Annotated in this window: 55 protein-coding genes, 1 tRNA gene and 3 pseudogenes (1 of these 59 running past the window's edge); 32 read left to right on the top strand and 27 right to left on the bottom strand. The window is 65.1% G+C overall.

Features of this window, described 5'->3' with window-relative positions; all coding sequences use genetic code 11:
- Positions 1-492 (top strand): tyrosine-type recombinase/integrase (locus MPARV_RS23905; protein WP_020379097.1); only part of this gene is annotated, 492 nt, incomplete at its 5' end.
- On the opposite strand, the gene MPARV_RS0116920 is transcribed toward MPARV_RS23905, so the two are convergent.
- Entirely contained in the window at positions 493-1,944 is a 1,452-nt protein-coding gene (locus tag MPARV_RS0116920) for an HNH endonuclease signature motif containing protein (RefSeq protein WP_020379098.1), read from the bottom strand.
- A gap of 233 nt (positions 1,945-2,177) precedes the next feature.
- On the opposite strand from MPARV_RS0116920, the gene MPARV_RS0116925 reads away from it, so the two are divergent.
- Positions 2,178-2,262 (top strand) — tRNA-Leu (locus tag MPARV_RS0116925).
- A gap of 1,377 nt (positions 2,263-3,639) precedes the next feature.
- Here the strand turns inward: MPARV_RS0116925 and MPARV_RS0116935 are convergent.
- Complete coding sequence (locus MPARV_RS0116935) at positions 3,640-4,482, bottom strand: OST-HTH/LOTUS domain-containing protein (RefSeq protein ID WP_020379100.1); 843 nt, start codon at positions 4,480-4,482, stop codon at positions 3,640-3,642.
- Between the two features lie 196 nt (positions 4,483-4,678).
- A pseudogene (locus MPARV_RS0116940) lies at positions 4,679-4,864 on the bottom strand (tyrosine-type recombinase/integrase); the annotation flags it as partial.
- 166 nt (positions 4,865-5,030) lie between these two features.
- Here MPARV_RS0116940 and MPARV_RS0116945 point away from each other — a divergent pair.
- Genes MPARV_RS0116945 through MPARV_RS0116955 form a run of 3 tightly spaced genes read left to right on the top strand, consistent with a single transcriptional unit; the run spans position 5,031 to position 8,151 of the window.
- Positions 5,031-6,248 carry a site-specific integrase gene (locus MPARV_RS0116945; RefSeq protein ID WP_100221358.1) on the top strand — a complete coding sequence of 406 codons (1,218 nt, stop codon included), beginning with the start codon at positions 5,031-5,033 and terminating at the stop codon, positions 6,246-6,248.
- The gene (locus tag MPARV_RS0116950; RefSeq protein WP_020379103.1) at positions 6,245-7,165 is read left to right on the top strand and encodes a tyrosine-type recombinase/integrase; all 921 of its coding nucleotides are present in this window, start codon (positions 6,245-6,247) and stop codon (positions 7,163-7,165) included. The genes MPARV_RS0116945 and MPARV_RS0116950 overlap by 4 nt, the downstream gene beginning before the upstream one ends.
- Positions 7,162-8,151, top strand: coding sequence for a tyrosine-type recombinase/integrase (locus MPARV_RS0116955; RefSeq protein WP_020379104.1), 990 nt, complete (start codon positions 7,162-7,164; stop codon positions 8,149-8,151). The genes MPARV_RS0116950 and MPARV_RS0116955 overlap by 4 nt, the downstream gene beginning before the upstream one ends.
- Here the strand turns inward: MPARV_RS0116955 and MPARV_RS0116960 are convergent, their stop codons facing one another.
- Both MPARV_RS0116960 and MPARV_RS0116965 read right to left on the bottom strand, forming a co-directional pair.
- Positions 8,152-9,438, bottom strand: a complete 1,287-nt coding sequence (locus MPARV_RS0116960) for a tyrosine-type recombinase/integrase (protein ID WP_020379105.1) — start codon at positions 9,436-9,438, stop codon at positions 8,152-8,154. It lies immediately after the preceding gene.
- Positions 9,416-9,829: a hypothetical protein gene (locus tag MPARV_RS0116965; RefSeq protein ID WP_238538889.1), complete on the bottom strand. Its 414-nt coding sequence runs from the start codon at positions 9,827-9,829 to the stop codon at positions 9,416-9,418. The genes MPARV_RS0116960 and MPARV_RS0116965 overlap by 23 nt, the downstream gene beginning before the upstream one ends.
- Before the next feature lie 631 nt (positions 9,830-10,460).
- On the opposite strand from MPARV_RS0116965, the gene MPARV_RS0116975 reads away from it, so the two are divergent.
- The 3 genes from MPARV_RS0116975 (at position 10,461) to MPARV_RS23910 (ending at position 14,942) form a co-directional block, all read left to right on the top strand.
- Complete coding sequence (locus MPARV_RS0116975; protein ID WP_020379108.1) at positions 10,461-10,784, top strand: hypothetical protein; 324 nt, start codon at positions 10,461-10,463, stop codon at positions 10,782-10,784.
- Positions 10,785-11,138: 354 nt separating this feature from the next.
- A complete protein-coding gene (gene mobF, locus MPARV_RS0116980; protein WP_020379109.1) occupies positions 11,139-14,369 on the top strand; it encodes a MobF family relaxase in 3,231 nt (1,076 codons plus the stop codon).
- A 327-nt stretch (positions 14,370-14,696) separates the two neighbouring features.
- The gene (locus tag MPARV_RS23910) at positions 14,697-14,942 is read left to right on the top strand and encodes a hypothetical protein (protein ID WP_081582407.1); all 246 of its coding nucleotides are present in this window, start codon (positions 14,697-14,699) and stop codon (positions 14,940-14,942) included.
- On the opposite strand, the gene MPARV_RS0116990 is transcribed toward MPARV_RS23910, so the two are convergent.
- The 6 genes from MPARV_RS0116990 to MPARV_RS26170 all read right to left on the bottom strand — a co-directional run bounded on the left by MPARV_RS0116990 (position 14,925) and on the right by MPARV_RS26170 (position 20,297).
- The gene (locus tag MPARV_RS0116990) at positions 14,925-16,907 is read right to left on the bottom strand and encodes a hypothetical protein (protein WP_020379111.1); all 1,983 of its coding nucleotides are present in this window, start codon (positions 16,905-16,907) and stop codon (positions 14,925-14,927) included. The genes MPARV_RS23910 and MPARV_RS0116990 overlap by 18 nt on opposite strands.
- Positions 16,908-17,077: 170 nt before the next feature.
- Entirely contained in the window at positions 17,078-17,749 is a 672-nt protein-coding gene (locus MPARV_RS0116995) for an ABC transporter ATP-binding protein (protein WP_020379112.1), read from the bottom strand.
- 111 nt (positions 17,750-17,860) lie between these two features.
- Positions 17,861-18,043 carry a hypothetical protein gene (locus MPARV_RS0117000; protein ID WP_020379113.1) on the bottom strand — a complete coding sequence of 61 codons (183 nt, stop codon included), beginning with the start codon at positions 18,041-18,043 and terminating at the stop codon, positions 17,861-17,863.
- A 34-nt stretch (positions 18,044-18,077) separates the two neighbouring features.
- Entirely contained in the window at positions 18,078-19,313 is a 1,236-nt protein-coding gene (locus tag MPARV_RS0117005; protein WP_157789699.1) for an SIR2 family protein, read from the bottom strand.
- A gap of 415 nt (positions 19,314-19,728) precedes the next feature.
- Complete coding sequence (locus MPARV_RS0117015) at positions 19,729-20,094, bottom strand: hypothetical protein (RefSeq protein WP_020379115.1); 366 nt, start codon at positions 20,092-20,094, stop codon at positions 19,729-19,731.
- Positions 20,034-20,297 carry a hypothetical protein gene (locus MPARV_RS26170; protein WP_420886287.1) on the bottom strand — a complete coding sequence of 88 codons (264 nt, stop codon included), beginning with the start codon at positions 20,295-20,297 and terminating at the stop codon, positions 20,034-20,036. The genes MPARV_RS0117015 and MPARV_RS26170 overlap by 61 nt, the downstream gene beginning before the upstream one ends.
- Between MPARV_RS26170 and MPARV_RS25705 the strand changes: the two genes are divergently transcribed.
- From MPARV_RS25705 to MPARV_RS0117035, 4 genes and pseudogenes are all read left to right on the top strand, one after another.
- Positions 20,247-20,429 carry a hypothetical protein gene (locus MPARV_RS25705; protein ID WP_238538891.1) on the top strand — a complete coding sequence of 61 codons (183 nt, stop codon included), beginning with the start codon at positions 20,247-20,249 and terminating at the stop codon, positions 20,427-20,429. The genes MPARV_RS26170 and MPARV_RS25705 overlap by 51 nt on opposite strands.
- A gap of 538 nt (positions 20,430-20,967) precedes the next feature.
- Positions 20,968-21,468 (top strand): annotated as a pseudogene (locus MPARV_RS26175) (hypothetical protein); the annotation flags it as partial.
- Between the two features lie 182 nt (positions 21,469-21,650).
- The gene (locus MPARV_RS25710) at positions 21,651-22,091 is read left to right on the top strand and encodes a DNA methyltransferase (protein WP_420886286.1); all 441 of its coding nucleotides are present in this window, start codon (positions 21,651-21,653) and stop codon (positions 22,089-22,091) included.
- A 289-nt stretch (positions 22,092-22,380) separates the two neighbouring features.
- Positions 22,381-22,812, top strand: a complete 432-nt coding sequence (locus MPARV_RS0117035) for a hypothetical protein (RefSeq protein WP_031279026.1) — start codon at positions 22,381-22,383, stop codon at positions 22,810-22,812.
- A gap of 46 nt (positions 22,813-22,858) precedes the next feature.
- Here MPARV_RS0117035 and MPARV_RS24965 read toward each other — a convergent pair whose 3' ends face one another.
- Positions 22,859-23,020 (bottom strand): hypothetical protein, encoded by a 162-nt coding sequence (locus MPARV_RS24965; RefSeq protein WP_012228449.1) that lies wholly within the window; start codon positions 23,018-23,020, stop codon positions 22,859-22,861.
- Positions 23,021-23,091: 71 nt separating this feature from the next.
- On the opposite strand from MPARV_RS24965, the gene MPARV_RS0117045 reads away from it, so the two are divergent.
- The 3 genes and pseudogenes from MPARV_RS0117045 (at position 23,092) to MPARV_RS25715 (ending at position 25,848) form a co-directional block, all read left to right on the top strand.
- Positions 23,092-23,430: an ArsR/SmtB family transcription factor gene (locus MPARV_RS0117045; protein ID WP_012228450.1), complete on the top strand. Its 339-nt coding sequence runs from the start codon at positions 23,092-23,094 to the stop codon at positions 23,428-23,430.
- On the top strand, positions 23,427-23,789 hold the full coding sequence (locus MPARV_RS0117050; RefSeq protein ID WP_020379119.1) for a DUF3703 domain-containing protein: 363 nt from the start codon (positions 23,427-23,429) through the stop codon (positions 23,787-23,789). The genes MPARV_RS0117045 and MPARV_RS0117050 overlap by 4 nt, the downstream gene beginning before the upstream one ends.
- Positions 23,782-25,848 (top strand): annotated as a pseudogene (locus MPARV_RS25715) (heavy metal translocating P-type ATPase). The gene MPARV_RS0117050 and the pseudogene MPARV_RS25715 overlap by 8 nt, the downstream one beginning before the upstream one ends.
- Before the next feature lie 83 nt (positions 25,849-25,931).
- Here the strand turns inward: MPARV_RS25715 and MPARV_RS23035 are convergent.
- A complete protein-coding gene (locus MPARV_RS23035) occupies positions 25,932-26,288 on the bottom strand; it encodes an SRPBCC family protein (protein ID WP_202948855.1) in 357 nt (118 codons plus the stop codon).
- 18 nt (positions 26,289-26,306) lie between these two features.
- On the opposite strand from MPARV_RS23035, the gene MPARV_RS25185 reads away from it, so the two are divergent.
- The 3 genes from MPARV_RS25185 to MPARV_RS0117075 all read left to right on the top strand — a co-directional run bounded on the left by MPARV_RS25185 (position 26,307) and on the right by MPARV_RS0117075 (position 29,005).
- The gene (locus MPARV_RS25185; RefSeq protein ID WP_020379123.1) at positions 26,307-26,453 is read left to right on the top strand and encodes a hypothetical protein; all 147 of its coding nucleotides are present in this window, start codon (positions 26,307-26,309) and stop codon (positions 26,451-26,453) included.
- A gap of 254 nt (positions 26,454-26,707) precedes the next feature.
- A complete protein-coding gene (locus MPARV_RS0117070; protein ID WP_202948856.1) occupies positions 26,708-28,060 on the top strand; it encodes a chloride channel protein in 1,353 nt (450 codons plus the stop codon).
- A 147-nt stretch (positions 28,061-28,207) separates the two neighbouring features.
- Positions 28,208-29,005, top strand: coding sequence for a hypothetical protein (locus MPARV_RS0117075; protein ID WP_157789701.1), 798 nt, complete (start codon positions 28,208-28,210; stop codon positions 29,003-29,005).
- A 32-nt stretch (positions 29,006-29,037) separates the two neighbouring features.
- Here MPARV_RS0117075 and MPARV_RS0117080 read toward each other — a convergent pair whose 3' ends face one another.
- On the bottom strand, positions 29,038-29,832 hold the full coding sequence (locus MPARV_RS0117080) for a MerR family transcriptional regulator (RefSeq protein WP_012228462.1): 795 nt from the start codon (positions 29,830-29,832) through the stop codon (positions 29,038-29,040).
- A 176-nt stretch (positions 29,833-30,008) separates the two neighbouring features.
- Between MPARV_RS0117080 and MPARV_RS0117085 the strand changes: the two genes are divergently transcribed.
- Genes MPARV_RS0117085 through MPARV_RS0117110 form a run of 6 tightly spaced genes read left to right on the top strand, consistent with a single transcriptional unit; the run spans position 30,009 to position 36,665 of the window.
- Complete coding sequence (locus MPARV_RS0117085; RefSeq protein WP_172636597.1) at positions 30,009-31,520, top strand: condensation domain-containing protein; 1,512 nt, start codon at positions 30,009-30,011, stop codon at positions 31,518-31,520.
- A 2-nt stretch (positions 31,521-31,522) separates the two neighbouring features.
- Entirely contained in the window at positions 31,523-32,968 is a 1,446-nt protein-coding gene (locus MPARV_RS0117090; RefSeq protein ID WP_157789702.1) for a condensation domain-containing protein, read from the top strand.
- Between the two features lie 9 nt (positions 32,969-32,977).
- Positions 32,978-33,478 (top strand): DUF2505 domain-containing protein, encoded by a 501-nt coding sequence (locus MPARV_RS0117095; protein WP_020379128.1) that lies wholly within the window; start codon positions 32,978-32,980, stop codon positions 33,476-33,478.
- Positions 33,475-34,449: a daunorubicin resistance protein DrrA family ABC transporter ATP-binding protein gene (locus MPARV_RS0117100; protein WP_040055721.1), complete on the top strand. Its 975-nt coding sequence runs from the start codon at positions 33,475-33,477 to the stop codon at positions 34,447-34,449. Before MPARV_RS0117095 ends, MPARV_RS0117100 begins: the two co-directional genes overlap by 4 nt.
- Positions 34,446-35,294: an ABC transporter permease gene (locus MPARV_RS0117105; RefSeq protein ID WP_020379130.1), complete on the top strand. Its 849-nt coding sequence runs from the start codon at positions 34,446-34,448 to the stop codon at positions 35,292-35,294. Before MPARV_RS0117100 ends, MPARV_RS0117105 begins: the two co-directional genes overlap by 4 nt.
- Positions 35,295-35,312: 18 nt before the next feature.
- Positions 35,313-36,665 carry a hypothetical protein gene (locus MPARV_RS0117110; RefSeq protein WP_157789703.1) on the top strand — a complete coding sequence of 451 codons (1,353 nt, stop codon included), beginning with the start codon at positions 35,313-35,315 and terminating at the stop codon, positions 36,663-36,665.
- A gap of 1 nt (position 36,666) precedes the next feature.
- On the opposite strand, the gene MPARV_RS0117115 is transcribed toward MPARV_RS0117110, so the two are convergent.
- Together MPARV_RS0117115 and MPARV_RS0117120 are read right to left on the bottom strand one after the other, a co-directional pair.
- Entirely contained in the window at positions 36,667-37,116 is a 450-nt protein-coding gene (locus MPARV_RS0117115; RefSeq protein ID WP_020379132.1) for a PIN domain-containing protein, read from the bottom strand.
- Position 37,117: 1 nt separating this feature from the next.
- Positions 37,118-37,651 (bottom strand): hypothetical protein, encoded by a 534-nt coding sequence (locus tag MPARV_RS0117120; protein WP_012228484.1) that lies wholly within the window; start codon positions 37,649-37,651, stop codon positions 37,118-37,120.
- Between the two features lie 118 nt (positions 37,652-37,769).
- Here MPARV_RS0117120 and MPARV_RS0117125 point away from each other — a divergent pair, with 118 nt between their 5' ends.
- Positions 37,770-38,930, top strand: a complete 1,161-nt coding sequence (locus MPARV_RS0117125; RefSeq protein ID WP_020379133.1) for a hypothetical protein — start codon at positions 37,770-37,772, stop codon at positions 38,928-38,930.
- Between the two features lie 597 nt (positions 38,931-39,527).
- Positions 39,528-40,676, top strand: a complete 1,149-nt coding sequence (locus tag MPARV_RS0117130; RefSeq protein WP_020379134.1) for a DUF726 domain-containing protein — start codon at positions 39,528-39,530, stop codon at positions 40,674-40,676.
- Between the two features lie 217 nt (positions 40,677-40,893).
- On the opposite strand, the gene MPARV_RS0117135 is transcribed toward MPARV_RS0117130, so the two are convergent.
- From MPARV_RS0117135 to MPARV_RS0117145, 3 genes are read right to left on the bottom strand one after another with little or no spacing between them, the layout of a single operon-like run.
- Positions 40,894-41,598, bottom strand: coding sequence for a nitroreductase family protein (locus tag MPARV_RS0117135; RefSeq protein ID WP_020379135.1), 705 nt, complete (start codon positions 41,596-41,598; stop codon positions 40,894-40,896).
- 14 nt (positions 41,599-41,612) lie between these two features.
- Positions 41,613-42,752 carry an acyl-CoA dehydrogenase family protein gene (locus MPARV_RS0117140; RefSeq protein WP_020379136.1) on the bottom strand — a complete coding sequence of 380 codons (1,140 nt, stop codon included), beginning with the start codon at positions 42,750-42,752 and terminating at the stop codon, positions 41,613-41,615.
- Positions 42,749-43,906 carry an acyl-CoA dehydrogenase family protein gene (locus tag MPARV_RS0117145; protein ID WP_020379137.1) on the bottom strand — a complete coding sequence of 386 codons (1,158 nt, stop codon included), beginning with the start codon at positions 43,904-43,906 and terminating at the stop codon, positions 42,749-42,751. The genes MPARV_RS0117140 and MPARV_RS0117145 overlap by 4 nt, the downstream gene beginning before the upstream one ends.
- A gap of 63 nt (positions 43,907-43,969) precedes the next feature.
- Here MPARV_RS0117145 and MPARV_RS0117150 point away from each other — a divergent pair, with 63 nt between their 5' ends.
- Complete coding sequence (locus tag MPARV_RS0117150) at positions 43,970-45,553, top strand: ABC-F family ATP-binding cassette domain-containing protein (protein WP_020379138.1); 1,584 nt, start codon at positions 43,970-43,972, stop codon at positions 45,551-45,553.
- Positions 45,554-45,633: 80 nt separating this feature from the next.
- Here the strand turns inward: MPARV_RS0117150 and MPARV_RS0117155 are convergent, their stop codons facing one another.
- Complete coding sequence (locus MPARV_RS0117155) at positions 45,634-45,828, bottom strand: hypothetical protein (protein WP_020379139.1); 195 nt, start codon at positions 45,826-45,828, stop codon at positions 45,634-45,636.
- 106 nt (positions 45,829-45,934) lie between these two features.
- Here MPARV_RS0117155 and MPARV_RS0117160 point away from each other — a divergent pair, with 106 nt between their 5' ends.
- Positions 45,935-46,270, top strand: coding sequence for a DoxX family protein (locus tag MPARV_RS0117160; RefSeq protein ID WP_020379140.1), 336 nt, complete (start codon positions 45,935-45,937; stop codon positions 46,268-46,270).
- Positions 46,271-46,306: 36 nt separating this feature from the next.
- Here the strand turns inward: MPARV_RS0117160 and MPARV_RS0117165 are convergent, their stop codons facing one another.
- The 4 genes from MPARV_RS0117165 to MPARV_RS26180 form a co-directional block, all read right to left on the bottom strand.
- Complete coding sequence (locus tag MPARV_RS0117165; RefSeq protein ID WP_020379141.1) at positions 46,307-46,690, bottom strand: DoxX family protein; 384 nt, start codon at positions 46,688-46,690, stop codon at positions 46,307-46,309.
- A 106-nt stretch (positions 46,691-46,796) separates the two neighbouring features.
- Positions 46,797-48,296 carry a cryptochrome/photolyase family protein gene (locus MPARV_RS0117170; protein ID WP_020379142.1) on the bottom strand — a complete coding sequence of 500 codons (1,500 nt, stop codon included), beginning with the start codon at positions 48,294-48,296 and terminating at the stop codon, positions 46,797-46,799.
- Between the two features lie 351 nt (positions 48,297-48,647).
- Positions 48,648-49,100, bottom strand: coding sequence for an SRPBCC family protein (locus tag MPARV_RS23040; RefSeq protein ID WP_012228498.1), 453 nt, complete (start codon positions 49,098-49,100; stop codon positions 48,648-48,650).
- Positions 49,091-49,771: an alpha/beta hydrolase fold domain-containing protein gene (locus MPARV_RS26180; protein ID WP_202948857.1), complete on the bottom strand. Its 681-nt coding sequence runs from the start codon at positions 49,769-49,771 to the stop codon at positions 49,091-49,093. Before MPARV_RS26180 ends, MPARV_RS23040 begins: the two co-directional genes overlap by 10 nt.
- Positions 49,772-50,156: 385 nt before the next feature.
- On the opposite strand from MPARV_RS26180, the gene MPARV_RS0117195 reads away from it, so the two are divergent.
- Both MPARV_RS0117195 and MPARV_RS0117200 read left to right on the top strand, forming a co-directional pair.
- A complete protein-coding gene (locus MPARV_RS0117195; RefSeq protein ID WP_202948858.1) occupies positions 50,157-51,191 on the top strand; it encodes a 1-acyl-sn-glycerol-3-phosphate acyltransferase in 1,035 nt (344 codons plus the stop codon).
- 49 nt (positions 51,192-51,240) lie between these two features.
- Positions 51,241-51,513 carry a helix-turn-helix domain-containing protein gene (locus MPARV_RS0117200; protein ID WP_155852234.1) on the top strand — a complete coding sequence of 91 codons (273 nt, stop codon included), beginning with the start codon at positions 51,241-51,243 and terminating at the stop codon, positions 51,511-51,513.
- Between the two features lie 14 nt (positions 51,514-51,527).
- Here MPARV_RS0117200 and MPARV_RS0117205 read toward each other — a convergent pair whose 3' ends face one another.
- Together MPARV_RS0117205 and MPARV_RS0117210 are read right to left on the bottom strand one after the other, a co-directional pair.
- On the bottom strand, positions 51,528-52,109 hold the full coding sequence (locus MPARV_RS0117205) for a cupredoxin domain-containing protein (RefSeq protein WP_012228505.1): 582 nt from the start codon (positions 52,107-52,109) through the stop codon (positions 51,528-51,530).
- A 179-nt stretch (positions 52,110-52,288) separates the two neighbouring features.
- The gene (locus MPARV_RS0117210; RefSeq protein ID WP_020379147.1) at positions 52,289-53,152 is read right to left on the bottom strand and encodes a glycoside hydrolase family 27 protein; all 864 of its coding nucleotides are present in this window, start codon (positions 53,150-53,152) and stop codon (positions 52,289-52,291) included.
- An 18-nt stretch (positions 53,153-53,170) separates the two neighbouring features.
- On the opposite strand from MPARV_RS0117210, the gene MPARV_RS25860 reads away from it, so the two are divergent.
- A complete protein-coding gene (locus MPARV_RS25860) occupies positions 53,171-53,296 on the top strand; it encodes a hypothetical protein (RefSeq protein WP_274517218.1) in 126 nt (41 codons plus the stop codon).
- A 35-nt stretch (positions 53,297-53,331) separates the two neighbouring features.
- Here the strand turns inward: MPARV_RS25860 and MPARV_RS0117215 are convergent, their stop codons facing one another.
- Positions 53,332-54,663 (bottom strand): APC family permease, encoded by a 1,332-nt coding sequence (locus MPARV_RS0117215; protein ID WP_020379148.1) that lies wholly within the window; start codon positions 54,661-54,663, stop codon positions 53,332-53,334.
- Between the two features lie 184 nt (positions 54,664-54,847).
- Between MPARV_RS0117215 and MPARV_RS0117225 the strand changes: the two genes are divergently transcribed.
- Positions 54,848-55,181: the 5' end (the start) of a hypothetical protein gene (locus MPARV_RS0117225; RefSeq protein WP_157789705.1), read on the top strand. 404 nt of this gene lie beyond the right edge of the window; the window shows 334 of its 738 coding nt (coding positions 1-334); the start codon lies at positions 54,848-54,850; its stop codon lies off the right edge, out of view.

Genomic DNA, 55,181 nt, shown 5'->3' on the forward strand with positions numbered 1-55,181 from the left:
GCGATCGGCCGGGAACCGTCGATCACCATTTTCACGGCCTCGGCCTTGAAAGTGTCAGAGTATTTTGTTCGTTTGCGTGTCATATTGGATTCCTTTGTGTCAGTGGATGTTATCAATCACCCACTGTCCGAAATCCTCGGGGCACCCCAGTTCCCCAGCGGACGTCGGACCCACCTCAGCCGAGACTCCATTGCCCACCTCGTCACCAAACACACCGCAACAGCCGCCGCCAGGCATCCATCCCTAACCACCAAAAATGTGACTCCGCACACCCTCCGGCACACCTGTGCCATGGCCCTCCTCCAAGCCGGCGTCGACATCACCGTCATCGCGCTCTGGCTCGGCCACGAAACAATCGAGACCACCCAGATCTACATGCACGCCGACATGGGCACCAAAGAAACCGCCCTCAACCGGACCACACCACCCAACACCAGCCCCGGCCGCTACCAGCCCGACACCGGCACCCTCGCCTTCCTCAAGAACCTGTGATTATGCCGAACACAACACCGCCGATCCCGCTCCCACCAACACATCCGCACCCCCATTCGGCATAATCACGGATTCGGCATAATGCGGCTTATGCCGCATTCGGCATAAACCGCAGAGCGGCGCCGCGTTCGTCTGGGTAGTTTCGCCGCCCCGGCCGTGCTCGTGGAGGTGGTCGATCTCGCAACGGCTGGCCGGTGCGTGACACCCGGGCCAGATGCAGTGGGTATGGACGGCCGTGGCGGCCAGGCGGGCCGATCCGGTGAATCGTCGTGCCCGGCCGAGGTCGATGACGACGTCGGCTGCGTTGGTGATCACCCTGCGGACCTTGTGGATCAGGCTGTTGGCGGCGGCTTCTGTGGGGTCGACGTCGTGGCCGTCCTCGTTGCGGCACATGAACGTGTCGGGGTCGAACCGGGGCGGCCGATCGTGATCGATCGCTGCGAGCATTTCCTCGTAGGCCTGGGCGGACCAGTGGATGTTGTGAACCCAGCCGACAGGCACAGCGGAGCCGTCAGCGGTCGCAGCATCCCGGAACACCTGCACCAACGCGTCAGCACGGCGTTGGGCATCGGTCCGATCCAAATCCTCTTTGCACAGCCCCTCGCCGAACAGACCATCGGGACCCAGCCGTGCCTTGGCATCGGCCCAGTCATCCTCGAACTCGGCGGCGATGTATCGGTCGAGGATCTCCCACAACTCCGCACCCTGCCCAGCCCCAAAGAACCCGGACAGTTCCCACGACAGGTCGAAGGGGTTCTGCACCAAGCGGACATCCCGCTTCTTGTGGTTACGTTCGTTTGGTGGCTCGGAACCGTCCTCGTCGACCAGGCGGGCCCACCGGTGCACCTTGCGCCCAAACGCCTTCGCATCCATCGTCTGGGCATCCGCCAGGAATTCCTCGTCGCGTTGGCACAACGCTGCCGCCACCCGAGGGTTGGCATCCACCCGGCCCAACGCTCTGACCGCACACGTCGACACCTCACCCGCCTGCCACGCCGCTGTCACCTTCGGAGCGTCCTTGGCCAGCCGGGCCGTCTTCGCCCGGACTGACGCCTCAGCCTCGGTCAACCGGGCCACGTGGCGGACCATGATCTTGGCCGACCCATGCCCGTCGGCTGTGTGCAACACTCGCCGTTGAATCGCCCCCATCAGTACCGACTGGGCCGCATCAACGCGACGACCCAACCGATCGAGCTCCTCGATCCATACCACCGCATCTCGCGAATCCGCAGGGTCGAATCCAGCCTCAAACAACTCGTCCATCGCCAACTCCGCCTGAGCCAACGCCGCCCCCGCAGCAACATCGGCCACCGCCGACTTCGCAGCGGACCAGGCAGCCAACTCATCGGTGGCCAACCGCAATCGCAGCGCCGCCAGAGCGCCACCGTCACCTGAACCGTTTCCGCCGCCCGGACCGCTGCCGGTCGACTCGAAATCTGTGATCGAAGCCATGGGTCCAGTCTGACGAACGGGTGTGACAACGAAGCCGAATCCGGGCGAGAATTTGTGTGAATCAATGGCTCAACCTGCGATGACGAGGGGCTCCGCAGACCCGGGCAAAGGTCGACCCGCTCGCGTCGTATTCCCGGAGTCTTATGAGGGTGCCCCGGTCCGTCTCGGCTGGTGGGGGAGCACTGCGGCGCTGCTATGATGACCCGCTTGCACCGGGTGAAATCCGGGGCCACGTCGGAGTGGCGGAATTGGCAGACGCGCTAGGTTGAGGGCCTAGTGCCCTTATAGGGCGTGGGGGTTCAAGTCCCCCCTCCGACACTGAAAAACCCCTACGGCGGCAAGGGATCCGAGGTGGCGAAGCCAGGATTTGTCATCACTTTGTCATCAGCCCGCACTCGCTGACGAGCGCTTGACACAAGGTAGGGCTGCGCATTTGGCCTGCCCATGGCTGCGGCAGTCGATTGGGCTGCGCACGAGCGGCACGCCGGAGTTCGACGAGTTGGAGGGCAGACATCCATGATCAGGCCACACCCTTGCCTGATCGAACGCCCAATCGTCGGCCCGGCGCTCGTGAACCTGGGACGCGAGTCCGTGGGATTCGAACGGGCCAGACGGGCTCCTGCATTGCGGAGAGGCGTTTCAAGTAGTGCGTGGCTGGACTATGAGCCGGTTGACGCGAAGTGCGATATAGTGGACGACAATGCTGATCGCGAGATCGGCAGGGACCAGATGGGAACATATGTCCTGGTGGTCCAGTTTCGACGGGTAGTACTTGGGACTGCCTTGGCACCACACAAAGCGAGCCCAGAATCACAGATTCTGTCTCGGTGAACCAAGGCATATCAAGGTAAGCCCCCGAAGCGTGCAAGAGCTCGCATTCGAAAACGCCTCGTCCTTTGGACGAGGCTTTTCACTTTTTGCGAGGAGGGACACCCGGGTTCGCCTTCTGTTTGACGAACTTGGATCGCGAGCCGAGACGAACGTGACCATTTGGGGAGACGTTCACGTGCCCCGCTGGTTGGACTTGCACAACCTGGGTGAGGGTTAGGAGTGTTCTCTTGTGCTTGTCAGAGACGTCCCAGTGGTAGCCACGGCTAAGGATCCTGCCTGCCACCTGCCCCTGCATTTGTCCGTGGCGAGCCGGATCTGGTTTCCAATGCAGACCGTTCTCGCAGGTTCGGTCGCTCGGATGGCCGTGTTTGCGGCCGAATCGGAGCTTCCCGTCGTCCGAAGCGAGGTCGGTCACATCTTCAGATGGGCAAAACATATGAAGCGGGAGGACCCTGGCGTCTCGCTCGCTGTCGCACTCAATACGGGACGTCCAATCATCGAAAGCCGCAGCGGCTCGTGGCAGGTTGGCGGGAGACACGCGTGCATAGCACGCCTTGTACCGAATCAGACGAGATAGATGGGCTAGGTACCGAGGATCAAGTCTGTGTCGAGTTGGGTCGAGTTGGACCCAAACGTCGGCGGTAGTCCAGACCGCGAGACGGGCGCTGTGCGCCCGCTGGTAGATCTGCTTCGCAGTGTCGGGATCGAGCAAACAGTAGGGCTTACCCGCGCGGTCTTGGATGGGAGGCTGGCGGTAGACCCGCTTCTCCCAGTCCCGTTTTTCAGCCTCCTGGGTAGCCAGCTTCACCACCGGCTTGTCCTGCGACTTACGCCCGTTTGCTGCAATGATCCAGAGCTCTGGCTTCACCGGGTTCGACTCTTAGCCAATTGACGCTGCGACCTGAAGATAGCGGCCGCAGGAAGCCGCAATTCGGAAAGCTCCGCAGCGGTCATGCTCTTCACGATTTCAATGACGGAGCGCTGCATCGCGAGATCGTCATCAACTCGGGTGTCTCGTCCCGCGTGGCGCCTCGGCTGGACAGCATCCGTCGGCATCGCCTCGTCACGTTTCTCGAAGAAGTCTGCCAAACGCTTGACCACCTCCCTCTTTAGGGTTGCAAACCACTTGTGGCGCACTTCCGGGGATAGAACGAAGGCAGCACGCTCTTCGGCGGCCCACTCGTCAACCTCAATCGCCACCTGTCGGTTATTCGACGAACTGGCGAGTTCGCTTGCGAATTCGCTACGCATCTCGGTCATCTCAGCGTGAGAGATCGTTGGTAGAGATGGCAGGTCATCTCCGTCAGCCTCCACGCGGGCTTGCCCAGCCATGGCGTCCCACACCCACACCTTTCCTGACGAGTAGTCGATGATTGCGTGCCAGAGGTCAGAGCGAACCCGCATGGTCGGAGCCGAGGCAATCGTGGAGGGACTTGCTTCGGCGTCAACGGTGGCGAGCAGATGGACGTTGGCGGGTCGGGTCGTGCGATCCAACTCGACAATGTTCGACGATGCCTCCAAGAGGTCGGTGAACCGCTCGTAACCGAACTTCTTTTCGTCGAAAGAGTGGGACGTAACTTGGAGCAGCCGGTTCTTTAGTACGGCAGCCGTCATCCGCCGCCAGTCTTGCCGACCAGAGGCACGTGCGACCTCAAAGGCAGCGACGATCAGCGACTCGATCTCTGTGTCTGTTTCTGACGTGGTCATTCAGACCTCCTCGTACCCACTATTTCATACGACAGCCTGGACGGGACCTGTGGCGACGCTCTTCGGGTGGCAGCGCTTTCAATGGGCTCTGCGGGAGCCATCTCGCACCAGTGCCAAACCCGACCGATACCGCGTGACAAACAAGTGGGGCCTTGGCAGATGCCACTTCGTCGGCGCTCGAAGCAAGGTTTCTCACTCACGAGGCCGGCGTGCCGAAGATCTGACTGGCGACTCGGTCTGCGGCGTCCGACTGCATCGGAGGGGTCACGTGGGTGTAGATCTCGCGGGTGATGTGAGTGGACGAGTGGTTGAGCCGGTCGCTCACGATCTTGATGTCAATGCCCTCTTGAAGCGCCAATGTCGCCCATGTGTGACGGAGCCCGTGATTATGCCGACGTCGGCATAATCATGATTATGCCGACCTCCGCGTTATGCCGACCTCGGGGTGTGATCCCTTGCGGGGTGAGGGCTCTGGGGTGTTGATGTCGGCATAACGCGGCTTGTGGTGGCCATTGTTTCTTCTCTGTTCCGAGAAGAAGGAGATGGTCATGTCGATTCCAACCAGCAGGGTCAGCAGGGTCCTGATTGTGGGGCCGTTGGCCCCGTTCGCTGAGCAATACCGGGAGCGGTTGAGGGAGCGGGGTTACACGCTGCGGACTGTTGTGAGTCTGGAGCGTCAGGCGGCGCATCTGAGTCGTTGGCTCCGGGCGGAGGGTTTGGGCGTCGAGACGTTGAGCGAGACGACCGTTGATGCGTTCGTGAGCTTTCTGCTGGCCGGTGACGGTTTTTCGCCGTCCCGGTTGTCACGTCCGGGGCTTCGGTGTCTGCTTGTGTTGCTTCGCGAGTTGGGTGTGGTCCCGGCACCGGTTCCTTTGCCGCTGTCGCCCGTCGAGGTGCTGATGGGTTCGTTCGAGCGTTACCTGTTGTCCGAACGCGGTCTGGTGGCGGGCACCGTCGTCGGGTATGTGGCCGCTGCGTCATGGTTTGTGACCGGTCTGGGTTCTGGGGCTCTCGGCGATGTGGGGGCGGCTGAGGTGACCGCCGCGGTGCTGTCCCGGTCCGGGATGGTGTCGGTGAGCGGAACCCAGAACTTTGTGTCCGGCCTGAGAGCATTTTTGCGGTTCTGTTTCGTCGAGGGCCACCTCGAGGTCGACCTGTCGGAGGCGGCGTTACCGGTCACGGGCCGGAGACACACGTCGTTGCCGTTGGGAATCCCCGCTGGCGATGCTGCTGCACTGTTGGGGTCGTGTGACCGTCGGACCGGTCTTGGCCGACGTGACTATGCGTTGTTGATCGTCATGTTACGTCTCGGGTTGCGGCGCAGCGAAGTGGCCGGTCTTCGCCTTGACGACATCGACTGGCGCTCAGGTGTGCTGGTCGTGGCCGGCAAAGGTGACCGTCGGGACCGGCTCCCGTTGCCTGCCGATGTCGGCGACGCGATCGCCGGGTATCTCACGCGCGGCCGACCGGCGACTGTGCACCGGGAGGTGTTCATCCGGGCTAAAGCACCGTTCGAACCCATCGCGGATGGCACGGTCGCGTCGACTGTCCGGCGTGCGTGTCGCCGGGCTGGTGTGGCAGAGGTCGGATCGCATCGGCTGCGACACACCATGGCCTGTGACATGGTCACAGCTTTGGTTCCGCTGGCCGAGATCGCCCAGGTGTTGCGTCACGACAGCCTCCAATCGACGGCGATCTACGCCCGGGTTGATGTCGAAACGTTGCGTCTGTTGGCCCAACCCTGGCCCGAAGGCGGGGCGCGATGAACGCCATGTGCGGTCACGTCGAGGACTACCTCAGGATGCGCCGCTCGTTGGGCTACAAGCTTGAACGCGCAGGTGTGCTCCTCCCGAAACTCGTCGACTATCTGGAGACCGCTGGATCTCCGACGCTCACAAGCGAGCTGGCGATCTCTTGGGCCCGCCTCCCCGTTGGGGTGAGCCCGAACCATTGGGCTGCCCGTCTCGCGGTCGCCCGCGGGTTCGCCCGCTACCTACAAACAATCGACCCCGCCACCGAGATCCCACCGGCGGGGGTGTTCCCCGCCCGCCGGAACCGCCCCACCCCTTACCTGTGGTCTCAGGCCGACATCGCCCGGCTCCTTGATGGTGCTCGGGTGCTTCGTTCACCGATCCGGGCGGCCACCCATCAAGCCCTGTTTGGGCTGCTCGCAGTGTCGGGGATGCGCGTCGGAGAGGCGACAGGTCTCGACCGAGGCGACATTGACTTCGAGACCGGTGTTGTCACGATCCGTCACGCCAAACACGATCGGACACGCCTCGTGCCGTTGCACGAAACAGCCGTTGCCGCGCTCGATGCCTACGCAACCGAACGTGACCGTCTCTGCCCCGCTACCCGATCAGACGCGTTCTTTGTGTCGAGCACCGGGACACGCCTCACCCCCAGCGGCATCGCCAAAACGTTGCGGCAGATCACCACCGACATGGGCATCCGGGACGCCACAACGGCCCCGACCGCGCACCAGCTCAGACACAGCTTCGCTGTCCGCACCCTGATCGACTGGCAACAATCCGGGGTGAGTATCGACGGGCACATCGCCATCTTGTCGACCTACCTGGGCCACATCGCGCCGTCGGACACCTACTGGTATTTGTCGGCGTCCCCCGAGCTGATGGCCACCGCAGCCGAACGGCTCGACACACGGCTCGGAGCCCGAACATGACCGATCTCGCCCCGTCACTGCAGGCCTTCTTCACCGACCGGCTGATCGGACAACGCGATGCCAGCCCGAACACCATCAGCTCCTACAAGACCACCTTCGGGCTGCTCCTCAGGTTCGCTTCTCAACGGACCGGGACATCACCCAGCCAACTCGACATCGACGATCTCGACGCGCCGCTTGTCGCAGCGTTCCTCGGGCACCTGGAGACCGAACGGCACAACACACCAAGAACACGGAACAACCGGCTCGCAGCGATCCACTCGCTGTTCGCCTACCTCGCCCTCCACCACCCCGAACACGCCGGGACGATCCAACGGGTGCTCGCCATCCCCACCAAACGCACCCTACGGAACCTCCTCACCTACCTGACCGAACCCGAAGTCGCCGCGCTCCTCCAAGCATGCGACCAACAACGCTGGACCGGCCGACGTGACCACGCCATGTTCGTCCTCACCATCCAAACCGGCCTGAGGATCTCCGAACTCGCCGGGCTCACCCGCGCAGATGTCACCCTCGGCATCGGCGCGAACGTGCACACCATCGGCAAAGGCCGCAAAGAACGACGAACACCACTCGTTCCCACCACCCGAACGATTCTCAGATCATGGATGGCCGAACAGGCCGGTGACCCGCCCGATCCGTTATTCCCCACCACCACCGGCAAACACCTGAGCCGTGACGCCATCGAGAAACGTCTCGCCCGAACCGTCACCCATGCCGCCGACAGCTGCCCGTCGATCCAAACGAAACGGGTCACCATGCACACGCTGCGACACACCGCAGCCATGCGGCTCCTCCTCGCCGGAAACGACATCACCGTCATCGCCCTCTGGCTCGGCCACGAACAGATCGCGACCACCAACATCTACCTCCACGCAGACATGACCCAAAAACAAGAAGCGATCGACCGTGTCCGCCCCACCAGCACACACCAAGGCCGATACCAGGCCCCCGACACGCTCCTCGCTTTCCTCGAACACCTGTGATTATGCCGACATCAACAACCCGGAACCCGCTCCCCGCAACGGATCCCGCGCCGAGGTCGGCATAACGCGGAGGTCGGCATAACCGTGCAACACGAGGCGGGGGAGCGATTCGTCTGCGTTGGCGCGGTTGAACTGCTCCTGTTTGCGTTGGAACTCCCGGCTGAACCGCTCTGGGTGGAACGGTCGTCCGTCCGCCATCGAGAACACCAGTCCGTGATTGGCGTAGCCGGGACCACCCAGCAGTCGCTCAGCGTTCTGAGCGGCCTTCCAGGACTGAAGCATCGAGACGGTGCCGGGGTCGAGCCGGACGACGTGCGCCCGCTTCGTCTTGGGTAGGTCCTTGAAGACGATCTCGTGGTCGACCGTGACGACCTGGTGCCCGATGATGGCCGTGCGTGTCTCAAGGTTGACGTCTGACCAGCGCAATCCGAGCGCTTCGCCCCTGCGACAGCCCGACGTGGCGAGGAAGAGCCATGCGGGTAGGTACCTCGACTCAGCGACGAACTCGAAGAACTGCCGCACCTGCGTTCCAGTCCACGTGGACGCGCGCTTGGCTTGGGTGGCCGAGGAGGGAGGCGGTGTTGCAGAGTCGGCGATGTTCCGGCCGACCTTGTTCCACCGAACAGCATCACGGAGGGCTGCCCGAATGATGGTGTGGATGTACCTCACCGTCCTGGGCGAGAGCCCATCCTCAGGCGCGGCCTTGACCACGTCTTGGGCATCACGTCGGAGCATTGCCGCTACCGCGTGGCGGGAAACGTCGTCGATATTGAACGAGGGCTCCGAGTTGAGCATGTCGGCGATCTGCTGGCTGGTCCTGCCATTCGCCCGAGCCTCATGTGCGGCTTCAACCGCCTCGTCGCTGAATCGCCGACGGCCTGTAGCCGGAACCACCCGCCCCGAGTCGAGCAAGCTGCGGTAGAGCTGGTTGAGGTGCATGGGCGTGAGCCCGGCAAGGCGAACTGACCCGACATTGGGGATCACGTGCAGGCGGAGGTTGCGCTCGTACGAGCGGAATGTGGACTCCTCCAGCGTGGGCGGGCGCTTGGTCGGCAGCCATTCGTCGACGAGAAACGAAGCGAACGTCTGTCGCTTGTCGGCCACGTAGGAGCCGTCAAGCAAAGCAGCGTTTGCCCGAGTCTGGGCCGCCAGCGCCTCCTTCTGGGTGGCGAACCCACCCTGGGAGTACTGCTTCCGAGTCCCATCGGGCCCCAACCCATAGACGTAGTAGGTGTAGGTGCCGCCCCTCTTCCGGATGTTGCTTCTAGCTGTCCGCTTCGACGCCATCGTTCTTCGCCTCCTCCAGCTGCTCCGCCAGGGCCAGATTTAGGAACCGATCCATCGGGTAGGACTCGATGGTCTCGAGCGCTGACCTCAAGGCGTCCAGAAGTTGGACAGCGTTTCCGGTGCCTCCTCGCAGTTCCGGCGCACCCCTCAGTGCGGAGGTCATGAATTCGTAGAGCGCCGCCTCCATCAGCGAGACGCGGGAGATCTCGCGGTTGCCCCCCGCTGCAATCCTGCTGACGTCGCCGTCATCGATCACATCACCTTGGGGAACCTCCACGCTCTGCCCCACTGGTCCTGCCCCGAGTGCTGCGGCGAGCAGCTTCTGCGAGTTGCGGTCTCCGATGAGCCTCAACCAGATGTAGTCCCAACCCGCCCGGGAGGCGTCTGGCACGTCGGGAGGGAGGGCGGGGTCCTCTGGTGGCACGAAGAAATATGGGATTGGGAGATCAAATGTCCTCGATAGCGCCAGGATCTCGTTGGCGGTGAAGAGCCGGGGTCGTCCGCCTTCGGAGCCCCCTTCTGCGGCTGATACAGCGGGGACGCTCCAGTTGCTCCGCGTAAAGCGAGTCAGCCGTTCGGCGACCCAACTCTGCGTTCTGCCGCGGAGATGCCGGGCAGTCACCATCCGGTGCGCTACGACATCACCCATGTCCCAGTGGCCTTCGATTCTCTCTCGGCGGGCTCTCGCCATGGTGTCTCAATTCAGTGACGCCGACTGCGCTTAATCGCCGCGGCTGGGGAGTACGGTACGCCACTAACCCTATAGAGACCGAACCGAAAGAGTCCAGGATGACCCCGATCGACCCACCGAACACGAAGCAGTACCCGCCCTATCTGACAGTCCCGCAGGTGCAGGAACTCACGCAGCTGAGCAGGGGCCAGGTGTACCGCCTGATCGAGCGCTACACCGAGACAGATGGAGCCGAGGGGATCCCGTCGGTCCGCTTCGGCCGATGCCTCCGAGTACCAAGCCACACACTTCTCACCGTGGTCGACTCAGCGACGGCCCGGGAGACCCACCTATGAACCCCGAAGACGAGCGAGAGGTACTCCGTCGAAGCTCAAAGCTGATCCGCCAGATCGGCCCATCCGCCTTCATGGTCCTCACCCACCTGGTGAGCAAAGCCAAACGCGTTGATGGCCGCCTGGTAGTGGAGACCACCTACCGGACCACCGGCGCTGCATTGGGGCTGAGCCCATCAACGGCGGGTCGAAAGTTCGAGGAACTGCGGCGCCATGGAGTCATCGCAGGAGCCGTCTCGCGCAACGGCTGCCGGTTCACGGTTCCCGAATCCGTGTTTGACGGGACCCTCAGCGAACTCAGGAGCACCGACCAGGTCGCCTGACCGTTTGGCGGCTGGCGGTTAGCGGCTGGCGGAGTTGAGCGGACGTGCCATGGGGGTCTGCTTCAACGCGCCCTGGTTTCGACCCAGGCGCCGCCCGCTGAGCCATCGCCTCCACTTCGCCCGGCCGTCAGCCCCCATCCCAAGTCGCTCCCGGCACCCGGCACCGAGCCGCAGCCAACCATTCCACCAACCCCAGACGACTGAACCAAAGCGAGCCCCCGAGCCTTCTCTCCGCCACTTGACCTCCCCGGCCGCCCGCCGTCCAACCCCTTCCGAAACCAGCCCCAATCAACAGCACACACATGCACCCAAGGTGCTCGACCCGGCCCCGAGCCGGGGAAAGGTGATCCAGCCATGATGTCCATCGCCAAGGTCGGCGTCGGCAACGCCGACTACTACGAGAGCCGGATCGGGCGTTCGCCCGAGGGCTACTACACCGGACGGGGCGACATTCCCGGCGTCTACTTCGGGCAGCTCGCCGAGCGGCTCGAGGCCGAAGGCGAGGCGCTTCCGGGAGCACTGAAGCGACTGCTCGACGGACAGCACCCACTCGATGGCACGGCACTCCGGCGGCCGCTGGCCGACACCTCAAGCGCGCATGTCGGAGGCTTCGACCTCACGCTGTCGTGCCCAAAGGACGTGAGCATCCACGCGCTGGTCGGCCCGGCGGAACAGCGGGCTGCTGTCAACGACATCGTCAGCGCCGTGGCCGAGGAGACGGTGGCCGCAATGGCACAGAGCGCCGGATGGTCGCGCCGGGGGAGAGGCGGTGCAGCGAAGTCCTTCACCGGAGAACTCGGAGGCATCCGCTACGTCCACCCGGACTCCCGTGCTCACGATCCCAACCTCCACATGCATTTCATCGTGGCCAACATGCAGTGCGTGGACGGCAAGTGGCTCACGTTGGACGGGCGACCGCTCTACTCGATGGTGAAGGCGCACGGAATGCTGTTCCAAGCGATGCTGCGCGCCGAGTGCGCCCGAGAACTTGGGTGGGGGTTCGACGACCTCACCCCCGACGGCCAGGCCACGCTTCGCGAATTCCCCGCTGAGCTCCGGGAACTCTTCTCCAAGCGCCGCTCCCAGGTGCTCCGTGAGAGCCAGCGGCGCCAGGAGGAATACACCGACGAAACGGGTCGTGAGCTGGGCGGCAAAGCGCTCACCAAGCTCAATGCCCACGCAGTTCTCACCACCAGGGCGCGGAAAGGCGAGCCGGTGGACCTGGACGATCGGGAAGCAGCGTGGATCCAGGAGGCAGCCGAAGCTGGCTTCGACCTGGCCGAACTCCGAAACTGCTACGGGGCGTCCGGGCCCCGAGTTGCGATCGTGCCGGACGAAGTAGTCGCCATGGCCATCGGGAAGCTCAGTGCTGACAAGCCATCGTGGAAGGTGGGTGACGCGATGCAGGCGGTTCTCGCAGAGCTTCCAGTAGTAGCGGCCGACTCATCTGGTGATGTCGTCGACATCGTCACCCGGCTGACCGACCGGGTGCTGGACGACTTCTCCGTGATCGAAGGGGGACAGCCGTACGAAGTTGTCGGAACCGACGCCCAGTACCCCATGCGCCCCCACACGACGGTCAGCACGATCGTCACCGAGCACCAGGCCATCGCAACCGTTCTCAACTCGGAGGGCAGGGGGAACGGTCTGCTGAACCGGTCCAAGGTGTCCGAGGCCGCAATCGGCGAACTTGGGGATGGAGAGCAAGCCGACGCGGTCACCAACGTCGCAACCGACGGCAACGGGGTCTCGCTCGTGAGGGCACCAGCAGGGTCGGGAAAGACCCGCCTCTGTCGGACACTCGCCAGCTGCTACTCCGAGGCGGGGTGGAACGTCGTCGGACTCGCTCCCTCTGCAGCAGCGGCCGAGATCCTCCACCAGGAGGCGGAGATCGAGCGCTCGTCCACCCTGACCAAGCTGCTCGTGGAGAACGAGCACGAGGCGGGACCGATGCGCGGCTACCGACTGGACCGCCAAACACTGGTGATTCTCGATGAGGCATCGCTTGCGTCCACCCGTGACACGGCGAATCTGATCCAATTGGCCCAGCAGGCCGGATCGAAGCTGGTGCTGGTCGGAGACGACGAGCAGCTCCAGTCCGTCGAGGCTGGCGGGCTCTTCACGGTTCTCTGCCAGCACTTCGACACCAACGAACTCTCCGAAGTGCGCCGGATGTCAGCTCAGTGGGAGCGAGAGGCGTCGACCGGACTTCGACAAGGCGACGCCGACGCGCTCGACCAGTACATCGACCACGGACGGGTGCGGAGCGGCACCGCAGAAGATGCGCTGGAGTGGGCCTACGAACGGTGGGCCGACGTTCGCAACCGGGGCGGCTCGCTCATGGTGATGGCGCGCACCAACGGACAGCTCGACGATTTCAACGAGCGGGCCAGAGCCCACCTGCGCGGCACCGGGGAACTCAACGGTCCGGACGTTCCCATTGGAAACCTGGGCATCGCCATCGGCGACGAGCTCGTCACCCGCCGAAACGCACGCTGGATCGTCACCACCAACAAGTCCCGAGTGATCAATGGCGCTCGGTGGGAAGTATCCCGTATCCGTCACGACGGGGCGCTCGACGTCACGTCACTTGATGGCCGAGGCCGGGCGACGCTGCCCGCCGAGTACACGATGGCCGACGACCAGCTCAGCTACGGGTACGGATCGACGGTCCACCGCGCCCAAGGCAGCACCGTCGACCAAGCCATCTTCCTCGCCGACGAAGGTGCGTCGAGGAATCTGTTGTATGTCGCCGCGTCAAGGGCCCGGGAACGCAACGACATCTGGCTCACCCGAGAAGGAAGCCAACCAGCGTCCGGAAGCACGACGCTGACCGATGACGACATCGACGTACTCAGACAGGTCCTCAAACGAACCGACCAGGAGGCGACAGGCTCGGAGGTCGTCTGGGCCACGGAGCTGGGCTACGAACTCGACGACGACCGTATCCACCAACTCCTCACCCCAGCGGGCCGTCTTGCGATCCAGCACCGCACAGTTCAGCTCGAACGCGGGCTACGTGCCCGCAATGTTGGTGCGGATGACGCAAGGTCCGTCGTAGCCACGGCGCACAAGGCCGCAGAGAAGGCAAGCACCGCAGCTGATCGGGCTGACACCGACCCCAACCGGTCCCAGAAGCGGCTTGCAGCAGAGGAAGCCCACGGACTGGTAGCCAGGGTCAAAGCGAGGCACGACATCGCCGACCTGCGATCCGACGTCGTGCAGAAGGCCGAGCGTCGCGACTCCGCTGAGGGCTTGCTGGACACCGCAGCTCAGCGACTCACCGAGGCCGAAGCGACCTACGACCAGGCACTGGAGGTCACCACCACGGCCAACAGCCGGGACCTCGCCATCAGCGACAGTCTGAAGCAACGCCTGGCCCTTGACGACCGAGGTCAGAAGGCCTCGGCAGGAGCAGGACACGCCATGGCGAGCGCAAGCACCAACCCTCAGCCTGGCACCGGTAGGGCGGGCTGGACGCCCGAACAAACCGCCTACGCCAACGAGCTGCTGCGGCGCTCCCGCCAAGCCGCCCAACAACCTGTCCCTGGCTTCGAGCAGACGGGCATCAGCCGTGGCATGTGAACGGGCCACCAAACCCACGCACCACCAGCTACCACACCTTCGATCAAACCAAGACGCTCGAACATGGACCGAGGAACGGCCGCACCATGGGAGCCCGGGCCCAATCCAGCTTGGCCAGTTTCCACCGGTGCCGTTGCACTCAGGGACGGAGCCTCAAGGGACGCTCCGACATGCTCCGCTGCGCTCGTTCCTCCCTCCGCTCCCCGTGTCTCCACTCAACGCCCTTGACCCACCGCCCCCGATCGCACCCCGTCGACACATGGTCGAGGCGCCGTTCCGGACGCCTCAACCGTCCCAAGAACTCACTACCGACTGGATTTCCGTGGCATGAGCCGATCACTCGCAGAACTAGCCGAACTCGTCGCCGACACGAACCTCGACCCCTTCAATCGGATGTGCCACGCCGCGTCCCTCACCAACCAGGCGCACGCTGCCACAATCGAACTTGCCCGATCGTGCGCCCTGCGGGGCGAAGAGAGCCTGGAGGATCTGGGGAGAGTTCTCGCCATGTCGCCCGATGACGTGGGTCGACTCATCGGCTGGGAACAACTACGCCTAATAGATATCGACTGACTCGGCGCCAGCTGGCACACCAACTTGCTGTCTGCCATGTGCCCAGAGGGCGGCCTCAATGACGACCGATGTCGCTGCCCCGCAGAGGATTGCCGAATTGGCCAGCGATAGGTAGTCGAGTTCGGTGATCCCCGATGGTTGACCGGCGGTAACCGCGACGATTCCGTAGCCGCACCCGAGCAGGACCCCAACCCACACTGCGGAGTGAAAGCCCCAACGCAACACGGCACGTCGGGTTCGGATGGGTGCAGCGAGCCAGGCCAGGGCCTGGTCGCTCTGCGACGGGAACCGGATCGTGTTCACGAGCAGCAAGACCACCGCCACACCAAACAGCGCGAGTGCTGACACACCGAGTGGCTGGACCCACCCGATGATCGGGTTTGGACCCAAGCGGTCCCAACCGCTCACGCTTGAGGGGCCGAAGATGGCATTGGCGTCAGCTTCGAGAGCGTGGGCCTGGCTGGCCGAATCGACCCGGGCAATCATCTGAACAACCGGCCGGTCGAGCGGCGGGCTGCCAAGCACGAAGACCCCAGGACGAACGGCTGTCGAGCGCTCGACCTCGTTCATAAACCGTTCGGGGTCCGTTGAGCACCCTTGCGACCCGGGCCCCGCCGGTACTGCCAGTTCTTCGCAATTGGCCACGAACACTTGCCCATCGACAACAGTCGCGAACGGAACGTTGGGGAACTGCATAGCGAACTCGGCGAACGTCGGACCATCAATCTCCGAATCAGCGCTGACGGTCATGATGCCAGGCGGCCCCTCCGACTCCAGGGCACCGGCGTAGGAAGCGAGACTCATCGAGGTCAATACAACTGCAGCCACAACGGTCAGGGTCGTGATGCGAATGAGATCAGATCCCCGCTGGTCGCCCCGTTGGAACCGACGACCGGCAACCAGCCTCGCAACTCGGTCAGGCGCAGTGAGTATCGCGCCAACCACCGGTAAAACAGCAACGGCGACGGTCGGAACGACTGCGACAACCGACGCAAGCACTACAACAAGTCGGAGAGCTCTCAGCTGAGGAGGGAACTGGGTCGTCGCGACGGAAACGGCGACGGGAACAAGCAACAGGAGGCGTCCGGTCCAACGGATGGTGCGCTTATTGCGCTGCGCTCTCCACGCGGTCACCTTGGGTGTCAGCGCTCCGACCGCCACCGGCACCAGCAACGCAATAAGCAGTGCGACGACAGCGATGCCAGCACTCGGCCGCAAGTCGCCGGACAAGTACTCGATCGAGCCGAACGGCAACGACGTGGGGACACCCAAGATCCCCCACATGACCGCCGACACGATGAGCGCAATCGGCACGCTCAGCGTGGCGGCTTCCGACGCATCGAACGCATCCTGTGCGTTAGGGCCAGCTCCTAGATAGACCAACGCGTCGCTGCGTTGGGTACGCAACGCCGAGCGAGCGGACAATCCGATCCCCAGCACCAACAGTCCCGGAAGCAACAGGCCGAACATGGCTCCGCTCTGAGCTGCTGCTGGAGTAGGGACACGCTCGTCGAGCGAGTGGGGAATCGTTACGAGCCCGCTCGGCATCTCAAATGGCCCACTTGCCACGCTCGCGCCCAGTTCTTCTGCATCAAATCCCACCAGACTTTGCTGAGGACCTGCAGATGCTCCCACCGATGGAGGTCGTCCCTCCGGAACCGTCGCGAACGCCAAAAACTCGCCAGCAAACGCCGTCACATGCTCCCACCGGACATCACGATTGTGTTCATCAACCTCGATACCGAACCGTTCCTGGAAGCCACCGGGTCCACCTGCGGCCTCAATCAGGGCCGGCGAAACGAACCCTTTCCCTGGCTCCGGTAGATGCCCGCCGAACTCGGCCGGAATCGACTGAGCGTCGGCACCCAGCCAGTGGATTTCGAACTGGCGCCCATCCAGAATCGGCAAACTCTTGCCAAGCAACGGCACCCCCGCACCGCCGCTACCGAAGTCCACGACCGGCATACGAGCAAGATCCCTGGTCTCGTTTCGCTGGCTCGCGGACCAGAAACCCGCTGCGCACCAAGTCGCTGCCGAGAACACGCCTACAGCGATCACCACCAGCCAGGCTCGACCTCGCTGACCACCGAGACGCGATACAGCAACGCGCGTGCCCAACTTCGCAATGACACGAATCAACGTAAGCTCGGCACCATCGCCAGGTCCACGACGCGATCACACAACGCCGCAACCGCCAGATCGTGCGTCGCCAACAGCAGCGCACGATGTGGGTTGGTGCTCACCTGATCGACCAGCAACCGACCAACACGATCTGCGTTTGCTCGATCCAACGCAGCCGTTGGCTCGTCGGCCAGCACCACTCCCGCTGGCCGAACCAACGCTCGCGCAACCGCAACGCGTTGGCTCTGACCGCCTGACAAAGTTCGGAGATCCCTGCTGGCCAACTCTCCAAGTCCCACCTCCTTCAACGTGAGCTTGGCCTGGTCGAAGGCGCTGTCAGCCCTCACTCCATCCAGCATCAGGGGCAAGGCCGTGTTCTCGAGCACGTCCAGCTCTGGCAACAACAACGGCGACTGATCTACGCCCGACAAGTTCTCCTGCACAAACTTGCTGCGCTTGCGGACCGAGAGCCCTCCCAACTCTGTCCCCATCAGTGCGGCCCTGCCGAAGGAGGGCTTCAGTTCACCGCGCAGCCAGCGGAACACAGTCGATTTGCCTGAGCCAGAAGGGCCGACCAACGCGACGGTTTCTCCCCAGCCAATCTGAAACGACACCGGCCCGACGGCTTGATCTGCGAACTCGGAAATGCACGCATCCACCTCCACGGCGGTTGAACCGACGTTCACGGACCCCAGCGGACCGCTTGACGGAGCAGAATCTTGTTTGGGGTCATGGTGGTCTGTCATTGCGATCGCTTTCCAGGATTCGAGCAGGGAGGATTCTGAGCCAAGCCAGGCTTACAGATCGGTTGGCTCATGCGGGACATCGCGGCCGAGCTCCTCCCAATACCCGACGTGATCGATGTAGACCACGAAGCGTCGGGCACGTGCTGGAAGCTGCCCCTGCCAGTGTCCGGCAACGCTTCGTAGGTCATCGAGCCAGATCGAAGCCTGCGCATGGTTGGGTGCGCGCAGCCACATTCAGGCACTGTCTGGACCTCAAAGTTGAGACGCATTATTGACCCTCTAGACGCTCTATCGCCGCATCAAGGCCGTTCTTCGCAGTCTCCTTGATATGGGTCAGTTGATCGGGCCTTCTCGGGTCCAGCGCAAGCGCGTCGGTGAAGTGTGCGCCAGTGCTTTCGTCGGAGATCAAGTCATCGGGACCCACCAGGACGATGCGGTTGTCAGAATTCGATGCCAACCATCTCCGCAGAACCGTGTTGATGTGACTGTCTTGAAATGAATAACCAACGACCAGTAGCTGCGAAACGTTGAGCAACCCAAGACGAAAGCCATCAAACAATTCCAAGAACGGACCTTCCGCCTGAAGCTTCGCCCCTTCTCCAAAGATAAGCTCTGGCCCCTCACTCCGTAGAGTTGCATTGTCCAAGTCAACAATGCGCACCGATTCGTTGGATCTAACCCAGTTTATAGACCCGTGAAGTTTGTGTAGATGTATCCCTTTGTCGTGAAATGCTAGGCCATTATTCTGGTCCCATCTCTCAACCCCTAGAGCGACTGACACACCCAGGCTCGCGGCTCTACTCTCAATGGTGAGGTCGTAGTTGAGGGTGCCAATCAGAAGGGGGCCGGGCATCCCTTGTGAGAGTCGAATTAGAGGGTCCAGGTAGGTGAGATCGGCTGACTCATCGGGCGTAAGCACTAGCGGCAACGCACGGCCAATCGCAAGGCTCGTGGAACGGAACCTCCCTTGGTGGCGGGCACCAGGACGGGAAACCACATCCACGATCGCCTTGGCGGCGTCAGAAGAAATTCGACTGCGTTTGATCGAGGTAGGGCGATTCCACGACCTATTCTTGTTTGACAGGAACCCGTTGAGTATCGCCGAGTTCTTATCCACTTGCTCAATTATCGGATCAGCATAGGATTCAATCAACTTCGAAAGCTTGTTGTCGACGCGCCTAACCAATTCCGAGCGCGGCACCTCGTAGCTGTCTAGGCCATCGATAGTCGGGTCCCACGCCTGGACAAAGGGCGAGATCGGCGATCCGCCTCGGTCTGCTAGCAGCTCAATGGCCGCTGCAAGGCGCTCGGCGCTGATTGGAAGGCGCGGATCAAACCCAAGACGACCTTGCTCAGCTTGTAGGACGCCAAGGACATAGAAGGCGACAGCAGCTTGCGCATCGTCGAGCGAATCAAGAATGCACCCGGTGAGTTGATTCGTCGTGGGAAGTCCCGCATCAACTGATGCGCCAGCGCCAAGGAGCACTGCGAAGGGTGCATGCACTACGAGACTCCAAGTTGGGGGTTGTCGATATCAACCATGAACCAACGATAACGCACCCCGCATAGCCACTGAATTGCTACATGACGTTCCGCAATGGCCGGGGGACTGAGAGCGTTCGAACTTGTCCCGCTTGATCGCCAGGACGCCATCGCAACGGCAGGGTCCTCCGTCCGTGGGCGGTACCCGGGGCGGACCGAAGAGGGCCCAGAGCGCCTTGACTGCTCTCTTCAGTCCTGACCAGTCCACTCCGGAGCGCCGATTCCGTGTCATCAATTTGTCATCACGAGCGCCCGAAACTGCCCGATACGGACCGATAGCGGAAGCGACGGAGCATCACTCAGAACGCCAGGAACCCCTGCAATTGCAGTACAAACTGCAACTCGGCGACACTGATCAACACGGCCGCTGCGGGAGTTCAAGTCCCCCCTCCGACACCACTCAACTCCGAGTCTTCAAGTCCGACTTCGGAGAATGCAACGTTGAGCGCTGGTGCTCCGTGCAGCGTCACCGCCAGCCGGTCCGGGTGGACCGTGACGTCTTGGAGCAGCTCGTCGAGCAGCGTCCTGCGCTCGCTCTCGTCGGCGTGTTCCCAGAGGTCTGAGACGTTGAGGCTGGTCAGGAGTTCGGCGACGTCCTCGAACCGTTGGGAGAGGTCGCCGGCCTGGAGCTGGGCCTCGACTGCGTTGGTGGTTTCGTACTCGAGGTTCTCGATCTCTTTGGTTATGCGGGCCTGTTGCTCGCCGAACTGATCGGCCGAGATCTGGTCGTCGAGGTGCAGCATGAGCAGCTTGTCCCGCTGGCGGCGGAGTTCTGCGAGCCGACCCGGCGGATCGCGCTCTGCAGTTCTTCGTCGCACAGCAGTTCCATTGCCAGCACTGCTGCAGTCACGAGGCCACGATTCGACCGTGCTGGCAGCTTGCAGCCCTTGCCCCGATGTTTGCAGCGGTAGTGGCTCTGGCCTTGCCCGTTCGATTCGATCGACATGCGTCGGACGCACACCCCGCAGACGACCCGGCCCGACATGAGGTCCTTACCACGCTTGCGGCCCGGTACTCGCCCACGATGGGCGGCCTCGAACTGCTCGACGGTCACGAGCGGCTCGTGGTTGCCCGGTAGCCACTCGTCCTTGTGGCGCATCTCACCGATGTAGGCCCGGTTCTTCAGCACGGCGACCACCGTCGAGTGCTTGATTCCGGTCGCCTCGGACACTTCGGTCTGGCTGACGCCCTGGCCTCGAATCTCAAACACGTCCCGAGGGCTCGCTCGACCGTTGGCGGGCGACGCGGTCTCTGCTGCTCAGGCGAGAATGGCTAAGGACGCACTGGCTTCGATCGACCTCGCCAAGCTGAGCGAATGGGCGCCAAGCACGCGGTGGGACGGGTACTCGGTGAAGTCGGGCAGACTCCGAGCAAACTCGCGAGAAGGGCGATCGATGACGCGTTGAGAGACGCAGTCGGTCTGAACCCGGTTGACGACCCTGACGACTAGTCGGGCGAGCCCGTGCCCGTTTGCAAGCGATCCGCCATCCACAGATCCGACGCGCCACCCGATCGGCGGCGTCACGTGGGTGTATGTCACGCGCGTGGCGCGGGTTTCGATGCTTACGCTCGATGAGCTCGGATTGTCCCCTTCGTCCGAGCCGGTGCTGTCCGGCATGGCCAAGGGCAAGTACGGGGTCCGGCATCCTCCGGCTTCAGGTGCGGTCAGAAGCCGCACATTGGGGGTACGCTACCCGAACACACGTTCGTCAGGAGGTTACCCGGTGAGCCCAGCAACGAAACGCAGCGAGAAAAGTACTGGCGAGCCTACGGTGTTCGGCGTGCCGCTCGGTCCTGATCTTGTCGGAGCAGCGGCACCGCAGTCGCTTCTTGAACTCGCTCAGGCTGAGCCGCAGAAGGCATTTCCTGCGATAGCGAAGGATCCGGAGGCTTGCGCCCGCATTCAGAAGGCCGTCCAGGGGCTGCCGACGATCCATCGACTGCACAACGGCGACAGCCGGAGTATTGAGCTCGAGCCAGGGAGTGCCGATCTGGTCGTGACGTCGCCGCCCTATTGGACGCTCAAGAAATACAACGACCACGAAAGCCAACTCGGCGACGTCAACGACTACGACGACTTCCTCGACGAGCTCGACGAGGTGTGGCGCCGTTCCTACGACGCCCTCGTGCCGGGCGGCCGGATAGTCGTGGTGGTCGGGGATGTCAACGTGTCGAGAAGGCCTTCGGACGCCACCTTGTCTTCCCGCTGCACGCCAGCATCCAGGAGCGTTGCCGGGCGATCGGCTTCGACAACCTCGCGCCGATCATCTGGTACAAGATCGCCAACGCTCAGTACGAGATGGGAGGCAGTGGATTCTTCGGCAAGCCATACGAACCCAACGGTGTGGTCAAGAACGACATCGAGTACATCCTGTTTCAGCGCAAGCCTGGCGGGTACCGGAAGCCTGGGCTCGCAACGAAGCTGATGTCTGTGATCGCAGCCCCGGACCATACCGAGTGGTTTCAGCAGGTATGGCGCCTAGGTGGCGCATCGACGCGCGACCACCCCGCGCCTTTCCCCCTAACCCTGGCTGATCGGCTCGTTCGGATGTTCTCGTTCGTGGGTGACACGGTGTTCGACCCCTTCCTTGGTACGGGCACGACGGCGGCGGCCGCAGCGGGGTGTGGGCGAAACAGTGTTGGCTGCGAGGTGGATCCCGCCTATTTCGAGCAGAGCATCGAACGTGTTCGACAAGCCGTGGAGGCCACGAAGCAAACGGCCATGGGCCTCTCCGCATAACCGTGGCACGACGACCGATTGAGCCAACGGGATTGCCCCTCGTCGACGGTCTCCCCGCTCTTGAACGTCCCACGATCGAGAACTACTGCCTTGCGTCGGCTGAGTGCATCAGAGAGGCAACCGCTCTCGGCCCGAAGAAGGCGAAGGCAGCTCAGATACGGCTGTCGAACGCGCTGGGAGCAGTTACCTTGGCTGATCTTCGCGCACAAGGCATTACCCTTCCTGAGGCGTTTGCCGGCGGGCGTGAGGTAGGCGGGGCTTGAGAAGCGTCCGAGCAGACGTGTCGGAGATGACAACGAGGGATGGGCTGACCCTGGCCATCGAGATCAAACCGGTCCATCTCGCGGTTGGGCGTGCGATCTGGAATCGGTTCGGCGACGTCAGAACCTTCGCCGTAAACCTGCACCTCAAGTTTCCGTTCGCCGTGGTCGGAGGAATTCTGACTCTCCCGACGACTGAGCGGATCAAGTCTGGCAATGACGACGATTGGAAGTCGACTACTCACTTGGTCACGAGGGCGATCGGCCGCTTTATGCGAGCCGGGGGTCAATCCACAGAGGGCGATGCCTCCCATCTGATGGAGGGAATCGCGGTTGTTGCATTCGATCGGGAGACCAGCAACATCGAGCCGGATCTGCCGCCACCAGGCAGCGGTCTTCGATGGGAAGAGTTCATTGCAGCGATGGCCGAGGTCTACGACGCTCGCTTCGGCGACATCTGACTGATTGGTCGTCCGTGGGTGCAAGGTTGTCTCGGATGGTGCCCGCTCAGATTCCGAAGTCCTGGCTGGCGACCCGATCCGCTGCATCCGACTGCATCGGCGGCGTCACGTGGGTGTAGATCTTCCTCGTGATGTGAGTGGGGGAGTGATTGGGCCGGTCGCTGACGATCTTGATGTCGATGCCCACCTGAAGCGCCAGGCAACGCAAGGTATGACCCTCCGGCAGTTGTAGCCGCTTCTATTCGTCACATGGTACAGCCGTAGGTGTACTATCCGGCGATGACCAAAGGGCCTACGACTCACCCGATCGATCTTGATGCGCTGAGCCGGATTGGTCACGCCTTGGCGGACAACACCCGGCGTCGCCTGCTGGTGGAACTGCTCGACGGTCCGACCTATCCGAGCGACCTGATCGCCGCGCTCGGCCTGTCGAAGGCGAACGTGTCCAACCACTTGACATGCCTGCGGGGCTGCGGTCTTGTGGTGGCCGAGCCCGAGGGGCGTCGGGTCCGCTACCAGCTTGCCGACCCCCAATTCGCCGAGGTACTCCGGCGGCTGACCGAGCTTGCGTTGCCACCCGCGCACGGCTGCGAGCACGACACCGGAGGTCGCCGATGAGCGGCAGGGTTCCGGCGCCGCTCGCTGAGCGTCTCGACGCGAACCTGGGGGACGCCCGCCTCGTCGCGTCGAACGGCGACGTCGATCGGGCATGGATGCTGCTCGAAGAGGCTCACGTGCTGTCGCAACCTTGGGCGTGGCCACACGTGCGGGTGCACCTGGCGATGCTCGCGTTGGGTTGGCGCCTCCGGGACTGCACCGAGGTGGTCGGACAGGCGCTGCGAGTGTTGGTCGCCGGGCCGGGTTCGCTCACCGGTCGCTACCCGGAGGGCAATACGGGGCGGGCTGCGGAGCCTGCCACTCGGCCGATGCCGGTGCCCGACCACCTGCGAGAACTGCTGGAGCTGCGACGTGGCTGACGCCTGTTGCGCCGACGACACAACCGCCGACCCGCCGGAAGACGGGGGCGGGCCGACGTCGTTGTGGGAGGTGCGCGATGCTCGAATCGCCGCCGCATCCGGAGGCCTCCTCGCTGCAGGGCTGATCGCTGGTGGGCTCGACGCGTCGACCGCGGCGACGGTTCTGTTCCTGGCCGGGCTGGTCGTCGGTGGCTCCACCTTCATCCCCGACGCGGTTCGGGCGCTGGGTCGAGGCAAGCTTGGCGTCGCGACCCTCATGACGATTGCCGCAATCGGCGCGGTGGTGCTCGGCGAGTTCGGTGAAGCCGCGTCGCTTGCGTTTTTGTTCTCGATCTCCGAGGCACTGGAGGGCTGGGCGTTGGCTCGCACCCGCCGTGGTCTGCGGGCGCTGCTGGCACTCGTCCCCGAACGCGTCACGGTCGAGCGCGACAACGCCACCGCCGTCATCGGCCCGACGGAGCTGATCCCGGGCGATGTCATCGTGCTGGCTGCGGGGGAGCGACTGCCGACCGACGGCACCGTGCGTGCGGGCACGTCGGTGGTCGACCTGTCGGCCATTACCGGCGAGTCGGTCCCCGTCGATGTCGGGCCGGACGACACGATCTTTGCCGGTGCGGTCAACGGTGGCGGACTTCTGCGAGTCGAGGCGACGGTCGCCACCAAGGACAGCTCCCTCGCCCGGATCGTGCACCTGGTCGAGGAGGCACAAGACCGCAAGGCTCATGCCCAGCGGCTGGCCGAGCGCATTGCGCGTCCCCTCGTCCCGGCGATTCTCATCGTGGCGACCGGTATCGCACTGGTCGGGTCGGCGCTCGGCGATCCCGGCGTCTGGGTCGGGCGGGCCCTGGTCGTGTTGGTCGCAGCCGCTCCCTGCGCCTTCGCCATCTCCGTCCCGGTCACCGTCGTCGCGGCGGTGGGCGCCGCTTCCCGCATGGGCGTGCTGATCAAGGGCGGCGCCGCTGTCGAGGCGCTCGCCAGGGTCCGCGTCGTGGCGCTGGACAAGACCGGCACGCTCACTCGCAACACGCCGACGGTCATTGCGTCGATTCCGTCCGCCGGAACCCCCCAGGGCGACCTGGTTGCGGTCGCGGCGGCCCTGGAACGCCACAGCGACCACCCGTTTGCCACCCCCATCATGTCTGCCGCCAGCGACCTGCTGGTCAGTATCGAGGCCGACGAGGTCCAGGCCATCGCCGGCAATGGCATCACCGGTCTGGTCGACGGGCGGCCGGCGCGCCTCGGTAAACCCGGGTTTGTCGACACCACCGCCATGGACGGCACGGTGCAATCACTCCAGGAGGAAGGCGCCACGGTGGTCGCGGTCGAGCACGATGGGCGCCTGCTCGGGGTCATCGCGGTCCGCGACGAACTCCGTCCGGAGGTCTCGAGGGTCATCGAGCGACTGCGCGCGCTGGGAATTGGCCGCATCGTCATGCTTACCGGCGACAACCAGCGGACCGCGTCGGCGCTTGCATCCGAGATCGACCTTTAGGAGGTCCACGCCGGGCTGCTCCCCGAGGACAAGGTGGCCATCGTCGATGCGCTCCAGGGGGAGTACGGACCGGTTGCCATGGTTGGTGATGGCATCAACGACGCGCCGGCGCTCGCCACCGCCAGCGTCGGCATCGCCATGGGAGCGATGGGCAGCGACGTCGCCATCGAGGCCGCCGACGTGGCCCTCATGGGCGAGAGCCTCGATCACCTCGCCGACGCGCTCGACCACGCTCAGCGGGCCGGACGGATCATGGCTCAGAACCTGGCCCTGTCCGCCCTCATCCTGGTCACCCTCATCCCGTTGGCCGCTTTTGGCGTGCTCGGCCTTGCTGCTGTCGTCGTCACGCACGAACTCGCCGAAGTGGTTGTGATCGCCAACGGGGTCCGCGCCGGCCGCCGGCGAAGCGATGACGCGCGCGATGAGAATGCGTTGCTCCGCTCGTCACAGGTTGCGACCACGAGCCCCGCTCGGAGGAACCCATGGGCAAGCTCATCTACGCAATCAACACCTCGCTGGACAGCTTCACGGAGGACCCCACCGGCGCGTTCGACTGGTCGGTCCTGACGAGGACGTACATGAGTTCTACAACGACCTGATACGCGGCGTCGGCACTCAACTGCTTGGGCGTCGCTTGGCAGGAGGTGCTCTTACCGGTTGCGCTCGGCGCCGGAAAGCCGGCCCTCCCGACCAATCTGCGGCTGGAGTTCGAACTCCGAACAGGTGACGATGGACAAATTCGTCAAAGCAGCAACGGCGCACTTGCCGAACTTCTTCAACATTCGCGCCAACATGAAACCCAGGATGGGGCCGCTTACCTTCTCGCCGAGCCCGCCCGGCTTTCGCCCGATGTCCATTGCCATCGTCCACTCCACCCGACAGCGGCCGGCGTTGAAGCGGAAGGCCATCCGCGTGCCGTGCTTGAAGGCGATGAGCTCCTCGTGCCCGACCAGCCCGCCGATCATGTGGACGTCCCGGGTGGAGCCGACCTCGTCGGGCGTGGCCATGACCTCCACGCTCGTTCGATGGACGGTTGGCGCGGTGTCGAAGGACTCGAGATCACGTCGTCGGTGTGCTCGGGCTCGCTGGCCCACACCCGTTCGCCGGGCGTGGTCATGCGGGCGCCGATGGCCTGCTTCATGGTCTCTTGGCTGGTCATCACGTCCTCCTGAGCTCGGCGTCGCACGCGTCCCGCACCGGGTACTGGAGCCAGGTGGTCCGTCACGCTTCAACTGGGACCGACCACCGACTGCTAGGTCGCCACCCACGGTTTGCTCCTCCGACGGTTCCGGAGGTCGCTCTTGTCTCCCGCACTTTCACAAAAACCGCTACTCTCCGTCGCACGTCATCGTCATGTGGCTGGTGCCCAGGTGTGCGTAGGGCCGGACCATCCGGTTGATCCAAAGATCTCAAGCGAGGGAACGGCGTGACTCAATCTGATTCGGGACCGATGGCCGCGGGCGGCAAGCCCGACCCGACCGCCATTCTCCTGGACCGCAGCTACCTGGCGCTGTTGCTGCTTGGTGCGCTGCTCGGCGCACCGGTAGCCGTCGTCGGGCTGTACTTCCTGAAGGTCGTGGCCGTGGCGCAGACCTGGGTGTTCACGACCTTGCCGACGGACCTCGGTGTCGGCCAGGCGGCCTGGTGGCCCCTGATCCCGCTGACCCTGAGCGGTCTGGTGGTGGGACTCTCGATCCACTACCTGCCGGGTACCAGCGGCCACAAGCCGGCCGAAGGGTTCAAGGCGTCCGGGGCCACCCAGCCGATGGAGTTGCCGGGCGTCATCCTCGCCTCGTTGGCGACCCTCTGTCTGGGCGCCGTGCTCGGCCCTGAGGCGCCGCTGACCGCCATCGGCGGCGGAATGGGCGTGCTCGCCGTCCGGCTCGCCAAGCGCGACGCCCCGGCCCAGGCCACCATGGTGATTGCTGCGGCAGGAAGCTTCGCCGCAGTCAGCACGCTGCTGGGCTCCCCCCTGGTCGGAGCCTTCCTCATGCTCGAGATCATCGGCATCGGCGGGCCGCTGATCGGAGTCGTCCTCGCACCAGGTCTGCTCGCTGCGGGCATCGGCTCCCTCGTGTTCGTGGGGGTCGGACGCTGGACGGGCTTCGGCACCATGAGCCTGGCGATCCCGGGCGTCCCCTCGTTCGACAAACCCACCCTGGGGGAGATGCTCTGGGCGATCGGGATCGGGCTTGCCGCGGCCGTCGTCGGCTCGCTCATCAAGCGTGGCGCGCTCTTCCTGCAGCCCATCGTCGAGCGCCGCATCCTGCTGCTCACCCCGCTCATCGGTCTCGCCGTCGGCGGCCTGGCCGGATTGTTCCAGCTGTCGACCAACCGGAGTTACTCGCTGGTGCTGTTCTCCGGCCAGTCCGCGCTGCCAGGCCTGATCCAGGACTCCGCCAAGTGGAGCGCAGGAGCCCTCGTCGCGCTCATGGTCTTCAAGGGGCTCGCCTACAGCATTTCGCTCAGCGGCCTACGCGGCGGGCCGACCTTCCCCGGCATGTTCATCGGAGCGGCGGGAGGGATGGCGTTGTCCCACCTCGCCGGGCTCCCGATGATCTCCGGCGTCGCCATGGGGATCGGCGCCATGACCGTCGCCATGCTCGGGCTGCCCCTGACCTCGGTCCTGCTCACAGCGGTGTTTCTGCAGGCAGACGCCGTTGCCCTGATGCCGTTGATCATCATCGCCGTCGCCGTCTCGTACGTCGCCTCTGTCCATCTCACCCCTGCATTACCTGGCGATCCGGTTGATGCGGCGGCAGCGCCCTCCTCGGCCTGAGCCCGGAATGCCGGCTGCGGGCTACCGGTAGGTCGGCGTCCGATCCTGCTCGGCCGGAGCGTTTGGCTGTGGGACGGGCTGGATTGTTTGGAGCAGCACTACGACGTGGCGGCGGTCTCGATCCCCTGCGGCTGTAGAGTCCGCACGGTGGGAAGAAAACGAATCGCCGTCGGTGTCGGCGTCGCGATGGCCGCACTCATCGGTGTGGGGGTGTACCTGACCCTCCGAGACAACGCTGAGCCGGTCGGTATCGAAGCGGCCAAAGAACGGATTGCCGAGGCCGCTGCTCCGAAGGGTTCCGCTGAGAGCCGCCGGCCCGAGCCGGGCGTGTACCGCTACGAGGGGTTCGGAACCGAGTCGCTCTCGACCCCGCCACTGTCACAAGGGCAGGGGCCGACCATGCCGGGCACGGTCGAGCTGGGCGACGATGGCTGCTGGACGTTTCGCATCGACTACAGCACCAACCACTGGCAGAGCTGGGATCAGTGCCCACAGGGCGACGACGTGGTCGAGACGGGCGGCAAGGCGTGGCAGCGATGGATGATCGGTCCGACCGCCATCACCAACCTCAGCGACTTCACCTGCGCCGACGGCGCCATGCGCCTCCCGGCGGACCCGGAGGACGACCAGGAGTGGACCGCCCGCTGCACCGGCACCAACGAGGCCGTCGAAGGCGAGGCGGTCTCGGAGGGCACCTACCGCTTCATCGGCGAGAAGAAGATCAAGGTGGGCGACGCAACCGTCACGGCACACGGCTTCGTCAGCGAACGCACGATGTCCGGTGCCCAGACCGGCATAGAACGCAACGAGATGTGGTTCGCAGCGGACACCGGCCTTCAGGTCCGCAACGAGCGCACGGCCGAAGTGCGCACCGATACACCGATCGGTGAGTCGACCTACACTGAAACCGGGGAGTTCCATCTGGTATCGGTCGACCCTGGCTGAGGCACCACGCGGCTCGCTGACACCCGACGGTGCTACGAGGGCACGTCAACGCTGTCGCCGGCAGGATCGCTTCGCCCGGTCTCCACGAGGAGTCGATCCATCAGCTGTCCGAGGTGCTTCTGGATTTCGTCGTTCATCGCCAACTCGAGTTCCTCGGCAACGACGCCCGCCGCCAGGGGACGCAGCGCTTGTACGACTTCGATCAGCGCAGCCTGATGTCCCGAGTCGTTGCTGGCCAACGCGGACTCGGCATCCTGGGCGACCCGGTCGGCCACGAGCATGACCAGCTTGTGAGCGATGGGCTGAAGGCCCGCGGCGAGCTCGCCGCTCATGGCGATTGCGGCATCGAGCGGGACGCCGGCTTCCACGAGGTCCCGGCCGGCGCGAAGCGCGCGGGGCTTGCGGACGCGGTAGCGGCGCTCGGGCAGCGGGACGTCGCCATCGAGGGGCTCGATCAGGCCGAGGCGTTCCGACGTGTCGACAAGCGTTCCGTCGGTGACCCCGTAATTCTCCATCAGTTCGGCACCGGTCAGCCCGTCTCCCGGCCTGCTGGGAAGCGGCTCCAAGAGCGCAGCCTCGACCCCGAGCAGTTCAGCGACGTCCACGCCCCGGGCCTGGCCCGAGAGCAGCTCGCCGATATTGGCCAGGGTGTACCCGCGTTGGATCAGCTTGCTGATCAACAGCAGGCGATCGAGGTGGGAGTCGTCGTAGAGGGCAAGGCGCCCCCTGCGCTCCGGCGCTGGAAGCAAACCGTGGTCGCGGTAGGAGCGGATGTTGCGGACGGTCGTTCCCGCCTTGACCGCCAATTCCTCCGCTCGGTAATCCATCCGGTGATCGTACCTCATTCAACGTCGACAGTACAGACTGTCGACAGATGCGACATCGCACAGCGCAATAAGGGGCAATCTCAACTGATGCCATTCTGCTTGCGTGACAGTCGTAACTGTCAGGTATGGTGCGAGCCGCCGGCGAGTTTCTGGATGCGCCGCACGAGGGGGCCCCAATGCGCTTCAGTGATGTTCGAGACCTTGCTCTCCCGCTGGGTCGGTTGTCGGCCTGGGTGGCTTCGGAGGCCACCCTCGCCCGTGCGGCCGCCCAGACTGCGGACCCTCGTGGTCCGTCCCACAATCAGCACGGACACATCAGCGACGCGCTGGCCCGGCGGGTCGACCCTGAATTGCTCGACCTCGGCATGGAGTCAATAGGCGCATCGGGCAAGGCCCCCGCTACCGGGTGGTTGGGCGTTGCCTTCGAGGTGCCAACGGCCGATGGTGGCTGTCTGCAGCGGGCATTTGAGGGGTGGGTGAGCCGTCATGAAACCCTCCGCAGTGGCTTCCGACCCACCGGCGTCGGCATCACCGACGTGGAGTTCGAGCGCATGACCTTGGGTCCCGATGAGGTGCGTTTCGACGAGGTCGACCTTGGCGCGTGCACCGATGCCACCACGCTTGCGGACACGCTCGACGATCTCTTCAACAGATCCACCGATGCCGTCAGCTGGCCGGCCTACGCCTTCGCGGCCATCAGGTCATCGAAGGGCACCACGGTGGTGATGGCGTTCGATCACGTCAACATCGACGGGTACTCGATCCTCCTTTCGGTCAGCGAAATCCGAGAACTCATCGACGCCGATCGCGAGGGGCGGCCGGCCCAACTCGCCCCGGTGCCGAGCTACCTCGACTTCGTACAGGACGAGTTGGCACTGGCCTCGGAGGCCTCGGCATCCCACGTTGCCGTCGACACGTGGCGAGAGTTCATCGGTGACCGCGGCACGCTCCCTCGGTTCCCGCTTCCGGACGGGCTGCCGCCGGGCTCGCAGGTTCCTCAAGAGGCGCGCTGCATCCCGATCATCACCGAGGTTCAAGCATCTGCGTTCGGCGCCTGGTGTCGAGCCAACGGTGCCAGCGCCGCAACCGGATTTCTGGCGACCATGTCGCTGGCCTTCACCCGGCGCGCCCAGCAGATCGCCGCCGAGCGGGGCATCGAGACGGCGCCCGATGTGGTCGGCTTTCGTTCCCTCGTCTCGACCCACACCCGTCACTCGCCACACTGGGCCGAGTCAATCGGTTGGTTCACGGCGATCGCCCCCTTTGCCGTGGAGTATCCGGCCGACCGGGAACTGATCGACGTCCTGGCCCTGGCGAACGAATCGTGGACGACCGCCAAGCAAGGTGCCGGGCTTCCCATGCCCCGCATCAGCGACCTGCTCGACGCACCGCTTCAGCCTCGGTTCGTGCTCTCCTACCTGGACGCCAGGTTCAACCGCAGCGCCGACCGCTGGGATGACTGGAAGGCCCACGCGCTCATCGGTGACGTCGGGCCGACCGACGAGGTGTACGCCTGGATCAACCGGATGCCCACGGAGACCTACCTCACCTGGCGCTTCCCCGGCAACGAGGTCTGCGGCGCCGAGGTCGAGGCCGTCACCAAATTGATGGCACAGATCATCCTCGAAACCCTGTCGCTCGGGTCCGAACCCATCCGCACACCCGTCGAAAGCAGCGCGCAATGGTAGTGATGGCACGTCTCAGCGACCACCCCACACAGGGCGGGCAGGTGGTGGATTGGACGCCCAGCCAGGCAACCCTCGACGCCATGGCCGTGGCGCCACCGACCGGCGTGATCCCGTCAATGATGCAGGCGGCACACCTCGCCCTCGCCAAGAGTAAGACCCGCGAGGGCTACACCGACAGCAGTTGGTTGTGCGTCGCCTTCGAACTGCCCGGCCAATTCGACGTCGACGCATGGACGCGGACGATCAACTTCTGGCTCGGCCGTCACGGCGGGATGCGCAACTGGTTCACCGCCGATGGTGACAGCGAGGACACGCCGATCGAGCGTCACGAGTTGGCACCTGAGGACGTTACCTTTGCGCCGACCTTCCACCCCGACGAGGTCACCGCCGAGGGGATGCTCGACCACGTCCGCCGGCAGATGGACGTGTGGGCAGTGCCGCTGGGGCGCTTCGGCTACACGTTCACGGCGGTCGTCGGGGACGAGAAGACCATCATCTACTTCGGGGCTGATCACAGCTACACCGACGGCGTGTCCGTCCTCCTGTCGCTGTGGGAACTCTCCACGATCTACGACTGCGAGCGGGCGGGCACCACGCCCGAGCTTCCCGAGGTGGGCTCCTACCCCGACTACTGCATCGAGGAACGTGAACGGGCCGACGGATTCACCGCCGAGTCCAAAGGGGTGCAGGATTGGCTGTACTTCTTCATGCGCGGTGGCGACCTGCCCCGGTTTCCGGTCGACCTTGGAATGTTGCCGGGTGTCAAGGTCCCGCTGGTCCCCGTCTACCAGGAACTGCTCAACGCCGAGCTGGATGACGGCTACGAGAAGGCGGTCAAGGAACTGGGCGGGACCTACGCCGGTGGGCTCTACGCGGCCTGCGCCATGGCCGCCCACGAGATGGCGGCTGCAACCTCGTATCGGTGCCTGAACCCGGTGCACAGCCGCTGGTCCGACGAATGGGTTGCGGCCATGGGGTGGTTCATCAACCTGGTTCCGCTCCACGTCGACATCGAACCCGACGACACGTTCGGTTCGCTGGCGCGCCGAACGCGTCAGGAGTTCCGCGATACCAAGGCGGCCGGGGATGTCCCCACCCTGCGGGTAGCCGAGATCCTGTCCGAGTACATGGACTTCGACGCCGACTCGTCGGACCGCCCGCCGATCATGTCCTACCTGGACGGCACCATGATCCCGGGCCACGAAAAGTGGCTCGACCAGAACTTTTGGGGCCTCACCGGCGCCGGCGACGACGACGACGTGTACGTCTGGATGATGCGGATGCCCGGGAGCACCTACGTCACCGCCAGCTGCCCCGACACGCCACAGGCGGTGCACGCGGTGACGAGCTACTTCGCCCGCGTCGCCGAGATCCTCCAAGAGGTGGCCCGCACCGGCGGAGACGTACCGATGGGTCCGGCCGCCATCCTCCAGCCCCCGGTTGCCTGAGGTCGTCTCGTGGAATTCACTGCATCCCATCGCTTCGACCGACCGCTCGACCAGGTTTCGGCCGCGTTTCTCGACCCCGACGCGCACGTCGGCCGGTACGACCTGGCGGGGGATCGGGAGATCGGGATCCTGCGCGTGGAGGCGGGCGATGACCTCCTCGACCTGACAACCGTCCGAACGGTCGAGGGTGACGTGCCCGCCATGGCCCAGCGAATCGTCAAGGCCACCAACACGATCACCACGACGGAACGGTGGAAGCGTGCCGATGGAGGGTGCACTGGGCAATCGACGATGGAGGCGAGCAACGTTCCGGGCACCGCCACCATGGAGGCGACGATCGAGGCGGACGGCGACAGTGCGTGCGTCTACACGATCGTGCTCACCCTTGCGATGAAGGTGCCGTTGATCGGCGACCGGTTCGTCACCCTGATGCGGCCGAAGGTCATGGAGATCATCGACGCAGAGTTTGAGGCTTGGGACCGGTGGTTCGCCCGCTCCGACGTGGCGTGAGCCCGGCTATTGAGGCCTGCGGCCTGACCAAGCGGTACGGGGACGTCCAGGCCCTCGACGGGGTCGACCTGGTCGTTCCCCACGGCACCGTGTTTGGGCTGCTTGGACCGAACGGCGCCGGTAAGACGACGGCCGTCCGGGTGCTCACCACCACCGTCCGGCCCGATGCCGGCACGGCGACGGTGCTCGGCGTCGACGTGCGCAGGCACCCCCAGCACGTCCGCTCGATGATCGGCCTGGCCGGCCAGTACGCGGCGGTGGACGAGCGGCTGACCGGACGCGAAAACCTGGTGCTGATCGGCCAACTCACTCATCAGCCGAGGTCGCAACTGAAGGCCCGCGCCGACGAGCTGTTGGAGCTGTTCCGGCTGACCCGCGCCGCCGACCGGCCGCTCTCCGGGTTTTCCGGTGGCATGCGGCGTCGCCTCGACCTGGCGGCGTCGCTGGTGCACCGGCCATCGGTGCTGTTCCTCGACGAGCCGACCACCGGGCTCGACCCACGCAGCCGCAACGACCTGTGGGCCATGATCCGCCGGCTGGTCGGGGACGGAACCACGGTGCTGCTCACCACCCAGTACCTGGAGGAGGCCGAACAACTCGCCGACAGCGTCGCGGTCATCGATGAGGGCCGGGTGATCGCCAAGGGCACTGTCGCCGACCTCAAGGCCTCACTTGGGGCCACTGTCATCGAAGTTTCGTTCGCCGACCCGTCGACGGCGGCGGCCGCCCTGCCCGCAGTGCGCACCGTCATCCCCGATGCGGAGGTGGACGACCTGATGGTGCTCGGCCCGGTCACCGGGGGAGCCGAACGGGCCATCGAGGTGATCCGGGCCCTCGACGCCGCTCGGCTGTCGCCTACCGGGTTGACCGTGCGTGAGCCAAGCCTCGACGACGTATTTCTGCAACTCACCGGCCACACCACGGCCGCCGACATCGACCCGGACCTGGCGTCGGCCGGAGCCAGGCGATGACGGCCACACAGGCCGTTGCGGACGACACGGCCGACGACAGCGTCGGGTTCGTCTTCGCCATCTTCGACACCCTGGCGCTGACCAAGCGCAACCTGCTGCACCTGGTGCGCGAGACCGGGCTGCTGGTGTTCACCTTCTTGCAGCCCGTGATGTTCGTGCTGTTGTTCCGGTACGTCTTCGGCGGCACGCTCGGCCAGGTGCTGGGCATGGACTACGTCAACTACCTGCTGCCGGGGATCTTCGTGCAGGCGGTCGCCCTCGGGTCGGTGTCCACCGCCATCGGCCTCGCCGAGGACTTCGGCGGCGGCCTGATCGAACGGTTCCGCTCGCTGCCGATGGCCCCCATGTCGGTGCTGGCGGCCCGCACCCTGGCCGACCTGGTGCGCAACATCGGCATCGTCGTGGTGATGTTGCTCGTCGGCATGGCGATCGGCTTTCGCCCGAATGACGTCATCGGCGTGGTCAAGGGCAGCCTGCTCGTCCTGGCGTTTGCGTTCTCGCTGTCCTGGCTGATGGCGCTCGTCGGGCTGCGATCCACGTCGGCCGAGGAGGCCCAGTCGATCGCCTTTCCCGTGCTGTTGCCGCTCACCTTCGCCAGCTCGGCGTTCGTGCCGGTCAACTCGATGCCGGGGTGGCTGCAGGCCTTCGCCGCCCACCAGCCCGTCACCATCGTCGTCAACGCCTGCCGGGGGCTGATGCTGGGCCCCGAAGCGGCCCAGGCCCTCCAGGATTCCGGCTCCTTCACCACGACGACCACCGGGTACGTCTTGCGGTCGCTGCTGTGGGTCGCGGCGATCCTCGCCGTCTCGGTCCCGCTGGCGATCCGTCAGTACAACCGGACCTGACGCTGCATGGAGACGGCCTTGGACGACCGCATCGATCTCATGGACCAGGGGTCGTTCCTCGGGTTGCGGGCCCTCGGCCACCAGCCGGTCTTCCTCGCAACGTGGACCTACGACCGGCCGGTCGACCTCGAGGCCCTGCGGCGCGTCAACGACAACCTCTGTCACACGTTGGCGGGACGGCTGGTCGAGCGCTCCCCGCTCCCGGGCGGGCGGCACCGTTGGGTGGCGGTCGACCGTGCTCCCAACCTCGTCGTCGAAGCCACGCCCCGGCCGCGAGACCAGGTGTTCGGCTGGACTTCGGAGTTCGGTGACCGTGGTACCGATCCCGAGCACGGTCCGGGCTGGAGGATCGGGGTGCTCTCGCTGACCGACGGCGGTTCGGCCGTGGCGTTGGCCATCCCGCACACGCTTGGTGATGGCCTGTGCGTGCTCCAGGCGATCACCGATGCGGTCGAGGGTCGACAGCGCCGCCCGGCCTACCCCCGGAGGGGCGCCCGTCGACGCAGCCGCGTGTTGTGGGCCGATCTTTTGGCGTTCGTCCGAGAACTGCCGGCCGTTCTGCGTGCCGTGGTCGCCGGCATGCGGGTCGCTCGGGCCCAGGCGGCCCCGAAGGCTTCCGGCAAGGCGACCGGCTTCTCGGCCACCACCACTCGCATTGCGTCTGAACCGACGAGCGGCACCTTTCGCGTGCCCGTCGCGTGCGTCCGGGTGAACCAGGCCGACTGGGACGCTGCCGCAGCCGACCGTGGCGGCACCAGCAACACGCTCGTGTCCGCGATCGCCGCCCGCCTCGGGGAGCGGTTCGAGCGAACCGGGGCCGACGGCATGGTCACCCTGGCCGTCCCGGTGAGCGTGCGCGTCGATGGCGACACTCGCGCCAATGCCCTCGACGGAGCCACCATCCGGATCGACCCCATGGGCGTGGTCGATGACCTCACCGGGCTACGCGCCGCCACCAAGGCGGCCCTCGTGGCCGTGGCCGAACAGTCACACAACCTGACCGCCGCCCTTCCGCTGACGCCGCTGATGCCCGCCACCGTCGTCCGCCGGAGCGAGGCGATCGCCATGGGCGCGTCCGCCCTGCCGGTCGGCTGCTCCAACTACGGCGACCTGCCCGCCGCAGTCGTCCGCATCGACGGCCGGGACTCGAGCGACTTCTGGGTGCGCCTGATCGAGCCGGGCCAGGGGCCGGCCGACCTCGACCGCATCGGCGGTCAGTTGTACGTGCTCAGCGGCCGGGCGCTCGGCAACGTCTTCCTCTCGATTGTCGCCCGCCCGGTGGGCGGTGGCCTCGACGACGACGAACTGCACCGCCACGTCGCCGCCACGCTCGCCGAGTTTGGCCTCAGCCCGACGGCGGTCACCCGCTGACTCAGATGTCTGACCAAAGGCGCGCATCGACGTAGCGCTCAAGGTGCGTGACGTTCGTGGTTGCGACAACGATCGTTTCGCCTGGCTCCTCGGCCTGAAGGGCCTGTGCCTGGGCGGCGAGGATGACGTCACCATCAAGGGCTGCATCCCGGGCTGTTGGGAGTCCGCTGTTTCGTGCTTCGGCCCAGAGGCTGGCGGCGATCCGCATCATGGCGGTTGATAAGGGCAGGTAGCCGAGGCCGGTGCCGAGTCTTTCGAGCCGCTCGATGCCGGCGTGTTTCCCTGACCGTTCGAGTTCTCGGCGAACTTCATAGTCAGAGACTTCCGCCACGATGAGGCGGTCGCCGGCGTCGATACGGGTCCGTGCCCACGTTCGGGCATCGTGGGCAGGCCCTTTGGCACTCGGGTTGCTCACGAGGCCGAGGGGTCCGCTGTCGAGAATGATCAGCACGCTAGAACGGTCGACCCTCGGATCGGCGCGTCGCAGCCAGCGCATCCATGAGCGCCCGACCGGTCGACTGTCGTTCGCTGTCCTCGCCGATCTGGCCGACGGCGTCGATCGCTGCGAGCGCACCGGCCGCATAGTCGTCACCTGCGGCTGGGCCGGGGGCGAAGCGTTCGGCTTTCGTGAAGTGCGAGGCCCCCTTCACGGCGCCCTTTCGACCAGTGGACCGCCAACCCAGCTTCGCCATCTTGAGCTTCACGGCGACGCCCACAGACTGACGAAAGCGGAAGCCGGGAGGACCAGAGACGAGAATGCGTTCGATCGTCGGGTCTGCCTCGATGAACCGAACAACTCCGGCGAGGGCGGGCAGGTTGTGCATCTCTGCGTCGGCGAGCCGTTGTTCGTTAGCAGGCAAGTTCAGCAGGTCAAAGAGAATCCGAAATGCGTTCGGATTTGCCTCGAGCTCCGCCTGATACTTGGTCGCGTGAGGGTCGGCGTAGAAGTCGGCGGCGCCAATGCCTGTGCGAGTTGCAGTTTCCATGCCGGTACCTTAGATATCCCATAAGTGGATGTCTACACTTCGGCCCTCACAATCGGTTGCTCTGGGAGTGACGCGCAAGTTCGGGTCATGACGCATTGTCCGCCGGTACGATCGGCCGATGACTCGCCAAACCGGCACGTATCCCGTCGAGCTGGGCTTCCTCCCGGATGCGTTCGCGATTCCTGACGTCGAGCACCCCGGCTTGTTGCGAGTAGGCGAACGGGGAGCCGCCCCGTATGGGGGCGAGAGCGTGGAGCACCACGACTGTCCGACGACCGACTGCACTCATGTCGACGTCGACGTCGACCTGCTCGAAGCGGGCTTCGACACCGTCGACCTGGCGCCGTTCGCCGACCTTCAGCGTGTGCTGGAACGAATCGATGCGGCAGGCAGCCTGATCGAAGCTGACGCCGCGGCGGTGCAGGCGGCGCTGGAGGGAGCGGTGCTGCGGTGTGCCAGTGGGCTGACGCTGACGGTGCTGTACGTGGCCGATGAGGGGCAGTTCATGCGCACCGCCGGGCCGAACCGCATGTCGATGGTGCCGTCGCTGCCGACGGGCAAAAACGGCCACGGACCCGCCGATGCGGTACACGCCGACCAGGACGTGTTCGGCACGCCGATACGACAGCTGATGGGTGGCGACGGGCCCACGCTTTTCCGTCACGACTCACCCGGCGTCCACAATCACGAACCCTCGCTGATGCTGGTCAACCTGTGGATTCCGTTGCAGCAGATCACCCAGCCGCTGGTGTTCGCCGACGGGCGCAGCATCGACCGGGAGCGCCACCAGCTGCGCTACGGGCTGGCCACCAACTCGTTCCTCGAGCGGGAGGACGACGTTGACATCAACGACATCTGGATGTTCCTGCACGATTCGGGTCAGCGGTGGTTCTTCTGTTCGGACATGGACCACCGCTCCGCCTACGTGTTCAACACGTTGGGCACCGCGCACGGCGCCGGTGTGCTTCCGGGCGAGAGCGTTGCAGAACGCTGCTCCCAGGCACTGGAGGCGGGGGAGTCGGCGGTCGAGCGGGGCGACGCCCCCGGGCTGGTCGAAGCGCTGGGCGACCTCGACGGCACCAAAACACCCGAGCAGGCGACCCCGGCGCTGCGCCGGGCGATCGAGGGGATGCTCGCCTTGGCCGACGAGGCTCGGGCAGACGCGGAGGCGGTGTGCGGACCGGGGTCTCGGGACTGGGTGGCGAGCTCACGGGCAGCGCGTCGCAGCGTCGTCCGCAGATCGATCGAGTTGCGAGTCGTGGTATCGGTCAACCGGTAGCTGGTTCAGTCGGTCTCCTCAATACACATTCGGTCATTGAGGTGTGAAAGACCGCGGCCCGTGGCCAACCACCCAGACCTCCCAGCCGGTGTCGGGTGGCCACCTTTTGACGGGTGGTAGAACTGCTCCGTGGCATCCCTCGTATACACCCCCAGAGGCGTGACTGGATTTCATTGCGAACTGGTTTCTTCGATCGGGACCAGGCTGGAGATTGTTCAGACGGTTCCAGAGGAGCCCGATCAACTTGTCGGCGATCTTGGGCTGCGCAACAACCAGGCGATCGTCAAGAATCTCTCCGCATTCGCCAACTATGAGTTCCTAGCGCGCCGCCTCCGCAACGAGGAGACTCGTGCTAGCTATCGCAAACAAGCTGCCGGATTCGAAGAGACCTGCCTGAGCCTGTGTGAAATGGTCGAAGGTGCGGCCTTGACCGGACCGACTGGCTGGTGCTCAGCATGCTTTGCCAAAACAGAGCATCGTCAGGTGAAGGGCATGAGGCGTCCAACCCCCGCATATTTGTGCACCGGGTGTGGGGCGCCAATGACCCCCTGCGTGGCACCACGGTGCGACAACTTCGCCAATCGCCCGCTTCGAAGGATGGCTGCCCCATCGTTCTGTGCCGAGCATCGCCATGACATCCCGGGGTTCGACAAACTCGATCAGCCGTTGGAGTCGCTCGACAGATATGCCGATTGGCTCAGTTTCGAGAAGCCCAACCTTCGTCGCCTGACCCACGTCGCTATTGGTGCGGTGGGTAGCGCCGCAGCGATCGTTCCTGCCGCATTTCTGGCCGCGCCCGCCATCGGTGGTGCCATCGGTTCGATTTCCGGCCTGTCGGGAGCGGCGGCGACGAGCCACGGGCTTGCGGTTCTCGGTCTGGGACCCATCGCCACCGGCGGGTTCGGAATGGCTGGAGGCACCGTCGTAGTCACTGCCGCTGGGAGCGCACTGGGTGGCACTCTCGGCGGAGTGGCGACCTCCGCGTACGTCGGAGCCGACGACTCCTTCGCCATCGAGCAACTCGCCGAGGGAACTGGCTCGCCGGTGGTGTTCATCAGCGGATTCCTTACCGAGAGGACCACCGAATGGGACGGTTGGGGCAGGCTCATCCGCACGCGCTACCCCGAAGCGCCGATCTACCGAGTTCGGTGGGGAGCGAAGGAACTTGCTGCGATCGGATCCCTGGTGGGCTTCGGCGTGGCTAAGGAAGGATTCAAGAAGATCCTGCTCAAGCAAGCCCTGAGCGCCTCCACGAAGGCAGCCAGCAAACTGGGGCCTCTGTCTGGAGCATTCAATGCGGCCGGTCTGGCAAGCAATCCGTGGTCAGTCGCTCATGCTCGGGCCGGAATGACTGGGGCAGTCCTCGCTGACCTCATCAAACGAACCAACGACAACTTCGTCCTGGTCGGCCACAGCTTGGGCGCGCGGGTGGCCGTCACGGCGGCGCAAGCTCTAGGAACCAACTCGGTAGGCGAGCCGAGACTCCAGTCGATACACCTCTTGGGTGCAGCGGTGGACGATGCGGGCGACTGGCAGTCGCTCAACCACGCCGTCACCGACACAGTCTGGAACTACTGGTCACGCAACGACCAAGTGCTCGGTCGCGTTTATCGGGCAGCCCGAGTTGGCGGCGTGGCGGTGGGTCACTCGGGCTTCAACTCGAGCTTTGCTCGCATCAGAGATCGAGACGTCTCCAAGCAAGTTGCGAGCCACGTCTCCTACGTGGCGAATATCAAACTTCGCTAAGCGCACTGCCCACTCCGTAGTCCGAGTCGCCGTAGCGGACGAGGTCCGGCATGCTCTCGGACGGTTGCCCGAACTGTTCCCAACCGGCAGTTCGTCACGTATCACCGATAGCGACGTTCATTGTGAATAGGCACACGTCGGCGCCGGAGGCGATATCTCGTCTACGGGCGTCGGATGCTTGTTGGCGTCTCAGCATCCAGGATCTGTCACCATCGGCCTATCTTTCGCTTACAACGGGGGGCGCGTCCCCCTTCGCGCCTCGGGATGAGGCGTCGGACCAAGGCACCTCGAACGAATCGCGTGCCGCCATCACCCGAGGGCCCTTGCGGGTGATGGGGCCGTGGCCGCGACCGACCGGGTAGCCGATCGGCACCAGCGCAACGGTCGCCCACGAATCCGGAATATCCAAGAGGGCCTTCACCTCGGGTTCGCGAAGGCAGTGCAGCGTGGTCAGCGTGCAGCCGAGCCCCTCCGCAACACAGGCCAGCATGGCGTTTTGCACCGCCGGGTAGACCGACCCACCGCCGACCATGCTGATGCGATCGAGGTTGGCGTCGGTGATGGCCATCGCCGCCGGGTTGGCGCAGAACACGAGAACCGCCGGCGCCTCGTCCAGGTGGTTGGCAAGATGGTCGCCCGCCCTCACCACGCGGCGCCGCGGGGCCGCGTGGTCGTCGGGCAGTCCGTCGAGACTGGCGAGAACCTGCGCAGCGTAGCGCTGCCATTCCGGGCGATAGATCGCCTGGAGCCCGGCCTTTACATCGGGGTCAGTGGCGACGATCACCTTCCAGGGCTGCGTGTTGCCGCCGGTCGGTGCCCAACAGGCGGCCTGAAGCACCCGATCGACAACGTCGTCGGGGATCGGGTCGGTTCGCAGCCTGCGAACCGCTCGCAGGGTGCTCATCGCGTCATAGAGCTGCATGGATGTGCCTACTTTCAGGGTTGGGGCCGTGGCTCACGCGGTAGGCCGAGAAGCCGTTCGCCGATGATGTTCCGCTGGATCTCAGAGGTGCCGCCGCCGATGGTGAGCGCTCGGCTGAACAGGTAGGCCCAATGCCAGGGATCGGTCGCCTCGGCCTCCTCGGATTGGATGCCGAGCATTCCGGCGGGCCCGGCGAGGTCGCAGATGAGATCGAGAATCGCCTGGGCGTTGGCATCGGCCTTCGCCTTGCGGATCGACGCGAACGGCGACGGATCTTCACCCTGGAGCATCGCGTCGACGATCTTCTGGCTCAGCAGGTTGGTGACGAACCCGTCGCTGTACACCCTGGCCGCCCGCTGGCGGTTCGCCGGGGTTCCGGCGGCCGGCCTCCGCCGGATCTCGTCCATGCACTCCCCGAAGGTCGGCCCCATGCCCCAGAGCACGCCGCCCTCGCTCAGCGCAACCCGCTCGTTGCCCAGCGTGACCGTCGCCAGGCGCCATCCGTCGCCCTCGGCGCCGATGCGGTTCTCGACGGGGATCCGCACCTCGTTGAGGAACGTCTCGTTGAAGTGGTTGCCGCCGGTCATCTCGATGATCTTGCGCACCTCGACACCGGGGGTGGCCATGTCGACCACGAAGTAGGAGATGCCCTGGTGCTTCGCCACGGTTGGGTCGGTGCGGGCCAGAAGGATGCCCCACTGGGACCGATTGGCCCACGTCGACCAGATCTTCTGTCCGTTGACGACGTACTGGTCGCCGTCGCGCTCGGCTGTGGTGCGAAGCGATGCCAGGTCGGAGCCGGCGTCCGGCTCGCTGAACAGCTGGGTCCACATCTCGGTGCCGTCCAGGATGCCCGGAAGCCAGCGCCGGTGTTGGGCCTCGGTGCCTCCGGCCAGGATCGTCGGGCCGGCCCAGCCCATGCCGATCGTGCTGTCCGGGACCGCCACGTCGGTCACCGCCAACTCCTCGGTGATGACCAGCTGCAGGTGCGGGTCGGCACCGAGCCCCCACGGCCGCGGCCAGTCCGGAGCGATCAGCCCGGCGTCGGCCAGCTGGCGGGCAGCGGGGGAGGGGTGATCGGCAAGCCAGGCGCGAAGCAGACCTCGCTGTTCGACGGGGTCAAGCTCGTTCGTCAGCTTCGTCAGCTCGTTCACAGAAGTCCCGTGTCCGTCTCGATGCCCAGCCGGATCCGACCATGGGTTTCGAACGTTCGTGGTGCGACCATCGCATGCTGGGTGGCGACGAACGCGTCACGGAACGTTCGCTGCAGCGGACACGACGTGTAGACCGACGCGCCGCCGCCTGCCTTGTACATCAGCTCGGCCACCTCGGCCGCCGTCTGCGTGGCATGGGTGGCGCTCAACCGAAGCCGGCGCTTCTGCTCCACCGTTGGCGCGCTGCCCGACTCGGCCGTCACCCAGGAGTCGGTGATGGACGCCTCGACGAACGCCCATGCCGAGGCCAGCTTGGCCTCGGCGATCGCAACATCGGCCTGAACCTGGGGACGTCTGCCGAGCGTCTTCGAGCTTCCCTGGGGCCTCTTCGTTCCGGCGAGCTCGACGAGCTCGTCGACGGCCCGCCGGGCGATGCCCATCGCGCAGGAGGCCACGCCGCAGGCGAGCAGCCCAAAGAACGAGAACCGCGACATGCTGTTGTGCCGCACCGTCGCGTCGTCGCCCAACTGCACCCAGCGGCCCTCCGGAACGAACACGTCGGTCACCTGGTAGTCGCCCGAGCCGGTTCCGGACAACCCTGACACGTCCCAGTTGTCGATGAACTCGACGTCGTCGGGTTGGAAGAAGACGAAGGGGGCCATCAGGCCGTCGGATCTCGCCTGGGGTGTCCCGTCCTCGCCGACCAGCAGGCAGCCCCCGGCGATCCAAGTGCAGTGACGGGTGCCCGAACCCCACTGCCAGCGGCCGCTGACGCGCAGGCCTCCGTCGACGGGCGTGGCACGACCGGACGGCATGGCGAACCCGCCGGCGACGGCGCCGTCGTCACCGAAAATCTGGTTCGCAAACCGGTCCGGCAGCATCGAAGCCGTCAGCGATGTCGTCGAGCCGATCATCGAACACCAACCGGAGGCACCGTCGTGGTAGGCCAGCTCCTCGATCACCTCCAGGCTTTGCCACGCCGTGACGCCGGGACCATCCATGTCCTCCGGGACATACATCCTGAACGCTCCCGTCGTCTTGATCAGCTCGACGACATCGAGCGGAAGGCCACGCGCCTCTTCGATCTCGATCGACCGGCTCGCAAGCGCCGGACCGATCTGCCTCACGGCGTCCAGTACCAGGTTGGTTCCCATGGGTTGTTTCTAGGGGATTCCGGGTGCGTATGCGTCGAATGAGCGGGCGTAGGCTTCCCCGACTTGAGCTGGATACGCCTGAAGAACATCTCCAAGTCCTACGACCGGACCACGATCTTCCGCGAGATCCACTTCAAACTGGGCCCGGACGACAAGGTCGGGCTCGTCGGCCGAAACGGCGCCGGCAAGACGACCCTGATCAAGCTGATCCTCGGCGAGGAGGCGCCGGACGAGGGCACGGTCGACATCTCGGACGGCGTCGCCATTGGCTACTTCTCGCAGTTCTCCGAACTCGACAGCGACACCACAATCCAGGCCGAACTCGTCGCTCTCTTCGGAGAGGTGCACGCACTCGAGGCGCAGATGGACGAGGTGAACCAAGGTTTCACGGCGGGTCCAGACGACGTAGAAATGATGCGGTTGGTCGACCGCCAGGCCGAATTGTTGGAAGCGCAGGAACGCGCCGGTACCTGGACCTACGAGAACGACATCGACACTGTCCTGACCAAGCTCGGGTTCTCCGATGAACATCGGGAGTTGCCGATTGGTCGGCTCTCCGGCGGCTGGAGAAACCGGGCGGCCCTTGCCAAGGTGATCCTGCAGCAACCCCAGGTCCTGCTCATGGACGAACCCACGAACTACCTCGACATCGCGGGGCTGCGCTGGTTGGAAAGCTGGTTCCAGAAGTTTGACGGGGCGCTGATCGTCATCTCCCACGACCGCCAGTTTCTGGAGGCGGTCTGCAACCGGATCGTCGAGGTCGAAAACCATCGGCTGTACGAATACGACGGGGGTTTCAACGACTACGTGCAGATGAAGCAACGACGGATCAAGAGCCTCGAGCGGGAGTTTGCGCACGAAGCCGAACTGCTCGCCTACGAGCAGGAGGCGATCTCAAACCGCAAAGAGCTGGCAAAGAACCCGAGCCCGGCGCTGCGGCGCCGCCTGGCGAAGATCAAGAAAAGCGGATCGCCCCGACCCGTCGACCAGATCGTGACAGACATCTACTCCGGCCTCCACGTGAAGGACAGGCTGTGCGAGGTGACCGGCCTGGGAATGGCATTCGACGGGCACAGCCTGTTTGAGAATCTCAGCTTCGATATCCACCGCGGCGACAGGATCGCCATCCTCGGCCCCAACGGCTGCGGCAAGACCACCCTGCTGGACGCCCTCGCCGGAGGTGAGCCCACCAGTGGGGAGGTCAAGTGGACCAGCGGCACCAGCCACGTGTCGTTCAACCGGATGGTCGATGCGCTCGACCTTGACGACACCGTGGGCCACGCCGTCTCCGCCATGCCCGACAGCCTGGCCTTTCATGCCACCAGGAAGTCGGTCGGTCGGTTTCTCAGCCTGTTCCAATTTTCCGAGATGGACCGTGCCACCAAAATCAGGGATCTCTCCGGCGGCCAGGCAGCACGTGTGGCTCTCGCTCAATGCCTGCTCTCGGGAGCGGCCGCCATCATCCTGGACGAGCCCACCAATCACCTCGACCTGCAAAGCACCCAGGTGATGGAGCGTGCGTTGGCCCACTTCCCCGGCGCCGTGCTGGTCGTGAGCCACGACCGCTTCTTCATCGACAAGGTCGCCAACCGGGTCGTCCGCTTTGATGGCGAGGGCGGTGCCGGGGAGCTACAAGCGGGAGTGTGACCCGGTCACGGATGACCGCCAGGTGTGCCCAACGGTATGGGTCTTACTACCGACTTGACGCTGAGGCTGACTCCCGGCGCTCAGAGGGTGATGACGAGAACGCCGATCAGCGCCGCTACCAGAATCACGCCGATGATCACAGCCGTGACACCCGAACCGAAATCCTGCCGCTTGCGCGTCTCGTGCTCCCAACGCTCGTTGGCCGGTGACCCGACCTTGGGCAGGTGTTTGGGCTTTTTGTGACCGTTACGCGGCTTGCTGGTGCTGCTTCCCATTGCGGCACCTTATCTTGACCCGCCCACTCGCTCAGGAGCCTCTTCAGAGCTGCAGCGAGCGAGGTGGCACCTCAACCGACCAGAACATCCGTAGCCTGCCGACCTGATGCTTCTGCTGATTCTGACGCTCTGTTCGGCAGGAGCATTCTTCTATTACGGGTACGAAGCCCTGGTGGCAGACCGCGTCCGCCGGGAGTTCGAGCGCTACGGCGTGCCGCAATACCGAGTGCTTGTTGGCTCGCTACAGGTGATGGGAGCCTTGGGTGCGTTGGTCGGCCTGGTCAACGACACAATCGGAGCCCTGGCAACCGGCGGACTGATGTTGATGATGCTGATCGGCGTGGCCGTCCGCCTGCGCATTCACGACGCGCCTCGGGAGATGGCGCAGGCGGCATTCTTCGCTGCACTCAACGGGGTACTTCTGTACCTCCACCTGACCTAACAGCGACCGTGACCCGAGGTGCCGGGGCCCCGGCTCTTAGGCCTCGCTGTCGTCCCCGTTGAGGGCCGCAGCCAGGACGGCGCCGGTGAGCACCGAGATGGCGGGGATCGAGCGCTTCAGTGGATCCTTGACCTTGAGGTGCATGCCGATGGCGCCAAGCATCAGCGTGGCCAGCCCAACGGAGGCCGGCCGTGCGAACTTCGGCTTGACGAGCCCGACCAGCATCATGGTTGCGAGGCTGACCTTGGTGGCCCCGACGGCGTACATGACCGGCTCCGCAAGCCCGTACTCCTCGAACTCCTCGCGCATGTTGGTTGCGTTACCGCCCCGGTAGCCGGTGTCCTTGTTGAACCGGTTGAACCAGACGTTGAGAATCCAGATTGCCGATCCGGCCTGACCGATCTTACCGATGATCTTCATAGGTTTCCTTCTGTTGAGGTTCCAGTGGGTCTGCAGGGCACAGCCGCTCCCGGATGTGCCGGGAGTCAGCGTACGACTTCAGCTTTGCAATCCCCACCAAAGAGACCTACAGGTCGCCCGCGTCAAGCGCCGCCAGCACCTCGACCGCACGCTCGCGGACCGCCGGAAGGTTGTTGAGACGTCGCATGCCGGCGACTTGCCGGGCCATGCGGTGGTTGCCGGCGAAGACCTCTTCATGACGGGCGAGAAAGTCCCAGTACAAGGTGGTGAACGGGCACGCATCGTCGCCGACCCGCTTCTTCGGGTCGTACCGGCAGCCCTTGCAGGAGTCGCTCATCTTGTTGATGTACGCCCCGCCGGAGGCGTACGGCTTGGTCGCCATCCGTCCTCCGTCGGCGTGGAGCGCCATGCCGACGACGTTGGGAATCATCACCCACTCGGCGCCGTCGACGAAGCTTGCCCACATCCAGTTGGTCATGGCCTGAGGTTCGACACCGGCGGTCAGCGCCAGGTTGCCCAGCACCATCAGCCGCTCGATGTGGTGCGCGTAGCCGTGACGTTCGACGTGGCCGACCGCGCTGGCGACGCAGGCCATTCCGGTCGACGACGCACCGGTGAACGCAGGCGGGACGGTCCGGTCGGCATCGAGGCCGTTGTTGTCTCGAAACGCCGGCATCCACAGCCAGAACAACCCCCACACATACTCCCGCCAGCCGATGACCTGACGGAGGAACCCCTCGACAGAGTTGAGCGGCGCCGTGCCCGCCCGATGGGCGGCGACGACAGCGTCAACGATCTCCGCCGGGTGGAGTATTCCGAGGTTCATCGATGACGAGAGCGCAGAATGGGCCATCTTCCACTCGCCGGCGAGCATGGCGTCCTCGTGGGCACCGAACCGTTCCAGTCCGGTGGCGACGAACTCATCGAGCCGGATGAGGGCCTGGTGGCGGTTGACCGGCCACGTCCCGTCGGGTGGCGAACCCCAGAGATCGTCGTTCAGGTCGGCGATGACGGTCCGGTCGATGTCGTCGAGTTCGAAGCGGGTGAGTTGCGGCCATGTCCGGCCGTCCCTGGGCGGCGGTTCGCGGTTGTCGTGATCGAAGTTCCAGCGACCGCCGACCGGCTCGCCGTCCGGTTCGATCAGCACGTCGAGGCGGTAGCGCTGCCATCGGTAGAAGTCCTCCATCTTGAAGTTGCTTCTGTCACCAACCCAGGCGGCAAAGTCGTCGTAGTGGCAGAGGAACTGGCCATTGGGGACGAGTTCGACATCGGCACCGCTCAGCATGGCTCGGCCGTCCCAGCTCATCGGCTCCATGGCGATGACCGTGCTCACATCGTGCTCGGCGCGGTGGGCGTGCAGCCCGGCTGCGAGGGTTGGGGCCCGACGGTGGTCCACCTCGAAGCCCTCGGCCCGCAGCTCTGCTGCGAAGTGGGCCATGGCCGACAGCACCAGGTGCAGCCGCTGGCGATGCCAACGCTTCGAGCTGATCTTGGCTTCGCTCGTCACCAGCAGCACGCGACAGTCGCCCGGCTTGCGGTCGGCCAGCGCACCGACGCGACGATTGAGCTGGTCGCCGAGTACCCAGACGGTGTCGAGCTGCGTCATGGCGCGATCTGAGCAGGCGAGGGGAGCGGTTGGCGAAACAGCCCGGCCGGCACCGGGCGCCGCAGCGCACCAGGCGAGGTGCCAGGAGGGCGACGCGCCAAGCGACCACCCCAGCGCAACCGTCGCGCGTCGGTTGCGACACGATCGGGATGGTTGGCGATCCGGGCGGCGAGTTCCGCGGCGGTGTGGGAAGGGGGTCGGCGCCGAGCACCCGCCACGACACTGAATCCGGACCCAAAATGCCGGGATCCCCGGGGTGGTCGAGCGTGTTTTTCAGGGGAGTGGGGCCGTGTGCGAACAGCCCCGTCAGCGCCGCCACAACGGGGTCCCGCACGCTGCGGAGGCTGAGGCTCAACGCTTCTCAACGATCTTTGCCAGACGACGCATACCGGACGCAAAGCCGAGGGCGCTCGCCTTGTTGACGATCGGGGCCAGAAGCTTGGGTAGGTAGGGGACGGTGACCCGCTCGAACCACTCGACGCTGGAGCCGTCCCCGTCGGGCGCTACGACAAAGCCGGCTCGACCCTGGAGGACCGGTCCAAGCTTCTCCACCTCGCAGGAACCCCGTGAAGTCGCTTCGTCCCAGTCGATGGCCGAGATCTTCATCCGGTCGACCAGGGTGAGCTTCCAGTAGCCCGTGTACCCGGTGAAAGTGGCGCCCTCGACCTGGTAGTCCTCGGAGTCGACCTCCATGCGTGTGGCGGGAATCCAGTTGGCGTGGTTCGGCCAATCGATCATCTCATCCCAGACCGCTCGGGGGGGTGTAGCGAACCGGTGGGTGACGGTGAAGTCGATCAAGGCCATGCAGCAAGGTACTCACACCCCGATAACGTCCGTCGCCAAGGGAGGACCAATGCCCGGGAGTTCAGAGAAGCTTGAGGACCCCATGGCGGGTCGTTCGGTGCTCGTGGCCGGGGCAACCGGTGGTCGGGGTTATCCCCATGCGTGCGACGCTGCGATCCAGGCGGCGATCGAGCACGCCGGAAAACTCGATGTTGTGGTGAACGCCGGCGCCGTTGGTTGCCCATCTCGAACTGGTCCACGCACGGCATCGGGCAGACAACGTGCTGGGCCTCGTGCTGTTTGCGCTCGCCGAACAGGCGCGCGTAGGGGTCGGGCCGGAACGTCCGTTGCCGAACTGGCCGACGCACCGTTGGCCGCGCTTCTGGCCTGATCCCACGCGCCGGGGGACCCGCTGCCCCTCGGCGTACTAGACCGCCAGGAACGACCCTCTGGGCGTGGCCACACTCTCGGCGCGGGAGCGCACCACCGCAAGAAAGCGGTCGATCGCCCGCAGGGTGTGTAGGGTGCGCACCGAGGTGGCCGCCAGCCGAACCACCGGTGACGACCACGAAGTCTGGATCGCCGCCGTGCTTGCCAATGTGCTCCTTCACCCAGGCGATGGCCCGCTTCACGTCGACGATCTGGGCCGGCCAGGTGTCCCGGGGGCGAGCCGGTAGTTCAACGCAACACACACACCCACCCCCGCTCGGCCATGTGCCCCATCAGGGGAGCACCCTGTTGCTCCTTGCTTCCCGACATCCACGTTCCGCCGTGCACCTGGATGAGCACGGGCGCGCGGCCCGCCCATGGCAGGTCGGACCGCCGCCAGATATCGAGGTTCCGTCGACCGAACGGCCCGTGGGGAACGTCGCAGGTGGTGGCGTAACGCCGACGCAGCGGCGGCAGCGGGTTGGTGACCAGCCCAACTCTTCCCGCTCGTGAACGGTGGGCCCCCGCAGCGACGAAACCGCGGTAGCAGGCTGGGTGACGATGTGAAACCTCGACCGGTGCGCGATCCTGTTGATCACGCCGTTTCCGCTCACAGGGATCCACCTTGCCCGACCACACAACCCGCCGTTGAAGCAGACGCAGCGACCGGAGCCGCGTCGCGTCGCACTCGGGCAGCGTGCCTTGGCGCTCTGGGCGCGCCTGGCGATCGGCGGGTTCTATCGCAACGTTCGCGTGGCCGGGGACCCGGAAACGCTGCGGGATCGACCGGCCGTGATCGCGATCAACCATTCGAACGCGCTCGGCGACATTGCCGTGATGATCGACGTGTTGCCCCAGTTTCCGCGCTTCCTGGCGGCCTCAACCTGGTGGCGCCACGCACCAGTGCGGCTGCTGTTCAGGCTGGGTCGTGTCCTTCCCGTCGACCGCCGAGGCGACAGGCAAACCGGCGACGGGAACGGCCACACGTTCGCCGACTGTCACGACGCACTTGCGGCTGGAGACCACATCGCGATCTTCCCCGAGGGCAAGCTCAACTCCGGATCGGCGCTGTTGCCATTCCGCACCGGCGCAGCGCGAATCGCGCTGAGCGCCGCAGCCAACGTTGGTATCCCTGGGGTGGCCATCGTCCCGGTCGCCATCGCCTACGAGGACCGAGGGCGACTGGGGTCGGACGTCGTGGTCCGGTTCGGTGAGCCGATCGCCATGGACGGCTGGGTGGCTCAGGCCGGCGCCAACCCGGTCGACACCGCCCACGAGGTGACCCAACTTCTTCGCGAGCGGCTCGCTGCTGCCTACCAACTGGGGATCGCCGGGATCGAGGCGACAGATGCCGGGACGGTTGATCGCAACCACCGGATGGCGCAACTTGCAGTGCTCGCCCCGGCTGCAGCCGTCGGAGTGGTGGTCAACGCCACGGCGATCGCGCCGATCATGCTCGGTGCCCGACTCGTGGGTGACGAAGGCTGGCAGGCGACGGCGAAGGGCGTCGGCGCGACCGTGCTGGTTCCGGTCACCTGGATGGTGGGCGGCCGCCTCCTCGCCAAGCGTTACGGAGCGGCCCGTGCAGCGGTGCTGATTGCCGCTGGAGTCGGAAGCGGATGGGTGTCCATCGCCTGGCTGGGTCTGCTACGGGAACTGGATGAGCAACCCGCGGTTGGATGACCGGGTCGACAAGCGGTTCGGGAACCATGGTGGAGAGGGGGGTTCTTACATGAACGACAACGACTGGCTCGTGCTCGCCGCCCACCGGGGCGAAGACCGACCGGGCCAGGACCAGTTCGTCCTGTCGGCGTGGCCGGCGGCCAACTGCCTCCGAGAACTCCGGGGCGACAACCACTGGGTGCTGTGCGCCGCCAAGCACCTCGATGACGTCGAGGTCGGACTGCTCCACTCGGTCATGATCGACCTCGACACGCTCGTCGCCCGCATCGACGCCACCGCCGGCCCCCGATGGATGCCGGCCGTTCGTAGTGCCGGCGGGTAGCCGCAGCCAAATGGCTACTGGATGGTGATGTCGTCCACCATTCCAAGGTGGTAGTGCGGATTCTCTCCCTGGAGGGGACCCTGGGCCTTTGCCACGTCCTCGGGGGTGGTGCCCTTCGGGAACGTGCACAAGATGATGTAGCGGCCTGGCTCGGAGAGCGTGCCGTCGCCCACGACGGGACCTGGGGTGTCGGTGGTGCCCGGCATCGCGATGGTCACCAGGGCCGGCTCTCCCGCAAGGACGGTCTCCATGTCCGCGTCCGAGAGCGCACCGATCTCCTCGGCAGAGCGGGTTTCGCTCTCTGGCACGTGGACGGCAACGAGTTCGTGTGGCTCGCCGCTCTTGTCAGTGGTGAGGGAAATCTTTGAGCCTGCGGGCGCCGTTTCGGGTAGGCCCGTGAACTTGTAGTCGGATCCGGTGACCTTGATCGTCTGAGGCTTGGTGCTCGCGGCTGTCGTCGAGGTGGTAGCCGCCGGTTTGGCGGTGGTGGCGGTGGCCGTCACGCCATCGTCCGATGAACCGCACGCGGCGGGCACCACCGCGAGCGACACCGCCAAACCCACCGCAGCCACACGTGTCTTGCGGTTTCCGCCCATTGGACTCAACCCCTCCTGCCAATTGGCATGCACCTACTGTTTTGTGATAATAGACCGCATGTCAAGGCTTCTGCGGCGCTCGGCACGGCATCGAAGTTGTCGAGTGCCTTGAGGCCTTGACATACAACGAGGAGCTGCTGGATTTGGGGAACTCGAAGGTCGCGCCTACCGCCGGGACGCTACGGAGGCCGAGAGGTAGCGGTGGGGTCGGCCTCGGACTCGCCCCGATTCAGGAAAGCGACCGCGACTGCGCCGTCTTCGAGCGGTCGGGCCCACACCTCCATGTCGTCCTCATTTCGCACAAGCCGGGCTTGCCTGCCAAGGGGGTCCTGGTCGATGGCGATCACCTCGTCGTTGGTGACGATGGTGCCCAGCATCAGCGGAGCGGCCAGCATCGCCCACATGGTGAAGTGGGCTCGGTTCTCGTCGAGGGTGAGGGGCCCGATGCCCAGCTGGAGCATGTCCGGGTCGTTCCAGTCGCCCGGCCGGGCGTATGGATGCAGATCGACCTGTTGGTCAACGACCATGGCTATGGACCACCATGCCGGTTCGATGTCTCCGGTGGTACACCACATGTGGGCGATGCCTGGAGCCCACTTCCACGGTTCGGTCTCGCCATCCTCGGAGATGCTGTAGAGCATCGGGCGGTCGAGCGCATCGAGTTCGTCGCGCATCATCTGGAACGCGGTGGGCCGGTCCAGGCCATCGGTCTCGTCGGCCCGACACCAGTCGTACTTCAGGTAGTCGACGCCCCATTCGTCGAGCTGTGCGACGTCGCTGCGTTCGTGGCCGTAGCTGCCCAGCTCGACGCCGGGATAGTCGTCCCAGAACATCGCGCAGGTCTCGCCGCCGGGCGCGAGATACAACCCAAAGTCCAGCCCAAGGTCGTGCACGTAGTCCGCCAGGGCCTTGATGCCGGACGGAAAGCGAGTGGGATATCCGGCGTCGTGCATGCCCCGCTCGGCCATTGCGTCGGCCGCGTTCTTCACGACGTCCTCGGTCAGGTCATTGCAGCGCACCTGATTCCAGCTGTTCCAGCCCACTCGAGCGCCGTTCCTGGCGTGAGCGACAGCACCATCCGGCTGGTGCTCACCGTGCTCAGGAGGAGCGACGAGGTCGCCAACCTCGGCGACGGCCGCGGCCCCGAATGGCGCCGGACGCAGCGGCCTTCTCCACGGTCGGACTGAGGACGAGCCGCGCCGCCGACCTCAGATCGAGGCCGCTATCCGGGAGAACCATCTCCGGACTCGTGAGCGAGCGGGCGGCGTCGACGTCGATGCTGATAGGTGGCTTCGCCAAGATAGGTCAGGGCGATGAGGCCGCCCAGCAGGATCAGATCGGCGGGCCGGTCGGCGGCGATGTGCGCGATCAGGGCGACGAGCGCGCCCAGGCACATGATGGCGCCGCACACCGAGATGTACCTGTGGCTTTCGGTTCGGTCGGCAAGACGGACGTTGGCCACGTTCACAGCGGCGAAGATGATCAGGAACCCGGCCGAGGCCAGCGAGGAGATCGCTGCGAGGGGAACGAAGTTGGCGATCGCGAGCGAGGCGGCAGCGGTCAGGAACAGGCCCACAAGCGGCTTACCTGCGATCTTGCGTTCGAGCCGGGTGGGAAGCTCGCCGTCGAGGGCGATGTCGACGCTGAGTCGGGAGGTTCCATACAGGGTGGCGTTGATCGCAGATGCGGTCGATAGCAGTGCGGCAACGACGATCAGGTTGAACCCGATGCCGCCCCAGACTTGTTGCGCCGCTTCCGCCAGCGCGAAGTCGGCGGCGCTCACGATCTCGCTTGGGCTGAGCAGCCCGACGGTGACGACCGCAACCAACATGTACAGCACGATCGTGAACAGGACCGATGTGTAGAGGGCCCTGGGGATCTCGCGTTTTGGGTTTCTGATGTCTCCGGCGGCGTTGGCGATGAGTTCGAAGCCTTCGTAGGCGACAAAGATCAGCATTCCGCCGGCGATCAGCGAGCCGGCGCTCTCCCACTCCGCCGGAGCGGACGCGCCGAGGTCGGCCTGGGTGAGTGCAAAGGCGACGAAGAGGACGAGGATTGCGATCTTGGCAGCGACGATGTAATCCTCGGCCGCTGCGATCAGCTTGGCGCTGAAGACGTTGAGCGCCGTGATGACCAGGATCACCGCGGAGATGAGTACGTGCAGGCTCAGGGTCTCGGCCGAGTCGGGCAGCAGGGTGGAGCCGTAGGAGCCGAACGCATAGGCGTACAGGGCCGTCGTGATCACATACGACAGCCACAACAACACGTTGAGCGTTCCGGGGATGCTGCCCGAGCCGAACGCCGCGTCGAGGAAGGTCACCGTTCCCCCATCGGATGGCATCGCAATCGACAGCCGGGCATAGGAGTACGTCGTCACCAGTGCGACCAAGCCGGCGACCAGGAACGCCAGGAAGGTGCCACCGCCTCCGACGCCGACGGCAAGCCCCAGCACGGCGAAGATCCCGCCGCCGACCATCCCGCCGACGCCGATCGAAACTGCGGCGAGGTACCCGATGGTGCCATCTGAGTTGGCGGTTCCTCGCCGTGCGGTCATGTCGACCCTTTCTACTGCGGATGATTCCCGACGCCGTGCGGTTGGGCCAAGATGGTCGGAAGAACCGGAGGGCTTGCATGAACGCGTGGAAGGTGACGACGGGTGAGTTCACGCTGCTCGACATCGACTGGGTGGCTCGGGGCATCAGACCCGCAGGCGTGCAGTGAGAGGTGCTCGCAGCGGCGTGCCGTTCTTCAGCTCGGGTCGCCTCGCCCCGAGGGAGCGCAACGCTACCGATGTCGTCACGTTGGCGGGCACGGTCGTGTCGATCCTGCTCCTGTCCCTGGTGGCCGTTCCCCAGTCGGGATTCGAAAACGCGGTCATCGGGCTGATCGAGGCTGTCCCGTCGTGGCTCGACATCCTCTGGTGGCTCGGCATCATCACCTTGGTGCTGTGGATCCTGACGGTGCTGGTGACAACGCTGCTCCGTCGAAGGTCCGATGTGGCGCTCGACGCCGGACTGAGCTGCGTCGCAGCGCTCGGGTTGGGCGCTGTGGTCGGCCAACGCATCAACGGAT

The sequence above is a fragment of the Candidatus Microthrix parvicella Bio17-1 genome (genome assembly GCF_000299415.1).
GTDB lineage: Bacteria > Actinomycetota > Acidimicrobiia > Acidimicrobiales > Microtrichaceae > Microthrix > Microthrix parvicella.

Excerpts from the sequence above, each read along its gene's own strand:
- MPARV_RS0116955 (WP_020379104.1), top strand. The coding sequence starts at position 7,162 with ATGACCGATCTCGCCCCGTCACTGCAGGCCTTCTTCACCGACCGGCTG.
- MPARV_RS0117085 (WP_172636597.1), top strand. The coding sequence starts at position 30,009 with ATGCGCTTCAGTGATGTTCGAGACCTTGCTCTCCCGCTGGGTCGGTTG.
- MPARV_RS0117170 (WP_020379142.1), bottom strand. The coding sequence starts at position 48,296 with ATGACGCAGCTCGACACCGTCTGGGTACTCGGCGACCAGCTCAATCGT.
- MPARV_RS0117125 (WP_020379133.1), top strand. The coding sequence starts at position 37,770 with ATGACTCGCCAAACCGGCACGTATCCCGTCGAGCTGGGCTTCCTCCCG.
- MPARV_RS0117205 (WP_012228505.1), bottom strand. The coding sequence starts at position 52,109 with ATGGGCGGAAACCGCAAGACACGTGTGGCTGCGGTGGGTTTGGCGGTG.
- MPARV_RS0117165 (WP_020379141.1), bottom strand. The coding sequence starts at position 46,690 with ATGAAGATCATCGGTAAGATCGGTCAGGCCGGATCGGCAATCTGGATT.
- MPARV_RS0116960 (WP_020379105.1), bottom strand. The coding sequence starts at position 9,438 with ATGGCGTCGAAGCGGACAGCTAGAAGCAACATCCGGAAGAGGGGCGGC.
- mobF (WP_020379109.1), top strand. The coding sequence starts at position 11,139 with ATGATGTCCATCGCCAAGGTCGGCGTCGGCAACGCCGACTACTACGAG.
- MPARV_RS0116935 (WP_020379100.1), bottom strand. The coding sequence starts at position 4,482 with ATGACCACGTCAGAAACAGACACAGAGATCGAGTCGCTGATCGTCGCT.
- MPARV_RS0117050 (WP_020379119.1), top strand. The coding sequence starts at position 23,427 with ATGAGCGGCAGGGTTCCGGCGCCGCTCGCTGAGCGTCTCGACGCGAAC.
- MPARV_RS26170 (WP_420886287.1), bottom strand. The coding sequence starts at position 20,297 with ATGTCGATCGAATCGAACGGGCAAGGCCAGAGCCACTACCGCTGCAAA.
- MPARV_RS25710 (WP_420886286.1), top strand. The coding sequence starts at position 21,651 with ATGGGAGGCAGTGGATTCTTCGGCAAGCCATACGAACCCAACGGTGTG.
- MPARV_RS0117215 (WP_020379148.1), bottom strand. The coding sequence starts at position 54,663 with ATGACCGCACGGCGAGGAACCGCCAACTCAGATGGCACCATCGGGTAC.
- MPARV_RS0116920 (WP_020379098.1), bottom strand. The coding sequence starts at position 1,944 with ATGGCTTCGATCACAGATTTCGAGTCGACCGGCAGCGGTCCGGGCGGC.
- MPARV_RS0117120 (WP_012228484.1), bottom strand. The coding sequence starts at position 37,651 with ATGGAAACTGCAACTCGCACAGGCATTGGCGCCGCCGACTTCTACGCC.
- MPARV_RS0117155 (WP_020379139.1), bottom strand. The coding sequence starts at position 45,828 with ATGGGAAGCAGCACCAGCAAGCCGCGTAACGGTCACAAAAAGCCCAAA.
- MPARV_RS23040 (WP_012228498.1), bottom strand. The coding sequence starts at position 49,100 with ATGGCCTTGATCGACTTCACCGTCACCCACCGGTTCGCTACACCCCCC.
- MPARV_RS0117045 (WP_012228450.1), top strand. The coding sequence starts at position 23,092 with ATGACCAAAGGGCCTACGACTCACCCGATCGATCTTGATGCGCTGAGC.
- MPARV_RS0117035 (WP_031279026.1), top strand. The coding sequence starts at position 22,381 with ATGACAACGAGGGATGGGCTGACCCTGGCCATCGAGATCAAACCGGTC.
- MPARV_RS0117015 (WP_020379115.1), bottom strand. The coding sequence starts at position 20,094 with ATGCTGCACCTCGACGACCAGATCTCGGCCGATCAGTTCGGCGAGCAA.
- MPARV_RS23035 (WP_202948855.1), bottom strand. The coding sequence starts at position 26,288 with ATGGCCACGCCCGACGAGGTCGGCTCCACCCGGGACGTCCACATGATC.
- MPARV_RS25185 (WP_020379123.1), top strand. The coding sequence starts at position 26,307 with ATGGACGGTTGGCGCGGTGTCGAAGGACTCGAGATCACGTCGTCGGTG.
- MPARV_RS0117090 (WP_157789702.1), top strand. The coding sequence starts at position 31,523 with ATGGCACGTCTCAGCGACCACCCCACACAGGGCGGGCAGGTGGTGGAT.
- MPARV_RS0117105 (WP_020379130.1), top strand. The coding sequence starts at position 34,446 with ATGACGGCCACACAGGCCGTTGCGGACGACACGGCCGACGACAGCGTC.
- MPARV_RS0116950 (WP_020379103.1), top strand. The coding sequence starts at position 6,245 with ATGAACGCCATGTGCGGTCACGTCGAGGACTACCTCAGGATGCGCCGC.
- MPARV_RS0116990 (WP_020379111.1), bottom strand. The coding sequence starts at position 16,907 with ATGCCGGTCGTGGACTTCGGTAGCGGCGGTGCGGGGGTGCCGTTGCTT.
- MPARV_RS0117135 (WP_020379135.1), bottom strand. The coding sequence starts at position 41,598 with ATGCAGCTCTATGACGCGATGAGCACCCTGCGAGCGGTTCGCAGGCTG.
- MPARV_RS0116975 (WP_020379108.1), top strand. The coding sequence starts at position 10,461 with ATGAACCCCGAAGACGAGCGAGAGGTACTCCGTCGAAGCTCAAAGCTG.
- MPARV_RS25705 (WP_238538891.1), top strand. The coding sequence starts at position 20,247 with ATGTTTGCAGCGGTAGTGGCTCTGGCCTTGCCCGTTCGATTCGATCGA.
- MPARV_RS0117160 (WP_020379140.1), top strand. The coding sequence starts at position 45,935 with ATGCTTCTGCTGATTCTGACGCTCTGTTCGGCAGGAGCATTCTTCTAT.
- MPARV_RS0117080 (WP_012228462.1), bottom strand. The coding sequence starts at position 29,832 with ATGGATTACCGAGCGGAGGAATTGGCGGTCAAGGCGGGAACGACCGTC.
- MPARV_RS0117145 (WP_020379137.1), bottom strand. The coding sequence starts at position 43,906 with ATGGGAACCAACCTGGTACTGGACGCCGTGAGGCAGATCGGTCCGGCG.
- MPARV_RS0117130 (WP_020379134.1), top strand. The coding sequence starts at position 39,528 with ATGGCTGCCCCATCGTTCTGTGCCGAGCATCGCCATGACATCCCGGGG.
- MPARV_RS0117000 (WP_020379113.1), bottom strand. The coding sequence starts at position 18,043 with ATGTGGCTGCGCGCACCCAACCATGCGCAGGCTTCGATCTGGCTCGAT.
- MPARV_RS23910 (WP_081582407.1), top strand. The coding sequence starts at position 14,697 with ATGAGCCGATCACTCGCAGAACTAGCCGAACTCGTCGCCGACACGAAC.
- MPARV_RS0117200 (WP_155852234.1), top strand. The coding sequence starts at position 51,241 with ATGAACGACAACGACTGGCTCGTGCTCGCCGCCCACCGGGGCGAAGAC.
- MPARV_RS0116945 (WP_100221358.1), top strand. The coding sequence starts at position 5,031 with ATGTCGATTCCAACCAGCAGGGTCAGCAGGGTCCTGATTGTGGGGCCG.